At 49.0% G+C, this 56,429-nt stretch carries 61 protein-coding genes and 1 tRNA gene (1 of these 62 running past the window's edge); 23 read left to right on the top strand and 39 right to left on the bottom strand.

Annotation, left to right across the window (positions count from 1 at the left end; translation table 11 throughout):
* The 4 genes in view from VK694_00565 to ruvA are tightly spaced (at most 19 nt apart) and all read right to left on the bottom strand, a layout consistent with a single transcriptional unit that may run on beyond the window.
* Positions 1–569 carry the 5' portion of a PH domain-containing protein gene (locus tag VK694_00565; protein ID HTE57214.1) on the bottom strand. 13 nt of this gene lie to the left of the window's left edge, so 569 of the gene's 582 nt are visible here — the first part of the coding sequence; its start codon is at positions 567–569; its stop codon lies off the left edge, out of view.
* Positions 570–588: 19 nt separating this feature from the next.
* Complete coding sequence (gene ruvB, locus VK694_00560) at positions 589–1,623, bottom strand: Holliday junction branch migration DNA helicase RuvB (GenBank protein ID HTE57213.1); 1,035 nt, start codon at positions 1,621–1,623, stop codon at positions 589–591.
* Positions 1,623–2,219, bottom strand: coding sequence for a hypothetical protein (locus VK694_00555; protein ID HTE57212.1), 597 nt, complete (start codon positions 2,217–2,219; stop codon positions 1,623–1,625). The genes ruvB and VK694_00555 overlap by 1 nt, the downstream gene beginning before the upstream one ends.
* Positions 2,216–2,791: a Holliday junction branch migration protein RuvA gene (gene ruvA / locus VK694_00550; protein HTE57211.1), complete on the bottom strand. Its 576-nt coding sequence runs from the start codon at positions 2,789–2,791 to the stop codon at positions 2,216–2,218. Before ruvA ends, VK694_00555 begins: the two co-directional genes overlap by 4 nt.
* A 152-nt stretch (positions 2,792–2,943) precedes the next feature.
* Between ruvA and VK694_00545 the strand changes: the two genes are divergently transcribed.
* Positions 2,944–3,513 carry a DUF4234 domain-containing protein gene (locus VK694_00545; protein ID HTE57210.1) on the top strand — a complete coding sequence of 190 codons (570 nt, stop codon included), beginning with the start codon at positions 2,944–2,946 and terminating at the stop codon, positions 3,511–3,513.
* On the opposite strand, the gene ruvC is transcribed toward VK694_00545, so the two are convergent.
* The 7 genes from ruvC to VK694_00510 all read right to left on the bottom strand — a co-directional run bounded on the left by ruvC (position 3,510) and on the right by VK694_00510 (position 10,429).
* Positions 3,510–3,983, bottom strand: a complete 474-nt coding sequence (gene ruvC, locus VK694_00540) for a crossover junction endodeoxyribonuclease RuvC (GenBank protein HTE57209.1) — start codon at positions 3,981–3,983, stop codon at positions 3,510–3,512. The two genes, VK694_00545 and ruvC, sit on opposite strands and share 4 nt — an antisense overlap.
* Positions 3,984–4,004: 21 nt before the next feature.
* Positions 4,005–4,439, bottom strand: a complete 435-nt coding sequence (locus VK694_00535) for a hypothetical protein (GenBank protein ID HTE57208.1) — start codon at positions 4,437–4,439, stop codon at positions 4,005–4,007.
* A 52-nt stretch (positions 4,440–4,491) separates the two neighbouring features.
* A complete protein-coding gene (locus VK694_00530) occupies positions 4,492–5,952 on the bottom strand; it encodes a lamin tail domain-containing protein (protein ID HTE57207.1) in 1,461 nt (486 codons plus the stop codon).
* A 75-nt stretch (positions 5,953–6,027) separates the two neighbouring features.
* Positions 6,028–6,828, bottom strand: coding sequence for an inositol monophosphatase (locus tag VK694_00525; GenBank protein HTE57206.1), 801 nt, complete (start codon positions 6,826–6,828; stop codon positions 6,028–6,030).
* On the bottom strand, positions 6,825–7,556 hold the full coding sequence (locus VK694_00520) for a YebC/PmpR family DNA-binding transcriptional regulator (GenBank protein ID HTE57205.1): 732 nt from the start codon (positions 7,554–7,556) through the stop codon (positions 6,825–6,827). Before VK694_00520 ends, VK694_00525 begins: the two co-directional genes overlap by 4 nt.
* A 123-nt stretch (positions 7,557–7,679) precedes the next feature.
* A complete protein-coding gene (locus VK694_00515) occupies positions 7,680–9,137 on the bottom strand; it encodes a ComEC/Rec2 family competence protein (GenBank protein HTE57204.1) in 1,458 nt (485 codons plus the stop codon).
* Positions 9,138–9,238: 101 nt separating this feature from the next.
* On the bottom strand, positions 9,239–10,429 hold the full coding sequence (locus VK694_00510) for a ketoacyl-ACP synthase III (GenBank protein ID HTE57203.1): 1,191 nt from the start codon (positions 10,427–10,429) through the stop codon (positions 9,239–9,241).
* Positions 10,430–10,714: 285 nt separating this feature from the next.
* Here VK694_00510 and VK694_00505 point away from each other — a divergent pair, with 285 nt between their 5' ends.
* The 9 genes from VK694_00505 to VK694_00465 all read left to right on the top strand — a co-directional run bounded on the left by VK694_00505 (position 10,715) and on the right by VK694_00465 (position 15,974).
* Positions 10,715–10,990, top strand: a complete 276-nt coding sequence (locus VK694_00505) for a hypothetical protein (protein ID HTE57202.1) — start codon at positions 10,715–10,717, stop codon at positions 10,988–10,990.
* A complete protein-coding gene (locus VK694_00500) occupies positions 10,987–11,391 on the top strand; it encodes a hypothetical protein (GenBank protein ID HTE57201.1) in 405 nt (134 codons plus the stop codon). Before VK694_00505 ends, VK694_00500 begins: the two co-directional genes overlap by 4 nt.
* A 74-nt stretch (positions 11,392–11,465) precedes the next feature.
* Entirely contained in the window at positions 11,466–11,585 is a 120-nt protein-coding gene (locus VK694_00495; protein HTE57200.1) for a DUF6364 family protein, read from the top strand.
* A 170-nt stretch (positions 11,586–11,755) separates the two neighbouring features.
* Positions 11,756–12,034 carry a hypothetical protein gene (locus VK694_00490; protein HTE57199.1) on the top strand — a complete coding sequence of 93 codons (279 nt, stop codon included), beginning with the start codon at positions 11,756–11,758 and terminating at the stop codon, positions 12,032–12,034.
* Positions 12,035–12,052: 18 nt separating this feature from the next.
* Positions 12,053–13,642 (top strand): hypothetical protein, encoded by a 1,590-nt coding sequence (locus VK694_00485; protein HTE57198.1) that lies wholly within the window; start codon positions 12,053–12,055, stop codon positions 13,640–13,642.
* A 36-nt stretch (positions 13,643–13,678) separates the two neighbouring features.
* Positions 13,679–13,912, top strand: coding sequence for a DUF6364 family protein (locus tag VK694_00480; GenBank protein HTE57197.1), 234 nt, complete (start codon positions 13,679–13,681; stop codon positions 13,910–13,912).
* Complete coding sequence (locus VK694_00475) at positions 13,909–14,307, top strand: PIN domain-containing protein (protein HTE57196.1); 399 nt, start codon at positions 13,909–13,911, stop codon at positions 14,305–14,307. The genes VK694_00480 and VK694_00475 overlap by 4 nt, the downstream gene beginning before the upstream one ends.
* 256 nt (positions 14,308–14,563) lie before the next feature.
* Entirely contained in the window at positions 14,564–15,796 is a 1,233-nt protein-coding gene (locus VK694_00470) for a DUF4238 domain-containing protein (GenBank protein ID HTE57195.1), read from the top strand.
* A gap of 4 nt (positions 15,797–15,800) precedes the next feature.
* Positions 15,801–15,974 carry a hypothetical protein gene (locus VK694_00465; protein HTE57194.1) on the top strand — a complete coding sequence of 58 codons (174 nt, stop codon included), beginning with the start codon at positions 15,801–15,803 and terminating at the stop codon, positions 15,972–15,974.
* Between the two features lie 2 nt (positions 15,975–15,976).
* Here the strand turns inward: VK694_00465 and VK694_00460 are convergent, their stop codons facing one another.
* Positions 15,977–16,210 carry a hypothetical protein gene (locus VK694_00460; protein ID HTE57193.1) on the bottom strand — a complete coding sequence of 78 codons (234 nt, stop codon included), beginning with the start codon at positions 16,208–16,210 and terminating at the stop codon, positions 15,977–15,979.
* 121 nt (positions 16,211–16,331) lie between these two features.
* Here VK694_00460 and VK694_00455 point away from each other — a divergent pair, with 121 nt between their 5' ends.
* On the top strand, positions 16,332–17,360 hold the full coding sequence (locus VK694_00455) for a DNA cytosine methyltransferase (protein ID HTE57192.1): 1,029 nt from the start codon (positions 16,332–16,334) through the stop codon (positions 17,358–17,360).
* Here the strand turns inward: VK694_00455 and VK694_00450 are convergent.
* The 5 genes from VK694_00450 to VK694_00430 all read right to left on the bottom strand — a co-directional run bounded on the left by VK694_00450 (position 17,347) and on the right by VK694_00430 (position 27,636).
* Positions 17,347–19,170, bottom strand: a complete 1,824-nt coding sequence (locus VK694_00450; protein HTE57191.1) for a DUF1998 domain-containing protein — start codon at positions 19,168–19,170, stop codon at positions 17,347–17,349. The genes VK694_00455 and VK694_00450 overlap by 14 nt on opposite strands.
* A complete protein-coding gene (locus VK694_00445) occupies positions 19,163–22,528 on the bottom strand; it encodes a helicase-related protein (protein ID HTE57190.1) in 3,366 nt (1,121 codons plus the stop codon). Before VK694_00445 ends, VK694_00450 begins: the two co-directional genes overlap by 8 nt.
* A gap of 21 nt (positions 22,529–22,549) precedes the next feature.
* Positions 22,550–24,265: an NERD domain-containing protein/DEAD/DEAH box helicase gene (locus VK694_00440; GenBank protein HTE57189.1), complete on the bottom strand. Its 1,716-nt coding sequence runs from the start codon at positions 24,263–24,265 to the stop codon at positions 22,550–22,552.
* Positions 24,262–26,850 (bottom strand): DrmE family protein, encoded by a 2,589-nt coding sequence (locus tag VK694_00435; GenBank protein HTE57188.1) that lies wholly within the window; start codon positions 26,848–26,850, stop codon positions 24,262–24,264. The genes VK694_00440 and VK694_00435 overlap by 4 nt, the downstream gene beginning before the upstream one ends.
* 72 nt (positions 26,851–26,922) lie before the next feature.
* Positions 26,923–27,636, bottom strand: coding sequence for a hypothetical protein (locus VK694_00430; GenBank protein HTE57187.1), 714 nt, complete (start codon positions 27,634–27,636; stop codon positions 26,923–26,925).
* A 216-nt stretch (positions 27,637–27,852) separates the two neighbouring features.
* Here VK694_00430 and VK694_00425 point away from each other — a divergent pair, with 216 nt between their 5' ends.
* From VK694_00425 to VK694_00415, 3 genes are all read left to right on the top strand, one after another.
* Complete coding sequence (locus VK694_00425) at positions 27,853–28,095, top strand: DUF5659 domain-containing protein (GenBank protein HTE57186.1); 243 nt, start codon at positions 27,853–27,855, stop codon at positions 28,093–28,095.
* Positions 28,096–28,290: 195 nt separating this feature from the next.
* Positions 28,291–28,803 (top strand): hypothetical protein, encoded by a 513-nt coding sequence (locus VK694_00420; GenBank protein HTE57185.1) that lies wholly within the window; start codon positions 28,291–28,293, stop codon positions 28,801–28,803.
* 47 nt (positions 28,804–28,850) lie between these two features.
* The gene (locus tag VK694_00415; protein HTE57184.1) at positions 28,851–29,039 is read left to right on the top strand and encodes a hypothetical protein; all 189 of its coding nucleotides are present in this window, start codon (positions 28,851–28,853) and stop codon (positions 29,037–29,039) included.
* A gap of 1,760 nt (positions 29,040–30,799) precedes the next feature.
* On the opposite strand, the gene VK694_00410 is transcribed toward VK694_00415, so the two are convergent.
* A tRNA-Lys gene (locus VK694_00410) sits at positions 30,800–30,876 on the bottom strand.
* 511 nt (positions 30,877–31,387) lie between these two features.
* Between VK694_00410 and VK694_00405 the strand changes: the two genes are divergently transcribed.
* Both VK694_00405 and VK694_00400 read left to right on the top strand, forming a co-directional pair.
* A complete protein-coding gene (locus VK694_00405) occupies positions 31,388–32,593 on the top strand; it encodes a hypothetical protein (GenBank protein HTE57183.1) in 1,206 nt (401 codons plus the stop codon).
* 201 nt (positions 32,594–32,794) lie between these two features.
* The gene (locus VK694_00400; GenBank protein HTE57182.1) at positions 32,795–33,769 is read left to right on the top strand and encodes a M23 family metallopeptidase; all 975 of its coding nucleotides are present in this window, start codon (positions 32,795–32,797) and stop codon (positions 33,767–33,769) included.
* Between the two features lie 15 nt (positions 33,770–33,784).
* Here VK694_00400 and VK694_00395 read toward each other — a convergent pair whose 3' ends face one another.
* The 11 genes from VK694_00395 to dnaK all read right to left on the bottom strand — a co-directional run bounded on the left by VK694_00395 (position 33,785) and on the right by dnaK (position 41,219).
* On the bottom strand, positions 33,785–34,270 hold the full coding sequence (locus VK694_00395; protein ID HTE57181.1) for a hypothetical protein: 486 nt from the start codon (positions 34,268–34,270) through the stop codon (positions 33,785–33,787).
* 28 nt (positions 34,271–34,298) lie between these two features.
* Positions 34,299–34,781 (bottom strand): DUF192 domain-containing protein, encoded by a 483-nt coding sequence (locus tag VK694_00390; GenBank protein ID HTE57180.1) that lies wholly within the window; start codon positions 34,779–34,781, stop codon positions 34,299–34,301.
* Positions 34,741–35,646, bottom strand: a complete 906-nt coding sequence (locus VK694_00385; protein ID HTE57179.1) for a RimK family alpha-L-glutamate ligase — start codon at positions 35,644–35,646, stop codon at positions 34,741–34,743. Before VK694_00385 ends, VK694_00390 begins: the two co-directional genes overlap by 41 nt.
* 22 nt (positions 35,647–35,668) lie before the next feature.
* Entirely contained in the window at positions 35,669–36,106 is a 438-nt protein-coding gene (locus VK694_00380) for a RimK/LysX family protein (protein ID HTE57178.1), read from the bottom strand.
* 277 nt (positions 36,107–36,383) lie between these two features.
* Complete coding sequence (dnaJ, locus tag VK694_00375; GenBank protein ID HTE57177.1) at positions 36,384–37,475, bottom strand: molecular chaperone DnaJ; 1,092 nt, start codon at positions 37,473–37,475, stop codon at positions 36,384–36,386.
* Positions 37,468–38,079: an NYN domain-containing protein gene (locus VK694_00370; GenBank protein ID HTE57176.1), complete on the bottom strand. Its 612-nt coding sequence runs from the start codon at positions 38,077–38,079 to the stop codon at positions 37,468–37,470. Before VK694_00370 ends, dnaJ begins: the two co-directional genes overlap by 8 nt.
* A complete protein-coding gene (locus VK694_00365) occupies positions 38,076–38,258 on the bottom strand; it encodes a hypothetical protein (GenBank protein HTE57175.1) in 183 nt (60 codons plus the stop codon). Before VK694_00365 ends, VK694_00370 begins: the two co-directional genes overlap by 4 nt.
* Complete coding sequence (gene cutA / locus VK694_00360; GenBank protein HTE57174.1) at positions 38,251–38,574, bottom strand: divalent-cation tolerance protein CutA; 324 nt, start codon at positions 38,572–38,574, stop codon at positions 38,251–38,253. Before cutA ends, VK694_00365 begins: the two co-directional genes overlap by 8 nt.
* Positions 38,571–38,993: a J domain-containing protein gene (locus VK694_00355; GenBank protein HTE57173.1), complete on the bottom strand. Its 423-nt coding sequence runs from the start codon at positions 38,991–38,993 to the stop codon at positions 38,571–38,573. Before VK694_00355 ends, cutA begins: the two co-directional genes overlap by 4 nt.
* Positions 38,994–39,010: 17 nt before the next feature.
* On the bottom strand, positions 39,011–39,250 hold the full coding sequence (locus VK694_00350; GenBank protein ID HTE57172.1) for a hypothetical protein: 240 nt from the start codon (positions 39,248–39,250) through the stop codon (positions 39,011–39,013).
* 40 nt (positions 39,251–39,290) lie between these two features.
* The gene (dnaK, locus tag VK694_00345; GenBank protein HTE57171.1) at positions 39,291–41,219 is read right to left on the bottom strand and encodes a molecular chaperone DnaK; all 1,929 of its coding nucleotides are present in this window, start codon (positions 41,217–41,219) and stop codon (positions 39,291–39,293) included.
* A gap of 222 nt (positions 41,220–41,441) precedes the next feature.
* On the opposite strand from dnaK, the gene VK694_00340 reads away from it, so the two are divergent.
* Entirely contained in the window at positions 41,442–42,491 is a 1,050-nt protein-coding gene (locus VK694_00340) for a hypothetical protein (GenBank protein ID HTE57170.1), read from the top strand.
* Here the strand turns inward: VK694_00340 and VK694_00335 are convergent.
* From VK694_00335 to VK694_00320, 4 genes are all read right to left on the bottom strand, one after another.
* A complete protein-coding gene (locus VK694_00335) occupies positions 42,473–42,931 on the bottom strand; it encodes a hypothetical protein (protein ID HTE57169.1) in 459 nt (152 codons plus the stop codon). The genes VK694_00340 and VK694_00335 overlap by 19 nt on opposite strands.
* Before the next feature lie 140 nt (positions 42,932–43,071).
* On the bottom strand, positions 43,072–43,539 hold the full coding sequence (locus tag VK694_00330) for a nucleotide exchange factor GrpE (protein HTE57168.1): 468 nt from the start codon (positions 43,537–43,539) through the stop codon (positions 43,072–43,074).
* Positions 43,540–43,612: 73 nt separating this feature from the next.
* Positions 43,613–44,323 (bottom strand): transcriptional regulator, encoded by a 711-nt coding sequence (locus VK694_00325; protein ID HTE57167.1) that lies wholly within the window; start codon positions 44,321–44,323, stop codon positions 43,613–43,615.
* 70 nt (positions 44,324–44,393) lie between these two features.
* The gene (locus tag VK694_00320; GenBank protein ID HTE57166.1) at positions 44,394–45,134 is read right to left on the bottom strand and encodes a hypothetical protein; all 741 of its coding nucleotides are present in this window, start codon (positions 45,132–45,134) and stop codon (positions 44,394–44,396) included.
* A gap of 28 nt (positions 45,135–45,162) precedes the next feature.
* On the opposite strand from VK694_00320, the gene VK694_00315 reads away from it, so the two are divergent.
* Both VK694_00315 and VK694_00310 read left to right on the top strand, forming a co-directional pair.
* The gene (locus VK694_00315; GenBank protein ID HTE57165.1) at positions 45,163–45,621 is read left to right on the top strand and encodes an NUDIX domain-containing protein; all 459 of its coding nucleotides are present in this window, start codon (positions 45,163–45,165) and stop codon (positions 45,619–45,621) included.
* Positions 45,618–46,433 carry an alpha/beta hydrolase family protein gene (locus tag VK694_00310; protein HTE57164.1) on the top strand — a complete coding sequence of 272 codons (816 nt, stop codon included), beginning with the start codon at positions 45,618–45,620 and terminating at the stop codon, positions 46,431–46,433. Before VK694_00315 ends, VK694_00310 begins: the two co-directional genes overlap by 4 nt.
* On the opposite strand, the gene VK694_00305 is transcribed toward VK694_00310, so the two are convergent.
* The 4 genes from VK694_00305 to VK694_00290 form a co-directional block, all read right to left on the bottom strand.
* A complete protein-coding gene (locus VK694_00305) occupies positions 46,402–46,845 on the bottom strand; it encodes a hypothetical protein (GenBank protein HTE57163.1) in 444 nt (147 codons plus the stop codon). The two genes, VK694_00310 and VK694_00305, sit on opposite strands and share 32 nt — an antisense overlap.
* Before the next feature lie 4 nt (positions 46,846–46,849).
* Positions 46,850–48,631, bottom strand: a complete 1,782-nt coding sequence (gene lepA / locus VK694_00300) for a translation elongation factor 4 (protein ID HTE57162.1) — start codon at positions 48,629–48,631, stop codon at positions 46,850–46,852.
* 61 nt (positions 48,632–48,692) lie between these two features.
* Positions 48,693–50,285 carry a lipid II flippase MurJ gene (locus VK694_00295; protein ID HTE57161.1) on the bottom strand — a complete coding sequence of 531 codons (1,593 nt, stop codon included), beginning with the start codon at positions 50,283–50,285 and terminating at the stop codon, positions 48,693–48,695.
* 177 nt (positions 50,286–50,462) lie between these two features.
* Positions 50,463–50,969 (bottom strand): hypothetical protein, encoded by a 507-nt coding sequence (locus tag VK694_00290; protein ID HTE57160.1) that lies wholly within the window; start codon positions 50,967–50,969, stop codon positions 50,463–50,465.
* Positions 50,970–51,234: 265 nt separating this feature from the next.
* Here VK694_00290 and greA point away from each other — a divergent pair, with 265 nt between their 5' ends.
* Genes greA through VK694_00270 form a run of 4 tightly spaced genes read left to right on the top strand, consistent with a single transcriptional unit; the run spans position 51,235 to position 54,786 of the window.
* A complete protein-coding gene (greA, locus tag VK694_00285; protein ID HTE57159.1) occupies positions 51,235–51,699 on the top strand; it encodes a transcription elongation factor GreA in 465 nt (154 codons plus the stop codon).
* A gap of 59 nt (positions 51,700–51,758) precedes the next feature.
* Complete coding sequence (locus VK694_00280) at positions 51,759–52,436, top strand: response regulator transcription factor (protein ID HTE57158.1); 678 nt, start codon at positions 51,759–51,761, stop codon at positions 52,434–52,436.
* A gap of 45 nt (positions 52,437–52,481) precedes the next feature.
* On the top strand, positions 52,482–53,432 hold the full coding sequence (locus VK694_00275) for a PAS domain-containing protein (GenBank protein HTE57157.1): 951 nt from the start codon (positions 52,482–52,484) through the stop codon (positions 53,430–53,432).
* 1 nt (position 53,433) lies between these two features.
* On the top strand, positions 53,434–54,786 hold the full coding sequence (locus VK694_00270) for a HAMP domain-containing sensor histidine kinase (protein HTE57156.1): 1,353 nt from the start codon (positions 53,434–53,436) through the stop codon (positions 54,784–54,786).
* Positions 54,787–54,797: 11 nt separating this feature from the next.
* Here the strand turns inward: VK694_00270 and VK694_00265 are convergent, their stop codons facing one another.
* Both VK694_00265 and VK694_00260 read right to left on the bottom strand, forming a co-directional pair.
* Complete coding sequence (locus VK694_00265; GenBank protein ID HTE57155.1) at positions 54,798–55,415, bottom strand: HAD family phosphatase; 618 nt, start codon at positions 55,413–55,415, stop codon at positions 54,798–54,800.
* Positions 55,412–56,209, bottom strand: coding sequence for a glycerophosphodiester phosphodiesterase family protein (locus VK694_00260; GenBank protein HTE57154.1), 798 nt, complete (start codon positions 56,207–56,209; stop codon positions 55,412–55,414). Before VK694_00260 ends, VK694_00265 begins: the two co-directional genes overlap by 4 nt.
* Positions 56,210–56,429 lie beyond the last annotated feature (220 nt).

Genomic DNA, 56,429 nt, shown 5'->3' with positions numbered 1-56,429 from the left:
GCTTTTAGGTTGCGCTCGTGCGCTCCCACGATGTCTTTGGCGGCTTTGTATGGATCTGGCACAAAGGTAAAGCTGTAGTTTTGCTGTTCGCCAGCAGTTTCTATCACCAGCGTACCGTAGTTGAACATGTGCGGAATAATGCCCTGCTGCTGAATTGTGACATCCTGTACGTCGCCAATGCTCAGCTGGGACACTTTGCGGTTAAACAAGCTCTGGTGCAAAAGCTGCGATATTTTATCTGACGTAACCAGCACCACATTACTCCGGTACAGATAAGCCTCTATGGCTGTAACAATAAGGGACAGTACTGTCAGGATGAATCCCAGCACAACAATTATGGGTGCTATGCTGCTGAAGTCACCGCCAGTACCCGTCTCTGTGTTGCCCGTTAGGGCCGCACCAGCCACCGTCAAGATTAGCAAAATGCCGGTGATAACCGTGCCACCAATATAAATGAACAGCAGGCCGACGGGATGCTTGCGGATCTCGCTGATAAGTTGCTCGTCTTTATCAAATTCTATGAGTTTGAATGCCGTACGGGCGCTAGGGGAAAGTTTCTGGGGGTCCATATGCCAGTATTATATCACCCTATAGCATCGAGGGCTGGTCCGATGTTCCGCCGTGTGTGCGCCCCAAGTGGCTGTAGGCTTTGGGTGTTACTTTGCGGCCGCGTGGTGTGCGTTCTAGCAAGCCAATCTGCATCAGGTATGGTTCATAAAAGTCTTCTATGGTGCCGCGCTCTTCAGCCGTCAGAGCCGCCAGCGTTTCGACGCCCACTGGCCCCCCATTGTAGCTATTTATAATGGCCAGCAGTAGCATGCGGTCTGCCGGGTCCAGCCCTAGTTCGTCAACCTCCAGGAGTCCCAGGGCTTTTTCGCTTATGACCGTGTCTATAATGCCGTCGCCGTTGACGTCTGCATAGTCGCGTACACGTTTGAGCAGGCGGTTGGCAATGCGTGGAGTCAGTCGCGCACGGGTAGCCAAGTTTTGGGCAGCAGCAGCATGAATCTGCACGCCCAAAATCTGTGCCGCTCTTTCTATAATTTGCTGAATTTCTGTAGGAGTATAAAACTCGAGCCGGTGCATCATGCCAAAGCGATCACGCAGCGGTGCCGCCAACGCACCCGTGCGAGTAGTGGCGCCAATAATAGTGAACTTGGGCAAGTCCAGGCGCAGGCTGCGCGCGCTCGGGCCTTTGCCCAACATGATGTCTAGCTTGAAATCTTCCATGGCGCTATACAGCACTTCTTCTACCGTGCGGTGCAGTCGATGAATCTCGTCTATAAATAAGATATCGCCGTCTTGCAGGTTAGTCAGCAGACTCGCCAGATCACCCGCCCGCTCTACAGCCGGACCGGATGTGACGCGAATGGTCGCACCCATCTCGTTGGCAATAACCGTTGCCATGGTGGTCTTGCCTAGCCCCGGCGGACCATACAGCAGCACATGGTCCAAGGGTTCGCCACGCTTCTGGGCAGCGGCTATGGCCAGCTGCAGATTTTTCTTTAGCCGGTCTTGGCCAATATAGTTGGCAAAATCCCGTGGGCGCAGCGTTACCTCCAGCTCTACTTCTTGCTGGTCGTCATCGGGTACCCCGGTATTTATAATGCGTTCAATAGCCATCAGTCTTTTGCCTCAAATACTTCAACTTCGCCTTCCGGCAGGTGCCAGATTTTTTCGTTGGTACCGATAAAGTCCCGGAATAATGCTTCTTCATAATCCCAATCTCCAGCCGTGCGTGGCCTGCCCTCATGATCTGGTGAGCCGTAATGAACCATGACATTGACGTCTAGGATCGCTCTGCCCTTGCCGGGCTTTTGCTTGGAGCTGCCCCAATAGTTCTTAGCAATAAAATTGGCACCCGCCGAACTACCAACAACTATTTTCCCCGCGACCAGCGGGGCAAAGTCACCAAATGTATCGAGCGCATCAAACAACGGACGATTGGGTCCGCCGTGCAAATACAGTATGTCAAAATCTTTGATTTGCCGGAGAAAGCTATCCATCCGAGCATAGTCATACTTTTCGATAGAGCCCACACGCTTCTCAAACCACGGCTGCCATTTTTCTGCCAGCATAGACGCGTATTCTTCTGGCTCGGCAAAAAAGCAGCTCAGCACTCTAAATTTTTCATGATGTTTTTTCAGCTCCACAGTCAGCTTGGAGCCATAGTCAGGATGCGCCCGATCTCGTCCACCGGTCAAAATATACGTGGTCATATCGCCGCCTTGAGCGCTTGTTTGATACGTCCTTCGATACCCAGGCTAGCGTCTACTTTGGCTAGTGCGACCTGCGCGTCTTGGACGGTGTACCCCAGAGCCACCAACGCCTGAGTGGCTTCGTCTTGGATGGTGTTGCTGGCAAACAATGCGCTGGGGTCTGCGGTGCTGGTCAGTCCCACTTTGTCTTTGAGGTCTACCACCACCCGCTCGGCCACCCGCTTACCAACGCCGTTGGCGGCCTGGATAAACTTGGTGTCGCCAGCGGCAATGGCTTGGCGCACGTCCTCTGCCGAGCCAATACTTAGCACGTTGAGCGCCATTTTGGGACCCACGCCATTTACCTCTAGCAGCAATTCAAATAATCGCTTGGTGTCTAATTGGGTAAACCCAAATAAGTCATGGGAGTTCTCGCGGATGTGTTCGTGCACGTAGAACTTAGTCTTGTCGCCACTGGCCAGCTTGCCATAATCTTCGACAGGCACCAGCAGACCATAGCCAATGCCCTGCACATCTAGCACAACTAATTCGCCCAGTTTTTCGCTTACTATTCCAGTAAGTGTTGCAATCATAAGCCTTATTATCTCACAGACGAGTCTAAGCAGGAGTGCCTAAGGCGCATACTACAACAGCCTACGTGTGTTTCTTGTTCACGCCCGTCTCACTTATAGCACCACAACCTGCTATGATTATGCTATAAAGAAGAGCCTAAGCTAAGGGCACCATGAAACATAGAAGTCTCCTAAAAGTTGTTTTACTCAGCTATGTCACGCTGGGCGTTTACCAGCTGGTGTGGCTGTGGCAGGTCAGGAAGGGTCTGACAGAAAGACTCAACGACAAAAAAGCCATTCCGTCACTTGTTATTGCGCTTAGCATACTGGGAGTGCTCACCGTGATAACTTTGGTTATCTTCTTCTCGGCGCTGTCCAGCATGTCTACCTATTATGACTCTGGCCAATCTTCTGATGCCTCCCTGATCTGGCTCATACTGCTCATCTTCATTGTTGTACCAATAGGAGCCCTCTACTGGTCGTACCGTTTTGCCCGAGCGCTGCATATGGTTGTTGGTGGCATACCCCCCTTGCTCAACCTCATACTGCTTTCATTTCTGAGCGGCAACGGATTTGGGCCAATCTGGATGCTCATTGCCCAGAACGATATCAACAAGTTCTTAGACAAAGAAAATGCTGCCCCGACACCTACCACCGCTCCAACGTTCCTACCACCCCCGCCTCCACCGCCAATTCCACCCTACCAGCCTGGCCCAACCATTCCGCCAGCACCACCTGCCTAGCGTACTTGGTGCGAACAACACAACGCGGCAGCTATGGCGTCGGCGCAGTCATCTGGCTTGGGCACTTCTTGCAGCTTCAGGATCACACGGACCATTTCTTGCACTTGTTTTTTGTCAGCTTTGCCGTAGCCGGTGATAGCCTGTTTGATTTGCTGGGGAGTGTATTCGTGCAGTTCTAGGTCGTGTTGCTTGCCCAGTAGCAGCACAATTCCACGGGCTTGACTGACACTCATGGCCGTGGTGACATTCTGTGAAAAGAATAGTTTTTCTACCGACATTATTTGCGGCTTAGTCTCGGCAATAATTTGCTTGAGCTCGTCATAAATAGTAAACAGCCGGTCACTGTCGGCCTGCTTTACGGGTGTGCGAATAACGCCTGCGTCCACCAAGCTCGGCGTACCCTTGGCGTCCACGTCTATCACGCCAAAGCCGAGTATGCCGGTACCGGGGTCTATCCCAAGGATTCTCATATAGTTAAGCTTAACAGCTTGCTATTCTTCTGTGCTACCTTCGGACGCCAACAACTTTTCGTAGGACAGATCCCACAGGTCGGGCATGTCGCTGACATCTGCTTCTAGGTCTGCCATCGCCTCCAGTTCTTGCGTGACTTGTGTGGCTTCCGCAGTGAAAGTGTTAAAACGCTCGCGGGCCTGCTTGCCGTGGTAGAGAAACCGCCCTATCCTGTCGGCCACCACATCGCGCATATTAGACCGAAACACCGGGTCAGACTGATCGCCGTTCTCTCGCAGCTCAGTTATAGCAGCCTGCAGTTGCAGGTCGCTACGAACCTGTCTGCCTATTTCTACGTCTGCAAAATAGACAATAGCCCGTGCGGCATCGGCACGCACTTCTGCGTACACTATTTGCAGTATTGCTGGTGCACTCTCGGGGTAACTGCCTGCGTCTGGACCTTTGTAACCTGCCATATATATAAACAAATAATAAAATAACTGACCTGACTCGTCAATCTACTACTCCCTAATTTTTTGCGGGGCGTGCGTAAAACCTGGCCAAATAATTCTTTAGGTCTTGCCGATATTCATACAGACCATATCCCGCCACGCCAGCCACGACCAAGCCCAGGACCGCGTAGTGAACTTTGCCCGGCTGTTTACCTGCTGCCGCAGCCGCTTGGGTGGACGGCTTGGGCTCAGCCGCAACTTTGCGGCAGCGATTCGTCTCGGGATTTCTTTCTTCGCCCTCGCCACATGGTTGGGGTGCGGTGGTAGCAGCAGCTACCGCCCGGCAGCGGTTAGTAGCAGGGTTTCGCTCTTGGCCTTCTTTGCAGGTAGCAAGGGCGCTCGTTGCAGTCGCAACACTCCGGCAGCGATTGGTCTCTGGATTGCGCTCCTGCCCTGCGGCACAATCCGACGACTGGCTTGGAGCGTCTGCCGTTTTGCACCGATTGGTTTCAGGGTTGCGATATTTGCCCGTGGGGCATGCCTCCGTGGCAGGCGTTTCAGGATTCGTTTCAGGGTCTGTCGTCACTGCCAGTACATTGGCTGCTTCGGGCGTGGCAGTACCCATACCCCACATGCCATCTACAACTGACCACGTTTGGTTGTCTGCCAAAAGTGGTGGATACTGCACGGCGATTTCTTGGGTGCCAGACAGAACTACCTCGCCGCCTGCTGCGTTGGGCAGAGCCAAGCCAGTGGCCGCACTATAAAAAGCCTTGTACTCGCCCGGCAGCAGAACTTGGTCGGTAAAAGTAAATGACTTGCTACTGCCGGTTATGCTCAACGCGCAACCTTGCAGCCCAACTTTGTCAGCCGTGGGATTGTATAGCTCTATAAATTCCTGGCCAGTATCAATACCCGTCGGATTCGGTAAAATCTCTGACACGACAACAGATCCACAGTCAGGGTTTGCAGCTGGAGGGGGCGGGGCTTGACCACAAGACGGCGGCACTTCACCCGCCCTGCTGACGACCATACTGACCACACCCTCGCAGTTGGCTGTCCGCATCAGCTTGTCGTTGTTGACAGGAATAGCCAGGGGGCTTCCATTTGCACAGGGCGCCGCGGCACCCCATGCTACCAAATCGTGCACCATGCCAGCCTGCACCAGCCGCAAAGAACCGGCGGTACTGTCTGTTAGCTGCCGAACAATGGGCTGGCTGGAGCCGCCGGCGGGCAAACTACCAGTCAGTTTTGCGACACTAGCCGATGCCTGCACGGCGTGTGTCTTCCAGCTGAGATCGGTACAAAACTGTTTATCAAAAGTTGGCTTGGCATATTCTAGCAGCCAGCCATCCAGCACGACGTCACGGTCACTCATATTCTGTAACACCACGTACTCTTTGGGGTCGGCAGTGCCGCCCAACTGAATCTCGCCGATAACAACAGTCGGCGCTGCAGACTGTGCACCTGTACTGATAGGCAAGCCCAGAATGACAGCACACAAAGCAAAGACAAGTGTTCCCCAAAGCCGTCTCATAGTAAATGGACAGTACTATAGTCTATGAAGCATCGTCAAAGTGATTATGCTTATGAAATAATATTTAGTTAATGTTTATTTCTGTACTAAGTCGTAACTACTCAAAAGCTTAACAAGTTCAGCATGTATATGACCATTGCTGGCAATGAAGCCGCGAGTCGATTGGTCATAGCGCTGGTCATTGCCCTGGAGGTCGGTCACTTTGCCACCAGCTTCTTCTACAATCAGCTTCGGGGCAGCCGCATCGTGACAGTTGTCTACATTCAATAGAGCGGCAGCGTAGTGACCAGCAGCCACCAAGCCCGCCAGCAGAATAACCGACCACGTACTGGTCACGTAGGCACCTTTGCTGCGCAGAACGTTAAACAAATCTGCATCTGCATCTATAACCGGCCGAGTACTGGGAAAAGCATCTGCCTCTATGAGCGCATGTTCGAGTGTGGTCTGGTCGGAAACGTGAATAGGCCTGTCATTCAAAAAAGCTCCCTCGCCTTTGACTGCAGAAAACAGCCGGTCCATGTACGGATCGTAAATGACTGCCACAACCGGTTGACCAGCGTCGTCAGTCAGGGCCAGCGCAAAGGTAGATACCTGCACGCCGTGCGAAAACGACATAGTGCCGTCTATGGGGTCGCACACCCATTTCAGTTTTTTGTCTTCACGTATATTGCCTTCTTCGCCAATGACCCCATGGTCCGGAAATGCCTGGGTTACACGCTGGATTACCAGGGCATTTATGGCTTCATCTGTTTCGGTCAGTGGCGTACTGTCGGCCTTCCAGGTATGAGTGACACCAGCTACAAAAGCATCACGAATCATCTTACCGGCTTCGCGGGCCAGGTCTTTTGCAAAACCCAGCTCCTCTCCGTAATTCATGCTGCCAGCAGTTCTTCGGGAATATCGAAGTTTACAAAAGTGGCCGTTACATCGTCTTGGTCGTCTAGCGCGTCCATGAGCCGCATGATCTTTCCGGCAGTGGCTGCGTCTGATACCTGCACGGTATTGTTGGGCACATAACTCAGCTGTGCCTCGATAATATCAACACCGGCTTCCTTCAATGTGTCACGTACTTTTGCCAAGTCTTTGGACCCAGTATATATGACAGATTCTGGTCCTTCTTCTGCCATGTCTTCGGCACCAGCATCTAGCGCTTGCAGCAGCAAGTCGTCACCACTGCCGTTAATGCGGATCATTCCTTTGCGATCAAACTGAAAAGCCACCGCACCTTTTTCGGCAATGTTGCCGCCATGCTTAGAAAAAGCCAGCCGAACTTCTGGATAGGTACGGTTTAGGTTGTCACTGGCGCACTCTACCAAAATAGCCACGCCGCCGGGACCATAGCCTTCGTATAAAACTTCTTGGATCTGGACACCGTCTAATTTGCCAGAGCCACGGTCTATGGACCGCTGAATGTTGGCCGTAGGCATATTGGCCCCTTTGGCTCTGTCTATGGCCAGGCGCAGGCTAAAATTCATGTCCGGGTCAGCACCGCCTTTGGCGGCTACCGCAATGGCATTACCCAGCTTGGTAAAAAGTACGCCGCGCTTGGCGTCGTTGGCACCCTTTTGGCGTTTGATTGTTTCCCATTTACTATGACCAGACATTCTTATTCCCTTCTGCTGCCCGGGGCCCCCGACACAAACCAAGCAGTCGGCTTTGCCGAATCTGCTGTTTGTGGTGGGGTATTTTACTATGGCCAGACATTTTTACTCCTCTCTGCAGCAAACCTAAGATGGATCTTCGCTTTTAGGCAGTATACCACGCTTCACCCCTGTCGTCTTCCACAGAAGTAGACTCATAACAAGCAGGCAGCTGTAGATCAGGACAAGTCCAGCCACAGACAAGCTGCGTTGCACCACCGCGTGGGGTATTCGGGCAAATAGCCCCACCATGTCCAGCATATATGTTAGTAGTATGCGGGCGGGCACTGCCAGCCATGCCGCAAGCGTTGGCACAAACATTCCACCAAGTCCGGCAAGCAGCGAGCAGGCCATAGCCACTGGCACCAGCGGCACAACCAGCAGGTTGCTCACTACCGCAACCAACGACATTTCCTGAAAAATAAACAGAATGAGAGGCAGGGTCATAACTTGTGCTGCAATACATTCATACAGCAACAATACAAATGCATTGGGCTGCCTGACGCCGTGCAAACGCCGAACCGCTAATGGCGCCAGAATCATCACCCCGAAAAATGCCAGGAAAGATAAATACCAGCCTATGTCGCTCCATATATATAACGGGCTCCAGGCTGCTGTGAGGGCAGCCGCCAATGCTAGTAGCAATAGTGGACTAAATTCGCGTCCGTAGTACCACGCCCAGAGCGACAACACGCTCACCAATGCCGCCCGCACAATTGACGCACTCAGGCCCGTCACCAACAAAAACGCCACAATCAATACCAAAGAAAACACAGTCAATTGATACTTGGATCGCTTGCGCCCGGCCCGCCGTACAAACCGCACCAATATGGTCAGGTTGTAACCGGACACGGCAATGATATGCGTTAGCCCCACTGCCGACAATGCCATAGCCAGTGCCTCTGGCAAGGTACTGCGCTGTCCCACTAGCAACCCCAACCCAAACGATGCCTGCGGCTCTGGCAAGGCAGTTTGCATACCAGCCACAAACCTCAGCCGAGCCTTATCTATATAAGAAGCGTTACGCGAAATCACCCTTAAAGTGGCAAAGCTCACAAAGCCCTGCCAAGACCCGCGGCCCGGATACATTCTGCCGCTTATTCTGACAACATCGCCCCGATACACCGCGCGCTCACCAAAACCAGAAACTTTGAGCCGTCCTGGCACTGCCGTTGCATAAGGTTCTAGCAGCCTGACGCTACCTGCGTCAAACGCCAGTTGTTTTTTGTCATCGTACACTGCATCAGTTTCTGCCCGGACTTCTAGCGTCACGGTCTTGAATGCAACTGCTCGGTATGGCGACAGCTGGTGCGCAAAGGTTGTGCCACGCAAAAAACCAATGCTCATGCTGCTGGCCAAAATAATACTTAACACGGCAAGTCTCCTGAATTTCAGGCATAGCAGAAAACTTAGCACGCTAATAACTAACCAGACAAAACCACCTGGCAGGCGTGCCAGAGCCAGCCCAACCAAAAAGGCCACCAGCCCAGCCGTAACAACCGTTGTTCTGCGCAAACCGCCGTGCATAGTCCCCCAAAGTTTCACTTGTCAGTATACATTGCGTGTTCTAGCCGCTGGTGCCGTTGCACTTCTTACTTCAGGTGAGACTGCGCTGAAGCACAGTCTCACTCCTTAGAAACAACTACCTACTCTTGGGCGGCGTACGATACTTTCATCTTGTCCAGGTGGGCGGCGTATTCCTCGCGAACCCCACCAAGTGTATCTGGGTAGCCGTCCAGGCGGGCACGTCGACTCTGACGCGCCTCGGCAGCTTCAGCTTCAACCGCAGGATCGCCGGGGCCAACTTCGACAGTGTAAATGCCGGCGCCAGCCACCATGCCAGCTCCAATTGCAGGCGACAAAACAGTATATGACTCACCGTCTCTAATCATTCCCTTCTCTCGTGCCTGGTGAAGCGCCAGAGGTATAGAGGCGGAGGAAGTGTTGCCATGGTCGGCCACACTGGTTATGAGGTGGCCCTTTGGTACTTCTAGCACATTGGCAAGCATTTGGTTAAGAATGCCATTGCCTGGATGCGGTGCAAAGTAAAGCTCATCCCAGTCAATCTTCTGCGTCCTCGGGTTGTACCGGTCGGCCATGTCAGCTACCTGATACGTCAGCTTGCCCATTTTTTCCGCGGCATGCTGACCTACCCTAAGACCCTCCATGGTTATCGTTAAGTCATCAAGACTCTTAGGCGGAAAACGCAGGCCCGCTTTTACCTGGATGGCTTCGGGGTCTGGATCTGCCCAGAAGGCAAACTGCGGCTCAATGGCGTCAGGCCGGCGTTCTAGAATGACGGCACCAGACCCGGCACCAAACAGACCAGCAGTTTTATGGTCTTTAGGATTTATACCAGCTGATGGCATTTCGGCGCCCAGGACAAGTGCCCGATGATACACATCTGGCTCGCGCGATAGGGCATTGACGGCACCAAACATACCGTACACAAAACCCGCGCAGGCGGCATTGTGGTCGACTGTCGGACCCGCCCTGTCAACTCCCAGACCTTGGTTAACAAATACGGCCGTGGAGGGGCTAAACTGATCGGGCGTACTAGTGGAAAGAAAAATGGCATCGATTGGCAACCCGTGTTCTGTCGGCTTTACACCTGCCATGTCTAACGCCATGCGAGCAGCAGCAATACCCATGTCCGAGGCAAACTGCCCTTCGCTGGTAAAGTGTCTTGCGTGAATGCCAGCACGGTCTTCTATCCTCCAGTTTTCCGGAAGTTCCACGCCATATTCTGCCACAAACTCATCATTGGTAAGTCTTCGGTCCCCTAAAGCGCCGCCGATTCCCACGACAGCAGGGTGCCCTTCTGCTACTTCAGCCATATATCTCCTTATTTTTAAATAATTAAATGGCCACATAAATGACCATTCAAATTGAGCAGTATATAGAGATCTTTAGTGTCAGGGAGAGAGATTTTTCGTAGCATTCTGGAGGTCGCGTGAACACCCTGATTGATTGTATTTTAACAGGGGCGGTACTCATAACAAAGGACACCAATCGGGTCTGGCTCGGAGGATTTTGATAGCAGGAAAGCGACCGTATTTTATCCCGAGACGGCGATCATAAATCTACATGGCTTAAGGGTAGAATAGGATAAAGTATTGTACATGAATGAATACTTTGCGATTAGAGAATATCGAGCTAAAAATGCAAAGAAAGTATTGTTCTTCTTTCCGGCTGGCTTTACAAAAATGTGGCACTATCGGTGGACGGTTTTTGTTTTAAATCGCATGGGAATAACCGTAGTGGGGTTCAACTTTGCCTGGAAGAAGGCAATTCGTAAATGCAACTTTGACAATATGGTGGACCTGATAAAGCAGGTAGACCAAGCGGTGAGCGATACCATGTCCCAGTATCCACAAGGTACTCAGTACTCGGATTGAGTTATGGGTCAGTTCTGTCGCTGTACACCGCCAAGCGACACAAGAACATTGCATCCATCATTTTGTTTGTTCCGTATGGCACACTGTCTCACCTGCTCTGGACACACAAACCGTCCAGGCCGTTTACTCAGACGCTCGTGAGCAATGGCCTGAAGTCCGAGCGTAACCTAGAGAAACTAACCAAACCAATCGAGACCCAGTATCAATTAGAAAAACTAAAAGACCGGAAAGTTGTGAGCTTTCTTGGCAGGAATGACAAGATTGTCTTTGATGGCCAAAAGCTAGTAACCGCGATTAAAAAACAGGGTATAGACGCAACCTTTTATGAGTCGCGTTTTGGGCATTTTGGGACGGCGGCTGTGAATTTGGTGTGGAAACAGAGGTGGGATAGGGTGCTCTAGGCAGGTCAGAGAGGTGTTTTTTTAAGTTTTGTTCTGCTTGCGTGTGCCACGTAGTCCTTACTACCGTACTACTTATGAAACGAAATCTAACCGTCCAGTTAGATGAAACGACTATACGAGACGCAAAAATTGTCGCTGCCAAGCGATCTATGTCGCTAAGCCGCTTAGTCAGTGAAGAGATCAGAAAAGCCTAAAATATCCGCCTTATCCAGGCTAAAGCGTGGCTATAACTTAGGTGGTGGCAGATGCCCAGCCGCGACGAGCTTCATGAACGGTAGTAAGTAGAGTGGGTCTCATGGCTCAACGGAGGAGTGCGGGTCGCTAATAACTGGTATACTTTCGCTATAACCTTGAGAGGAATCTAATGACCGAGCAAACAGGAGAACTTCAGCAGCAGCCTGACGGAGAACGTTGGCTGGAGCTTATCGGTTATGGACACCTGAAAGGCCAGCCGACCGGGTTTGAGCTGGATGGTCAGCCCATATTGGCCGAGGAGTTCGACAAACTCTGTGGCGATCATGCCCGCCCGATATTTGCCGGACTTGAGACGTTAGACCGAGAAGACCCACGATACGAAAGATTTAGAGGTGTTGCACGAAAAGCATTTCAATCATACTTTGGCCCAGTAGAGGCCGAGGAATAAGCAGGAGATACTGAATCAATGGGTGAAGAGGTTGCCGAGGCTGAGCCAGTATTTACTCACCAGCATGGCAATGGTGAAATATATCGAGCCGAGAGCGTCGAAGCCGCAAGAGAGCTCTGCCGTGCATTAGCCGACATGACACTCGAGGAAGCCGGCATACTGTTAGAGCTCCAGGCGATTGGCAATGAAAAGTTAGCCGAGGACGCAAAGGATCCAGTAGCTGAGAAGCCTGTGAAAATCGAGAAAGCGGAAAAGGAAACGCTGAAAGCGGAACCCACAAAAGAAACCCACCAGAAGCAAGAAAAGGAAATCGCAAAACCAGACAAAAACGTCGAACACCCGCACATCACACAACTCCCCCAAACCGAAACACCAGAGCCAAAAGAGCCTGCCAAAAAAGAAACCGCTCCAACTCTGCCAATTATCCAAGTCGAGAAACCCGAGGCAAGGCTGCCCGACGAGACAGTCCACCAAGCCAAAGAAACTAGCGACGCCCGGCACCTCCAATACCAAGAAGCAACTCCGACCCAGCCCGAACCCAGCACCCAGCAAGCACCCGTGGAGCTTAGCGAGCACCCTCGCCCCACACAAGCCATCGCCCCAGAAGCAGTCCATATAGAATCCGTTCTGTCTGATCCGGTCGAGCAAACACCTGTTACCCTACCAGAACCAGAAGTAAGTTTGTATCAAGACAAAGCAGGCGTTGAACCAGAGCAGCCCGTGCCAGTTGAAGTCGCGGAACCAGAATTGGAAGTGGCTGACAGTATTTTAGATTTTGATACGCCTGATGACCTGCCGGTACTTCAAGAATCGGACGAGGCCCTAGTGTCTGAATTCACAGAAGCCACGGCTGCTGAGATCCCCGTGCCCAGCCCAACAGCCGTGGAGGACCAGGAGGCACTAGTTGAATCCGTGACACTAGAAACCGAGGCAGATGTACCTATTGCCGACGAACTCCTTATCGACAATGAGCAGCAACATCCGGCACTCGACATGGCAGCGGTTGGATTAGAAGCGATTGAACCCGCCCCATTCGTAGCACCAGAAGTCGCCGAACAACAAGAGACAACAACTGTCTTGCCGGTTCATGAGACCGAGCCACAGCCAACCGCAGTCGAAACAGCTCAGCAAGAGATACTAGAAAACCTAGCCCAAGCCCTCACCGCGCTCGAGCCAGAAGCCGCTATTGTCACACACGATTTACTAGACAACGCCGTAGAACATATACAGCGAATCAAGCAGCCTGGCGAGAGCCCTGAAAGTATCCATGCCAGTGAAAGCAAAGCCGTAGAGCTACTTGCCGAGATTTTTGAGCGCGTCGGACTAACATATAGCCATGAAGTGATAGAGCAGTTCGTCCACCGCGCAACAGTGGCCAAAACAAGCGAATTGAATACTGCTGCGTGGGATGAGAAGTTACCAAACTACGCCCTCAGTAGTTACGGCACCCACGAGGGACTTATGTATCTCTTGCGAACCAGCAAGCCACTGGCAAAGATCAAAGACACGGTGCATACCGCTCTGGGGAGGCTGGTTTTGATTAGTCCTTCTTTACGTAAAGCTGGCAAAGGTGGGGCCGCCCTTGAATTGACACTGGCCCCTAGCTAGTTGCGTGTAGCACGTAACTTTGCTATCATGAAGCTTATGAAAAGAAATCTCACCATTCAACTGGATGAAAGTACCGTAAGGGACGCAAAAATTATCGCAGCTAAGCAGTCTATGTCGCTGAGTCGTTTAGTCAGCGAAGAGATTAAAAAGGCAGCCGCTAAAGAGTCAGGCTATGAAAAGGCTCAAAGATCCGCCCTATCCAGACTAAAGCATGGCTATGACTTGGGCGGCGGTAAAATGCCCGACCGCGAAGAGCTTCACCAACGATGACATTTCTGGATACTAACGTACTCGTTTACGCTTTCGATAAAGAAGAAAGCGACAAGCACAAAAAAGCCCAGGATATCTTGACAGAATGTTGGAATAATCGTTCGGGCACGCAGGTGCTGCAGGAATTCTATGTGACAGTCACCCGGAAACTAGCCAAAACGCTTCCCAGACAGGAAGCCAGAGAAATTATAAAAGAGTTATCAGCTTGGCAAATTTATCAGCCAACCCCTGCTGACATAATCGCCGCGTCAGAGCTGGAGGAGAAGCACAGTTTGTCCTTTTGGGATGCCCTGATTGTCGTAGCAGCGCAAAACTCTGGTGTCACGACATTGATCAGTGAGGACATGCAAGACGGCCGCCAGATAGGTGCGCTGAAAATTACAAACCCTTTTTGATGAGTTCTTTCAATTTGGCGACAGGGCCGCTACTGGGAATGTTGCATAGCAACCATAGGGCTGTTTTTACCCTCGGGCACCCTTTTGGCGTGTCGTGGATTCGAGTCCCTCGCTGAATTTTCCTAAGCAAAAAGACCTGCCTTTTTGGACAGGTCTTTTTGCTTGGAGGGCCGTATGTATCGCTGTTGCAACCAAAATATCTAGCAATAAGGGTTCTTCTTTAACACATTCTGTTGCTAACGTATAGAATTATGATATGCCTGGCTTTAAATACAACCATTACGTACCCGAGTGGTATCAAAAAAACTTTATTTCACCCGACTCTACTGACGGCAGTTATTTTTACCTACGGTTAAGACCAGAGGGATTTCGTGATTCAAAAGGGAGGCTGCATTATGCAAAGCCGTTGAAGAAGTGGCATCCTAGCAGGTGTTTCGCGGAAGACGACCTCTATACTACTAGATTTAGCGGATTAGAGTCGCGTGATATTGAAAGACTATTCTTTGGAGCAATAGATACCAAAGGTAAAGATGCAGTGGACCACTTCATAAACTATCAATACCCCGACTGGCGCGGCGAGCCCATTGGGGACCTATTGCAATACATGACGACACAGAGGATGCGAACAAAAAAAGGTTTGGTTTGGTTATCTGAGCAAATTAACTCAAATGATACCAACGAAATTCTTAGGAGAATGGTTGAACTTAAAAATGTATTCGATGCCATTTGGACTGAGTGTGTTTGGCAATTAGTAGATGCTGCTGACTCTGATACAAAGTTTATTGTCTCTGACCACCCAATTACGATTTACAACCGTCAGTTGGGTCCAAGACAGCCAACGTGGTGCAAGGGTTTTCGCGACCCTGATATTCGTATGGTAGGCTCTCACACCGTATTCCCGCTTAATCTGAACAAAGCACTCATTCTTACAAATCTATCCTGGGTAAGGAACCCTTATCAGTCTTCCAAAAACCTTAGACCAAATCCCGGTTTCTATAGAAATACCGTTTTTGATTTTCATCGACTCCACCTCAACAGAAAACTATCTGAACTTGAAGTAAAACAGCTTAACTTTATTATCAAGAGTCGTGCGTATATGTTCATTGCATCTGGCAAAGAAGAGTGGCTTTATCCTGAGAGAGATATCTCAAAGTCAGATTGGAATATCTTTGGTAATGGAATTCTGTGTATGCCCGACCCCAGGTCGATGAATTATGGTGGCGAGATATTTGGTAGTTCTGGTGCTGGTACAAAGTGGGCAGTCGATTCCTATGGTAGAAGGCCTAACGACCCCTTATTCAGTAAGGACGATTTACCAACTGACTTGAGCAAGAGCCCTCTTTACCGTTTTAAGGGCGAATTTGCTAGAAGGTTTGGCCCAACGAGGCGAGGAGTAACTTTAGAGATTGGCGAACTTGGTAGCGAACAGGACACCGATACAATGCACGAGTATCATCTTTCGCTCCAAGGAAAGAAACAATATCATTAATTAAATGACTGAATTAACAGACGAACAACTACAACGATGGAAGGAAGTCTTTGCCAAAGACGGCATTGTCTACGATACAGATGATGATTACAGGGAAGCTGTCAGTAACCTTGTGGGATACTTTGAAATCCTTATAGAAATGGACAGGTCTCAAAGGCAGAAAGGCGAAAAAAAATGATGTTAGTCTTTTCCGGCTTTCTTCTTATCCTGGTAAATGTCGTAGATAAGATTGGCCAGGTCCTTGGCATCTTTCTTTCTCCGCAGTTGCAGTTTAGCCAACTCCAGCGCATCCTTAGCCAATATATCAAGAGTACTTATAACCTGAGTAATTTCTTCATCACTCATGCCTTGCGCATCAGAACCAAGTATTTCCCTTGCTTCTTCAATGCTGATTATCAAGTTATTATCACTCATATCTTTCCTTCCGTATCTATTAATTACGCATATTGCCCTTACGGTCATATAATACGTACAGAGGCTTTAGTAAACCAACCTGGCTTCGGGGGTGTGCATGGTAAAATATATTAGTATTCCAATGTCAAAACACAAAAAAAGTATTAAATTTATAGATTTATTTGCGGGTATAGGCGGTATTCGGCTTGGTTTTGAACGAGCTGGTTTTGAGTGCGTATACACAAACGAGTATGACAAGAGCGCAGCAGCTACCTATGCAGCAAATTTTGAAGGCAAAATAGACACACGTGATATTCGCGATGTGAATGAGCAAGAAATACCCAAATTTGATGTTCTTTGCGCTGGCTTCCCCTGCCAGCCCTTTTCTTTAGCTGGAATATCGGCTCGATATGGCCTAAAGCGTGCTCATGGCTTTAAGGATGAAAAGCAGGGCAACTTATTCTTTGAAATTATAAGAATTGTTGAATACCATAAGCCATCAGTGGTGTTCTTGGAGAATGTTGCTAATTTGGAAAAGCACGAAAAGGGTCAGACGCTCGCAACGATTAAAAAATCTCTTGAAGATATGGGTTATCTTTTCGAATACAAAGTAATCGATGCTTCTACTCTGCTACCACAGAGAAGAAAAAGAATTTATATGGTAGCTAATCTTGAAAATAAATTCCAGTTTAAGGATATTGAGCCTAAGGTAAGTTCAGTAAAAGAAATATTTGAAAAAAACCCTGACTCACGATTCACGATTTCAGACAGGCTTTGGGAGTCCCATAAAGCCCGAACTATACGAAATCAGGAAAAGGGACATGGCTTTAGACACTACATGGTTGACCCAAACGGTATCGCTAACACGCTTACGTCCAGGTACGGTAAGGATGGCCGCGAGAATCTGGTTGTGCAAAAAGGCAAAAACCCAAGAATGCTAACTCCGCGCGAGTGTGCAAGACTAATGGGGTTCCCAGACTCATTTGAACTTCCCTTAGCAAAAACACCTGCTTACAGACAGTTTGGCAACTCTGTGTGTGTGCCAGTCATTGAATCTCTAGCGAATCAGGTTTACGAACAGCTTTCTCAAGAAGAAATTGCTAAAGCTCCTGCTAAAGAAGAGTCAGGTCTAACAAGCCTTGTTACCCAAGCCGTGCCTATAGCTGGTTAAGCTCCTCAGAGAATATACCTATCTCTGGGTCGCTTAGTGTACCTACAATTGCTGCTCTATCAAGGTATCTATTCATCAACTCACATGAGGTTTCAGGTAACATGCAGCAGGAATGGCATGCTGCTAAATTCAAAGCTTGGTAACCCTGTCCATCAGACTCAATGCATAACGGGTCGCTAGAGCACCATTGTGCCTCTGTAACTGCTTTCATGACAGTATCTGGGAATAAGTCTGCCTCTCCCTGCCTTACTAACCCACCGAGAGTTCCGTCCGAATCGCCTTCGGCGGTGTATATGAGAATCCCGTACATAGGTTTACCCTTTGAACTTGAAGTACAGTATAGCCGTTCTCTTAACGCAGAACTCGAATACCCACATTCGAAACTGAGTTGTCTAACAAGTAGATGTGCTAGTGTGTGCAAAAATATAAACTCTGGCGTTAATTCATCTACAACACCAAATGAATCGGGGTTTTTCTGGTTCCTTACAAGTAAGTTCTTGTAATGAGCAGCTGTTCTGGGATTTTTTGCCCATTGCCTAAGTTGACTTGGCTTAAATTCTATAAATATTCCTTCGCCTCTTACTTCATAGCCTGGCTTCCATCGAAAACGTTTATTTTGCGTGACCGACATAGTTTCTATCTTTTCATCATCCTTTACCGATGCATCATCAGAAGCTTGGGGAGGTCTTATGCGAGAAAATCCTGTTTGTACTCGGATTTCGCGAAGTTTTTTTACTAGTACGACTGAGTCAACGAAGGAAAGTTTATACTTTGCGGCATCTTGCTTCTCAATAAGGAAATCTTTCTTATTGTTAAGGCTATCGTCATACTCGCCCATGAAAGCCAGGTACTCCTCATACCTGTACTCTTCCTCATTTTTACCATCTCCCTTGTCTTCGTCATCTCCCATCATTTCGTTCACAATAGCTCGAACCTTTTCAATAGGCTCAGTAAGTTGAGCTGATATTCTTTCAAGATAAAATTCTAAGTCCTCTGCGTTCTGCTGGGATTCAAATGCCGCCCAAAGAGGGGTATCTATGATTCTTGACTTCAGCCCCTCTGTTGAATGAGGCGGTATCAGTATTGAACTCTTAATTACTGGGAAGTGTACATTCGTACCACCACGTTGCAGAGTGGTTAGATTTTCTCCACATTGGCTACTCCATATCATCTCCCAGGGCATAGAGCCTTTGCAGTGAGCTATTTTCTCTATATTGTCTCTACCAAACGAACCACCCATACTTCTACTCGAGCCACACGTTCCACAATGAATAATAATCCCTGAAAGGCTGGATGAGTTTCCCAGTTCTCTGTATTCAAGTTTTGGCTTACTACAAATATCTCTGCCTGTATGTGCCCATTCAATGAATGGGAAGTCATCAATATGTCCCTTCCGGCAAGCAACGACAAACCTGGAAGGTATCAAGTCAAGCGAACAAACGTGGCAATAAGGTCTTTCATCGAAAGAACTAAAGCGTGATGTTGCTACTGCTGATTCTCGCCAATCCTCTAACGGCATCAAGGCATTATGTAACTTATTTCGACATCGCATCCATCTAGGAAAACGGACCGCGACAATCCCATCAATTGGTGCTTCCGGGGCCATTAAGAAGTAGTTAGCCCCTAATTTTTTTTCTAGGCGTGGGTCATATAATTTAATACCTCGCTGTGGGTCCCACTTATCAATTCCGCACACCATTAATGATGCGTTTGGCAAGTCAGCTATGGCACCAATACCGAAAGTTGTTACTGTTTGACTGCGTCTCAGCGTAGGCTGACTTGAATTTTTATCATTGCTAAATCTACTCATGTCCGTGGTCCAATCTAATTGAAGCCTCAACGTCTGTGCTCCTCATTGATTGTAACGTTGAGTACCTTCCCACACCTTTTTTATCAGCTGGGGTACGCATTAACGCAGCTTTGCCATGATTACCCAAGGGGTTTGAAGAACCGAACACCGCCCCATCTCCTAGCAGTCCTAATTCTGATATTGTTTCGGCTATTTTATCAATTTCTTCCTTAGTTTTGTCGACTTCTGTATCATCAACCTGCTTAACTCGACTTAGTATTGAGGCGACTATTTCTTGGAATTTTTTATCACTCGGCTTGAAACTACTAAGCTCTTTTCCTGACTGTATGCCCATGTAATGACGCACAAGAGTGATAATAACAGCGTGAAGTGCTTTCTCTCTCACTGGGGCGGAGAACGGTGTAACGCTAGTTGGCTCTACGTACCTATAAAGGGACTGGTGGTACTTTGCAAATTGTTCATAGTGCGACCGGTCACGGCTCTTCGTTGGTCCATATAAGGTTATAACCAAGCCTGGATACGCGCGACCAACACGACTAGTTGCCTGGATATATTCTGAGGTTGTTTTTGGTTGTCCAAGTACTAACATTAATCCTAGACGGTCAATATCAACGCCAACAGAAATCATGTTTGTCGCTAAAAGGGTGTCAATAACTTCTTGGCTTGGGTACTCAACACTAAGTCGTTGCAATATTTTTGGGATTGATTCTGGGGATATTCGACTCGTAAGCTCTTGAACATCCTTATCTGAATATACGCGTGCTTTTTTACCAAGTCTTTTGGCCACTGAATCGGAGTAAGCTTTTACGTCATCATAAGCTAAGCTCATAGACGTACCTAATTCGCGGATACTATTACAATAGACAACTTGTGTCCAAAACTTATCTTTAACTTCGTCATCAGCCACTATAAACTCAGCACCTTGTGACATTCCTGCCATTAATTTGATTTGCATCCAGGTAGATGTAGTTCCTGACGGCATAACTCCTATGTATAGTCTCCCTGGGCTATCGCTAGTAACATCTGCCTCGCGTGCAAAAAATGAATCACTAGCATCGAGACCGGGCGAAGGAAATTGTCTGAAGTCTCGAGCATAAAGTGCGTTACATTGTTGTTTCGCACGGCGAATAGTGGCCGTTGATGCAATTATTTTTGGCTTACTACCTTTGGCAGAGCACATTAGGTCAATCGCTGATTCGTATAAGCCAACTACCGTACCCAGTGAGCCCGAGATTAAATGCAGCTCATCTTGAATTATTAATTCGGGCGAAAGGTTCTTATTGCCTTCGTCGAGTGCAAAGATTTTTGATGCTTCGGGTTTCCATGGCAACATAGCAAACTTATCTACTGTTCCAAACAAGAGAGTCGGTGCTTGGTGGTATACGTCTTCATCAACGATACTAATCGGGAGTTCGTCAAAAAAATCACATCCACGGTTAGGGCAATACATTACAAAACGATGACGTGGACGTGTTATAGCCCTGTAAGCATTTACGCCTTTTGATTGTTTTTTAACCATGTGAGTCCCGCACCAAGGACAGCTTAGAACTTGGAATGGATTATTGTAGCTGCCATCAACCTGCCTCATCAGGTCAGCTAATCGAAATTCAGCATCTTTGATTGAATATGGCGTAGATTGTCCCAGCCATAGACCAATTGTTATCGCCGTATCTCCTAAGTCTGAGCTGTTAGAGCGAAGTTTTTCGCAGGCACAAATAAGTGTGCAGGCTCTCTGAAACTGTTGCGAGGTCAAAAGTCTCAGAGTATATCTCATTATTACTGTCGTACCCCCCGATTCATCATCCGAGTGTGTAAGTCTTCTATAGAAAATAGTAAACGCAGTTAAGCCAAGATACGCTTCAGTTTTACCACCACCAGTAGGAAACCAAATTAAGTCCACTATATCTTTGAAATTGCTTTCGTTATTTACGAGAGACTCAACCTCCATTAATAAGAAGGCTATCTGAAAAGGCCGCCACGTTGCTGGCTTCTTAGCATCAGAATCATCATACGAATCAGGCATTGCGTGCCCTTCATCAGGAAACTTCTTTTTTGATTGGAGATTTGTGTGCACTCTTTGCATTAACATCGCCTCGTTGGCAAGATTAAATGCACGCATAGCTTTTGGATTTTTTCCTAGAAAATTAATTCCAGAGTTCATCCTGCTCGCTGATTCTCGACATGACTCTATGTGCTCAAGTGACACGCTATTAAGGCTTTTATCTAAAGTTTTAGATTGTGCAGACAGGTCATCTATCCAATTTTCATAAGTAGCTACAAGTAATTTTAATTCTTTTATAATCTCATCCTGTTTTGAATAGGCTAGTGTAGCCATTTTTAAATTTGGGACGTTGGACCCGTCTCGCGATTTAATGTCAAAACTCATTTGAGGGATGATATGTCGAGGAATTGTCACTGAATATACCGCACTCGCAAGCTTACCACCGCTCTCCCAATCCGCAGAGCAGCCATGGCCAGTAGCAAAGTATCTCTTATTCCTAAAAAGCAACTTCAAGGATGCCTCTTCTGGGTCACTGCTTATATATTCAGTCGTACTAAGGTCCTCGAAAACTTCAACGCCAGACTTGCTAGTGAGCTTAATTGAAGTCTGAAAGTAAGCTAATTTATGGTCGTTCTGTGACTGAGACGTTTTGGATGTATTAATAAGACTAACGGTGCACAGTTTCTTGCCGTTACGTGAAGGCTTCGATATGACTACAATCTGTAGCTGCTCCCCTTCGATTTTGTATTCTGTTCTTGAACCCGTTAAGTTTAGCTCAACTTTTTCGCTGATAGGGATTCGTTTCCAGCCGTTCTGTAGCCGAAACATTTTATAAAGAATTTTTGCAAACTGTTTGTTGTCAGGATGAACTGATATAAAGTAATCTCTCTCAGTTTTTGAGAAACTGGACTTCAAAGATAGTTGCCCATCTTTATAATCAAATTTTTCAGTAAACGCAGCATTCTGCATATAAGCATCACTAATACTTGTCGCTCGACAAGAAACCAGTCCAAGGTCTGAACTTTCTAGAGAATCATACCTGGCTGTATCAACCTGAATAATTAACTGCCTGACTGTATCGTCGATTGAAAAACTAATTCCCATCGCGGATGGGAAAAATGAAGTGGCATATTCAATAGTGCCTTCTTCTTCGTCCCTAGAACGCATATCAAGTTTTTCTTTTCTCTCGTTAACTTCTTCATCGTTATCGACAAGTTGAGGGAAAAGTATCCCAGCGGAATATCGTGAAGTTGGTGCTTCCTCGATTACTTCGATACCAGATTTGGGTCCAATAATATCTAATTCGAGGAAATCTATCATTTCCTGTCTAAAGTCTTGGTAGGGATTATTCTTCATGTTCATCATTATCTTATACGGTTACTCGTAAAGTTCTTTTAACTTATTCCTGTACTCTGGCTTCAAGGTACTCTTTACTGCCACCACAAGTGCCGTCCTGGCACGAGTAAAGCCAACATAATTGACTACTTTATCCCAGTCGCGGTTTAGCTCACTGATGTCAGTCAATATGACTACAGAACTCTCTAGACCCTTATAGCTCTGTATAGAAGTATAAGCTATCTTTTCTCCACGTTCGCTCCTTATATTGTCTGTATCTAGAAGCAACAAAGGCTGTTTTGTCCTTAGACGACCACTGCCCGCCAAGGACGAACTATATCTTTTTGGCGACAGGATGGTAATATCGTTTGCCGAGACTCGGCCATCAAGCAGTTTGTTTATTTCGTAACTAACTTTATTAGCCTGGTCTGCATCATCTTGAAACCACACATAGCGAACAGGTATACCTTCTAGCTTATTTACTGTAGGTGCTTTTATGCCCGAGATAATTTCTGTTTGAATCGCAATTGGTTTAGTGTTTCTGCAGTTTATACTCAACTTATAGGTAACAGATAGCGCTTTTAATTTACTAAAGGTTTTTTCATCTAGATTCAAAAACATGTTTTTCTGATTCTCTGGGTCAAGAAAAACGGTCCATCTACCATCTTCAATGCCGCCTCGGACAGCCCTACTTAGGCAATTGATGTATGTATCTGAAAGGACGTCCTGTGCTTCATCGATAATTATTGCGTCGTAAGAGTATTCATCACTCCAGGCCTTATTAAACAACTCCGGATACACTTGCTGGTAAAGCTCATTATTATCGTTTGATTGAGCAGTTTTGAGGCCCTGCTCAAGTCCAGCCTGAGTAATTGTGTCGTGGAAAAAGCTATGAATTGTTTTTACGTCAACATGTTGCATTTTCTCGGTTTTGTTTAGCGACTCGTCCAGACATGCAGCTAGGAACTTGTTATAGCAGAGAAGAAGAGTTCTAATGCCTTGTGCTTCGTTCCGTTTGGCTTGTTCTGCCGCCAACAACGTCTTCCCCGTTCCGGCCGCTCCTTGGAAAAGAACACGTTTATTTTCTGCCATTGCATCAAGACACATGAATTGTTCGTCAGTTAATTTGATAATCTCTGCTTCCGAGTCAGATATTGCAACACTAATTGGGAATATGGTTTCGAAATCGCCTCTCACATATTTAACAATCTCACTGATTTCTTTCTTTGTAAGCTGCTTCGCGGAACGTTGTCTAGACTTCCAGTTTCCAATGAGCCTATTTAAGTAATCCTCAAAAGGCATATTGGTGTCGCGTACATCAAACACAGTTTGCAGGTCCCACTCGGGCGACTCGGTGGTAAATTGTATATCTGGTAATGCTACACCATAACCGAATAAGTATTGGTTGATATTGGTGTCAAACTGTTGAGCTAAGTCTGCTCTTAGTGAATACATTGCAGACCGTGCTTGTGTGAATGGCGATTCACGCTTTTCGGACACGCGTCCATAGCGGTCAGTGAATTTCCACACCCCATTTTCACGACGCACGCGGCCACCTTTTATTTCAATAACAAATACGCCAGCTGGGCCTACAAGCAAAATATCTATCTCGCCTTCGCGTTTTGATAAATGTTTGCTGAGCCCAAGAGAATGAAGGCAATACCAGTTATCAAGATTTTCCGATTCTTTGATGATTTTAAATAACTTACGCTCAGCATTACTTGTAGTCTTATGGATGAATGGTGGGAGTGTTCTCATGAGAAACCCTCATTTAATCTGCCGATTTCTGAGACAGGCACACTGAAAGTTTGTTCTGATATTGATTTCACGATTGCGATGCGAGAACTTCCCGAATAGGCTTGTAGCCTTTCACGTGTTTCCTCATTTACATCGCTGTCGTCTGGTTCAATCGCTGAATTAATAATATTCCTTACTAGGAGCCAGCCAGTTTTAACGTGAAGAGCATGGAGAGTCTTACACGCTCGTATTACCTCATCACGATTTGCTATCAATGCCTGGTCCTTGGTAATTCTAGCAATGGCCTCAATCGCAGCATAGTTATCATTGGACGGACCAATTACATTACCGCTTAGCCATGAGCGAATAGTGTGTATTGTTCGAGGACAGCCGACTAACCTAAACATGCCAGCCAGTTCCTGGTCAGATGAATTACTGCTTTCTACGTATTTTTGTAACGCGTCTCTCCAGATATTCGCAGTAGCTGCTACGCTCCTGTACTCTTCTGATTCTTTCAAGATGCTGAGTAACTCTTCAAACATACTGCGTTCGGAATCAGCAAATACAAGTTCATCGCCTTCACTAATCTCGATTGTTTTGCTTCTAAGTATCTTGTGCTTCGAACGCTCTAGCTTATCAAACTTGTGTTGGGCATCAGCATAAACCATTGTTCCATCATCAAACTGTATCTGGCGAGCTTCTACACCCTCTTGTTCGGTACCGTTGTATGAGGAATCGTAATTGGGATAGAGCGGTGTGTTAAATTTCTGTGTAATGTACTCCAGAATCGACTCTATGGACTGGCCTTCTTCTGAGTCCGAGAGAGTAACGCTTGAGGTAGTATCAACACCACCGAGGGATTGTCTGGCTACTTTGTCATACGATGACTCAGGAGAGCTAGGATGAGTCTTATAAACACGCTGCAGACTTTCCAGTTCCTTGCGGTACAGAATGAATACGGGGTTCTTTACTGGTGCAAGAAAGCCTTGAGCAGCGTTTCTTCTATTACTCCAACCTGTAATAATTCCACGTTTTACTGGCATCGAACTTAGCTGTTCAATATTTTTGGCTTGAATTCGCTTGTTACCCCTCAGCTTATTGAAAGCAGCCGTATATTGAGGGCTGCAGCAATAAACATAAGTAGCATCGTTGGTATTTGTTTCTAGTAAAGCCAGAATTGCTTCGCTTTTTGGACTATGCTTTGAGAAGTATTCGTATAATGTATCCATCTTAGAAATAAGTTCTTCGCACATACTTGAATGCATTGCAGGAATAAGGAGACCGTAGGATTCCCTAATTCGATTTTTGAAATCCGAATATTTTTCATCCATTCTCTTAGTCGGAATGTTGTATTTGGCAATATATTCATGGAAGTCATAGATAGTAAAAGGCAGTTGCAGCCAGCCATTTATTAGTGAGATTCCCCAGCGAATTAAAATGCCTGATTCCGGAAGAGGGGATACCTGTTTGCTCAGCGAGTAGAGGATTCTGTAAGATTCTTCGACTTGCTTTTCTATGTCGGTTGGAAGACTTATTTCACGAAACTCAGGCTCTTCCCCGGCCAAATAGCTGACTATCTGGCTATGTTTATCAAAGGGCTCGTTTGGGTTTTCTTGTAGATAGGAAGCAGTATCAATACCCTTAAAATCTCCCCTTTTCCATACATAACTTTCGATTCCCATAGAATGCAACGTCTTTAATTCGTCTTCATCTGCAGAACGGAGCAAGCAAAGAACTTTCCTAGGATTTGTATCCGAATTTAATCTTTCAATACTTCCATAATGTGCTCGAAGCTTGGAGGCACTGTCAACCACCAGTAGTTTGTATGACGGGTCCTTCATTGCTATATCAACAGCCATGTCGCAATTTGCTACTAATCCAATTATTGGCTCCTGCTTTAGGTTATTAAGACCAAACGAGCCGACGTAATGCCAGTCTTCCGTTGAAGTGTAATCTGCTATTGGGAAAATAGCCTCTAGCGGGTCGTCCCCAATCTTTACTCCACGGATTGCATCTATTAAGCCACTTTTATCAGGTGCTACAACAAGCATTTTTGATTTTTGAAAAGTTTTTAATCCTCCGCTGGGTAGTTCCAACATATGCTCGATTTTCTTACCATATACTTTCGTTCTTCGCGTACGACTCGCATTGTCTGTCGATGTGTACGGCTGTATTCTCCACTCCCTACCCGTACCTTCAGGGATACTTTCCACCATTCCATTGTCGAGCCTTTTAACTGAAAAGTAATTCTTTCCATGGATTACAGTCTTACCCAGGAACTGCCCGGGATACATTACTCGATTCTCAATTAGCCCAACACTATCGCCAGGTTTAATATCTTTTAGAGTTGTTTTGCTGCCGCTAGAAACGTCATACTTTAACAGGGCAAGGAGACTCTCGACAACCACCATAAGGAGAACGGTAGGGTCCTCTGGCGTAACTAGAGCTAAGTCGTCTTTAAGGTCGTCCGGCTCCTTTAACTGCTCAAATATTAGCCTGGAATTTATCTCGTCGAAAAAGCTTTTGTTGTAGGTATTATCACGCTGTTCAATTTGCAAGCGAAAGAAGTCCTTGGTAAGTTTCTGGTCGTCAATCGTGTCTTGCATAAGTCTACATCGTCATATTCATCTGTTATTTGTATCTTATTGTACTCTGTAACGGGGTAAAACTAAATGGAATTATTGTGTAGTATAGTTTTTACTGTCTGGGGCTGGCTCACTTGTTATCATTGAATCGTATTTTTCTGCTGTTTCTTCGGCCAACGGAATTAGGTCTTCGTAGTTTTCGCCACCGAACCTTATTATCAACTGTCTCCTGACCCCTGCGTAATCAGAGCCAGTTGCCCATACTTCAACGCCAGCATAATCAGCAAGTTCCTTGTCAGACAGCTGCATCAGCCTGTCAATTCTGGAAATCATATATTCATCTTTCTTGCTGTACGCAGCCAGATGTTCCTCTCGCTTACGGAAGAGGTAGACTCTGTATTTGTCCGCAATGCCCTTGTTAATGTTTTGCTGCAGCTGCGCCTCTAGTATTTCTGTTTCAGTCGGCATTTCAGGGTCATCAACTGCGTTTGGCCCAAATTCCTTTTTATTCCTACGCTCTAACCACCATTTTGCTGCACTAATATCGCCGTTATCTATGGCATCGACAATTACCGCCTTTGCGTTCTCGCTGACTTTTGTTCTGGCAGCAGCAATAGTGTCAGAAAACTCTGGTATTTCACGACACCAGTGATAGTACGTTTCACGAGATATACCAGCGTAAATGCAGGCCTCGGTTACGTTTGCACCACGCCAAAAAGCAGCCAGTAATTTTTTGACAGCATCAAAGCTCTCGTCGTCCTTTTTGGACGGCCTTCCAACCTTTTTACTTGTAGTCTCTGTTGCCACGAGTATGCTCCAATTCTTATTATTTGGATTTTCATACTCATCTTTTGATTTAATTGTAACAAAATGCTTTAAGTGCCGTTAACAAATGGTATAATAGGGGTAGTACATTAGAAATTTAATCGAATAAATGTCGTTAAGACAGTTTCGTTCCCGAAATAGGGAATAATTCTGTCTTAGCGACTTTTTTATTTCCTGTCTCGGTCAAGGGACTAGGAAATGAATACGGCAGAAAATTACTATGAGACATCAGACTTAGGCTTAGCAGCTGCACTGCTTGCCTGTAACGTGCTGCTCGTCAGGGTTAACAAGGAAAACCCCAGACGAGCTGTTTTTGTATTTGTTGAATCGACAGAGGTCAACAGCCTAGTTCAGGAGTACTGGAATGGTTCCTTGGCCGTTGGTGCACTTGGATATTTCGAGAATACAAAGCGACTTAAAAGCAGGATTTACGGAGAGTAGTAATGGACCTGACTACCTCTGATATACGGCAGTTCCAACAACTTTATAAGACAAAGTTCGGGATTGAGCTGGACGAAAAAACTGCACGACACCAGCTTTTGTGCTTGGTGCGTCAGATGTATGAGGTCTACAAGCCAATCACACAAGAGCAGTCAGCAGCGTATACCGCAAAAAATGAATATGAGGATACTAGTAATGAGCAAGCCCGAGCAGCAAGCGATAGCTAAATATTTTTCAAAGAAGCCACTGCTTTACATAGGTGGTCTTGGCCAAGTGTTCGGTGTAAACGCAGGGCTGTTACTTTCACAGTTGCTTTATTGGCACGGTAAGGGCAAGGATAAATCTGGCTGGATATACAAGACTGCTGCGGACATCGAAGCGGAGACGGGCTTAACACGTAGTAATCAAGAAACAGCCATTAAGAAGCTCGTCAAGCTCGATGTTATTGATTACAAGCTGGCTCAAGTACCTGCAAAACGACACTTCAGAGTAAAACTGGAAGAACTACATAATATTCTTCCCAGTTTGAAGGAATCCCGCAAACTGGATTACCCAAATCCACCGAACTACTATGTCCCAAATGGCGAAACTATTACAAAGATTACCAGAGAGACTACTACAAAAAATACCGTAGCAGCGGTTAATAAAAATAACTTCCAGCAACACCGGCAAAGACTGATAGCTAGCAAATCGGTCCGTGGACCCTAGGCCTTTTTAACCGCAGCAGCCATTCAACTATTAATAAAGGAGATGAAATGATTAAGGTAAGTTTTAGTAGAGATGAGTTGAGAGAGATAGGCTTTGCAGTCCTATTAGACCGTGAGACTGTAATCGACCATCTGGAAAAGGAGCCTGATAATACGCAGCTGCAGCAGTCGCTTCAAATGATTAATGGAATCGTATTAAAAGTGAACGCAGCAATAAATAAGCCAAAGGAGGTATAATATTAAGCGTTGACCCAGTTCGTGCCAAGAAGTTTTTTTATGCACTTCTGCCTGTTAAGGGGCGGTTCTGCCAGAAGCCTTCTTGGTAACTGGGTCAACAGGAACCGTCCCTTTTTGGACTCAAGGAGAGTGTTATGAAAACCCAGAAACTGCGATATATCGCCTACGTACGCAAATCATCCGAAAGCAAAGAAAAGCAGGAACTGTCGCATCTTAGCCAGATTGAAAATATAAAAAGCCAGTTCGGTAACCTGAATATTGTCAGGTGGATGGACCCTGAAAGTAAAAGTGCTTTTACACCTGGACGACCAGTATTCAGAGAGTTAATGGACGCAATAAAAAACGGCGAAGCAGATGCAATCGTTGCTTGGCACCCTAACCGGTTATCAAGAAATGAAATCGATAGTGCCGAAATTACTTATATGTTGCGAGGAGCCTTAAAAGACCTAAAGTTCTGCTCTTACAATTTTGACAGTTCGCCCGAAGGCATAATGATGCTGCAGATGACAATGAACCAGTCTCAGTACGAAAGCACCAAACAAGGTAAGGACGTTAAGCGCGGGCTGGCAACCAAGGCTGGTACTGGCGAAAAGCCAGGACGTGTGCCTCCTGGATATATGAAAGTACCCCAATTAGACAGCAACGGTCAGGTCATTATTCGCCCGAAAGACAATAAGATAGTTACGGAAACCGGTAAGGACCCCGAGCGGTATGAAGATGTTAGGCGTATGTTTGCCTTCCTATTAGGTGGTGGATACACGCCAAGCCAAATATGGAAGATTGCCTTCGAAGAAATGAACTTCGTTATGCCGAAAACACCGAAGACAGGTGGCAAGCTCATAGGTAAGAGCGAACTGTATCGTATTTTCAGGAACCCTTTCTACGCTGGATATTTTGAGCATAACGGAATCCTGCATAAGGGTAACTACGAGCCGATGATTACCTGGGAAGAGTACAAAACAGTTCAGCAGATACTTGGCGACCGTGGCAACCACCGTGTCGGTAACTTTGACTACGCATTCAGCAGTATGATTCGCTGTGGCATTTGTAATTGTTTGGTCCAGGCACGTCATCGCACCAAGTACGTAAAAAGCGAGGGACAGTACAAAACATATGTTTACTATTACTGCTCACGAAAAAGTATGGACCGTCCTTGCAACCAGACCGTGTATACCCCACTGGAGGTCATTGAAAGCAATATAGACGAGGAGCTGGGCAAGTATACGATAATCCCTGAGTTCAAAGACTTGGCACTCAAGATACTACGCCGCAACAATAAGCTTGAAGTTAGCGAACGTGAGCGGATGTACGGCAAGAACGTCAAGAAACGAGCGCAGCTGCAGTCGCAGCGGGACAGCCTCATTGACTATCTACACCGTGAGTTGATAGATGAGGAGGAGTACAAGCATCAGAAAAGCCGTCTGCAAGTTGATATTGATAGCCTGGACCAGCAGCTACGGAATACGGAGAAGCGAGCCGAGAATTGGATGGAGCTAAACGAGAAAGCATTTAACTTTGCTGCCTACGCTCGTATCCATTTCCAAAGCGGCGACATACGAACCAAACGTGAGATACTCAAGACCTTAGGCAAAAACCTTGTGCTACAAGATAACAGACTCTTTATAGAGCCGAATGAATGGCTCGTCCCAATAGGCGAAAAATACCCAGAAATTGAGAGAAGTTTCTTGAAGGTACGAACCGAAAACAAAAACGCCGCCACCAGAGATATGGAAGCGGCTCTTGAGCCAGTTATAAGTTCTTGGAGGGCCCAGTGGGACTCGAACCCACGACACCCTGCTTAAAAGGCAGGTGCTCTAACCGGCTGAGCTATGGGCCCACAAAAATGATTGTAATGTACGGCAGCTGTCAGGGGAACCCACGACTCACCTCTCACCCTTCTTAAAAGGCAGGGTCACTTTCAGCGACCCCGGAACTTCGCGACTGAAAACAAGTTTTCATCGGAAGGTTCCCTTGCGAAATGCCACAGGCATTTCTCACTCTAACCGGCTGAGCTATGGGCCCGCGTTAGCGTGTAATGCTGGGCTGCCGCAAGCTGGCGACAAAACAAGTTTGCTCGCCAACTGTGGGCAGCCCAACAAGCCGCTTCCTCTTCCGTTGCCCAAACAGCCGGACACAGTTTGCTTGGTTTGGACAACGGGCAGGGCTGTAGAAAGACAGTGCTGCGAGAAATTAACTTCTTACATTATGTTTATTTTGGGCAAAATGTCAATGATTTACAGATGGGAGCCGATTGACCTAGTTACGAAAAGTTTATATAGTTTATCTACTTTCACGAACATTCGTGAGAAAGTTCTTACACATCCGTCCTATCTGAAAGGTGGCACTACATGCCGCTTGCAGAGCCTTTGTTTCTGTATCCCAATTCGCGCCGGTTCCTTTTTGACAAAGTCTGTGACGAAATAGTCCGGGCATTAGAAGCGCGCAACTGGGACGTACCGGGCATTCTGGTAAATTTTCGTACTTTTGGGACTGGAGCCGCCAAGTATCGGATGGTCTCAGAGATCCAGGGCGCTGACTTCAAGGTGACCCTTGGATGTCATACATTCCACGGAAGCCAGAGTGTCATAGGCGCAACAGAAGTGATCATCCCGCGCCAGCACATTATGGTTTACCACAACTGGTTGAGTCCCGTCTACTACGTCTACGCCGGCACCGACTGGCTGGCAGACAAAGAGCGGTGGGTATCCGTTCAGCCGAAATCTAGCAGCAAGGCTGATCGAGTGCCCCGCTGGTACCTGCGCTACACCGGAGACTGCTTCTGCAACGCCAGCGACCGGCGTCACACGCATGCCGGCAGCGGTCCATCGCTGTTGGTGCATACCAGCGACAACTTCGAATACGACCCCGTGGGCGACGAGCCGACTATGTACGACACCGATGAAGTGTTCGAAGACTTCGCCCAGTGGCTCCGGAGCAACCTGCTGGACTGGATCCTCCGGACTCCTGAAGCCACCGAGAAGGTCAACGCCTTCCCGCAGATCAACACACCACTGCCAGATGGGATACCGCCAATCTTCTGCTTCGGCGACAAAGAGGACTATCTTCGTGTCTTGTTCGGACAAAACGTCAGTGTCGAGCCAGATCTGCGCTACGGCATGGCAGTCGGTAACTACAGCTTGCTGTGTTATCCCGTTCTTAGTAACGCTCCCAGGGAGGCATATTCCAGCTTTCTGTGGTGCGGCTTTGGCGAAGTGCAGACCTCCACACACCTTGATGAGTTGGTCATACCCGGACTCCCGTGGCAATCACCCCTAAACTCCTATGTATTCCGGGTAGTGCCCAAACGTGCAGAAGGTATCTATGTTGCAGATAACTCGCCGTACGTGTCCTGGTATCACCGACTATCGAGACGTGACCTACTTTCTAGTAACCTGGGCTCTGCGGAGCGAGAGATTGCAGGACGGACTCGAGCTGCTTCACTGATGCAAATTGCGACCTATCCAGGCCTCCGCTACCAGCAGCCAATCGTGCTCATCAACCGCGAGCTAGAGCTTGACGAGGTCGAGATAGTTAGTGGCCCGTGGTCCACCTAGTTCAGGCGAGGACGGAGTAAGTCGTGCGGTGAGTGTGGGCAATGCCGCAGAGGTTTGGTAGTCCTCGGACACCACTTCTGTATCACCACCCCTCCACCGCACGCAATAACACATATGCTTATTTTTATTAATTATACGGGTAATATATGCAAATTTAGTGTATAATCTGTACTTTCAGGACTATACGTCGATAGAGTGGATATGAATCACTCAGATACACTTTTATACAAGCTACGGTTTCTTTTTGTCGGTGCGCTTATTATTGTCGTTCTTTTTCTGGCAGCTATCCTCTTTACGACCCTAGAGACCGGAAGTGCCGAGGCCCAGGCCAGTAGCACAGCCGATGTCCAGATTGTAGACGCACCATCCGACGACCCAAACGTAGTCACCACCGGCATGACCTTGGCCGTGGACCGGTTTGGCAAAAACATGACCGCGGCCGCACATACGATTCACGAGGACACCCAATCAGCCTCGGCAGCCACAGCGCGAACCAGCAAACTGATAGCCCGGCGCGCAGGCAGCGGCGTAGTTGCAGTAGCTCGTGGCGTGGCCAAGGGCCTGGGATTTGTTGGCAATGCGGCCTTCAGAAGCGCTGCCCTTGTGTTTGGCGCACCTGGAAAGCTTCTGAAGTTTGTCTCTAACACCTCTGTCGTCAGTGCAGTCATAAGACCCTCCGACCACGTAGAGGTACCAATAATCGATCCAAATTCGCCCGAGCTGCAAGCGGCCATTGCCGCCCTGCCTCCGGCACCAGCCGTACTTCCTGCTGCGCCCACTGCCGGTCCACAGTGGCCAATCCAGGGCGCTGTCACCACCGCGTTCGGTGTGGCTCACTGGCCGTACCAGCGAACGCACACCGGCCTAGACATCAGCGACGGACAGCGCTCGGGCGTCACACCCATCAAGCCTTTTAGGCCAGGACGAGTCATAGACACCATTCGCTCCTATCAGGGGCTCGGCAACCACGTGGTTGTCGATCATGGAAACGGCGTGACATCGGTATACGCCCACCTGGCCTCGATTGCCGTACAGATAGGTCAAGAGGTGAACCTAGACACCACGCTCGGTTTCGAAGGATCAACCGGCGCCTCTACGGGCACCCACCTGCACTTTGAAATCAGAGTGAACGGACAGGCAGCAGATCCTCGGCAGTTCGTGAGTGGCCAGCCCTAAAGACGACAACCTTACCTAGTGTTTGCCGCGCTTTTTGTCCTCTTTATTGCGGCCAGTTGCCCACATAAGTACCAGCGTTAACACAGCAGCCAGCGCAACGGCGACGTCTTGGGCGTCCCGCAGTACGTCACCATGCGGTGCATCAAACACTTGTTTTTGGATATGGCTCGGCACCAGCGGCAGCGTCAGAACTGCCAGTGAAGCGCCAATAGCTATCAGGGGCAAAATGTGCAGTGGCAGCTTAGAGCTGGGCAAGGACTTGCGCATAAGCAGCAGGGTAAACAACGTGGGCGCTAGTAGCAAAGCAATCTGTGTGGCCATGGGCGTGTTGGCTCCGCGTATAAACGCCCCAGCTGCCAAACCGGCATCGTCACCAACAAACTGCACCAACAAATAACCGGCGGACATGGACACAAACAGCTTCACGGCGCTCACACGAAACACAAGTGCCAGCACCACAGGCACGCATGCTGCAGCAGCCAATACTATAAGAGGTGTCATATGGGTATGATACCAGAAAACGGTTATGTTAAAGGTTAACTTCTATGTCGTCACCATCTTTTAGGCCAAGCCGGTCAGCCGTTCCAGCCGGAACCTCCAGCACATATTTGGCTGCCCTGGGCGGACAATACTTGGCTGGGTAGGTGTCTGGTGACAAGTTTTTTGCCTGGTGGATCAAGTGCCGGCCCTCGTCAAACCATAAGATGTCTATATCAAACTCCATGTCCTTCATCCAAAAGCACGATGTATCCGGATCCTGAAAGACAAAGAGCATACCTTGGCGGTCAGCCAGCCCAGTCCGGCCCGACAAGCCCTGTTCTTGTTGGGCGGCCGTGGCAGCTACATCTACTCGAAAGTTCTGATGGCCCAGCACCACATTAGACCCAAGACGGTCTGGCAATACTGCTATGGCCAGGAAGAACAGCAAGGCTAGCAGACCCCCGCCCAGCAGTTTGTATGGTCGGCCTTTTTTAGGCGCCGACTCGATCGCGTCTTCTTTTGCCTCTGGCATTTTGTTCTATGTAATCAATAATTTTACCTGCTACGTTGCGATCGGTCACTTGCTCGGGCGTCTTGATACTGGCCGAGGAATTTACCTCCAGCACTAGTGGGCCACGGTCGCTACGCATCATGTCCACACCGCAAATGGGCAGCCCCATAGCCTTGGCGGCTTTTTGGGCAGTTTTGCGCTCTTCTTCGGTGAGTTTTATCGGGCTGCCAACACCACCTTGGTGAGTATTGGAACGAAAATCATCGTCAAGACTCTGGCGTTTAATACTAGCAACTACCTTGCCACCAACCACCAGAGCTCGTATGTCTTCACCGGCAGATTCTTTGACAAATTCCTGCACCAAAAAGTTCACGCCCTCTACGTAAAAGGCTTGCATTACCGCTTGAGCAGCCTTCCTGGTCTCGGCTAACACCACACCATTGCCATGAGTACCACGAGCCACCTTGATAATCACAGGCGCACCACCAGTTTGTTCGATAAGGTCGTCTGTCTCGGCTGTCTCGCGCGAGAATACGGTCTTTGGTATACCCACACCAGCACGAGCCATGATTTGCATAGCGCGTAGTTTGTCGCGCGAGCGGCTTATGGCAATAGAACTGGCCGTAGTAAATACACCCTGCATTTCAAACTGGCGTACCACCGCTGTGCCGTACTTGGTTACCGACTGGGCAATACGGGGAATAATCACATCGATGTCAGACAAATCTTCACCCTCGTAGCGCACAACTGGGTTGCTGCGCTCGATGGTCATATAACATTTGTTATAGTTAACCACCCGCACGTCGTGACCGCGGGCTTTGGCTTCTTCTATAAGACGCATGGTCGTGTAGTTGCCCGGTCCGGCGGACAATACAGCTATCTTCATTGGTGGAGCTTGATCCATTTCATTATTCCTCTACCGGTTCACCATACGTGGCACGTTTGCCAACGTCAACCAAAAAATGGTGGTGGCGTAAGAATCGCCGGCCAATGAGTACTGGCCACCGCATCTCGCTGCGATCTGCCAGGCTAATAGCGATGGGGTAGGTTTGGCCCCGGACGATTACGCGCGTTTTTATGAAATATCGTTTCTGATTATCACCATTGCTGCTGCGCACATACCGCACCGCAAATTCGGTGACGGTTGCATCAACGGCCGGATCGCCAAGCGGCGAAAAGTGCAGAACTTTGCCTGCTTCGGACTTTTCTACGCGGATATTGGTGCAGTGTAGGGCGCCGGTATAGGCCCCCGTGTCTATCTTTGCTTTTACTTCGTCCACGCCAAAATCCGGAAACCCAACTGGCTCAAAAGTACTGATAATTTTTGGTGGGACTTGTTGCTTCATACTGTCAAAGATTATGAAGTATCAGTATACCATTTCTAAGACAGTATGACCAGAAATTACCCCTGTTATATAGAACTATTTAGCATTCTGTACGCGCAGATAAGCGAACAGCACCAGACTAACAACAATAAAGAGTATTACAAGAAGGAGAGGAATCAGGCCGCTTTGATCAAGTTTTTTCAGTGCGCCCTTACCCCGTTTGAACTTTACGAGACGCATATGCTTATTTGTACACGCATTGTAAAAATTTGTACAGAATATATGCAGTTTTTTGCTACTAGAACAAGCCTCGTTTTTTATGAGACTTAAATTCTTCCAGCAGTTCCTGTTGCTTTTTGGATAGCTTGGTAGGTGTTTCGACGTGGATAGTCACAATATGTGCGCCACGTGTTTCACGCTTGAGATGTGGTACTCCATGACCCGACAGTTTAAAGTCAGTGCCGGGCTGAGTGCCAGCTGGCACCTTCATGTTGACCGGTCCGTCAACCGTGTCCACCTCTATTTCAGTGCCCAGGGCCGCGTCTACCATGCCTACTGTTTCTTCGCTCAGAATAAGGTCGCCCTCGCGGGTGAATTTCTTGTGGGACTTGACCCGTACGTGCACGTATAAGTCACCCTTTGGTCCATTGGCAACTGCCTCGCCATGTTCGCGCAATCGAATGGTCGAACCGTCGTCTATGCCGGCCGGGATTTTCAGGCCAATTTCTTGTTTCTTTCGCCGAGTACCCTTGCCATGACACACTGTGCAGACTTTTTCGGGCACCTTGCCAACACCTTTGCACTTGGGACAGACCGTGGCTTGTTGAATATTGCCAAAAACAGTACGCATAACGCGGGTTACTTGACCATGGCCATCACACTCGTCGCACTTTTTCATCTCGTGGCCCGGCTCTACGGTACTGCCTTTGCAGTGTTCGCACTCGTCCTCTAACTCGATATTCAGATCTACCTCTGTGCCAAAGACAGCCTGCTCAAAGCTAACTTCTACGGCTACCTCTACATCGCGGCCTCGTGCCTGACGCTGACGACCGCCGCCTCCCGTACCACCGCTAAAGAAACTATTGAAGATGTCACCCAAGCCCATGTCGCCAAAGTCAAAGTTGACGTTCTGGCCCTGTCCACCAAAGCCACCAAATGGGTCACCGCCACCATTGCCACCCACGCCGGCGTGGCCAAACTGGTCGTAGCGTTGGCGTTTGGACGAATCTTTGAGCACTTCGTAAGCTTCGTTGATTTCTTTGAACTTAGCCTCGTCACCACCTTTGTCGGGGTGGTGCTCTACGGCTGCTCGCCGGAAAGCTTTCTTGATCTCGTCTGGGCTGGCAGTTTTGCCAACACCAAGTACTTCGTAATAATCTTTTTTAGCCATTGTTGTTTCCTTTGAAGTATTTGAGAACCATAGCATCGTCAAACGTAATTGTCTTTTGGGCCTGCGAAGAAACCGAACGATTCAACCACCCTGCATAGCAAAAATAGATAACGGGCAGGCCATCCCGGTGAGCAGCCTGCATTGCAGGCACCAAGTCACTATCCGAAGAAGCCAGTGCAACGGTCTTCTGCGGCTTATCGTGAGAAGCAATCACCAAATCTGTGGCCACGCGAACGTCGACCCCCTTCTCTTGTAGTACAAGCGTTTTCTTGCTGCAGTGAACACAGGCACCTGATTCTCGAACACGCAGATACCCCGCTTTTACAACTGTTATTTTTTGGTTTGTCAGGTCTGCTACCCAGCGTCGATTCGCTTCAGAAATTGAAGTGATTCGTTTCTGGAGTTTTATGGGTACTTTTTGAGTGGGCTGTTTTATGCGAGTAGTGTAATAGGTAACATCAACCAACGCAACATGCAACGACTCCCGTAAGAATCCGACCAGATCAAAGCGAAAATAAGCGTGTTTGTCGTTGATTTTCTGGTGTTGCTTCAGAATGTGCGCAAGCTGATGTCGCAAATTTTCACCATCTACTAAAACTCTCATACGTATCCTCCACAAAAAAGCCCCGCTGAGGCCGAAGCCAACACGGGGTGCTGTAAGCCTATAGTAACAAAAAGTCCCGCATTAGTCAACGTCAGCGCTTGGTCAGAAGCCTTCACGAACTCATCTGCGTTGGCAGTTTTGCCAACGCCAAGTACTTCGTAATAATCTTTTTTAGCCATCTAAATTCTCTTCCATCCATGCCTTAGCTTTTGTCGATACTGCTGCAATGGGTACCGCCTCTAAAACAAATGTGTCATAGCTGTGCAGCTTGGCAACTGCTGCTTCTACCCGATCAAATAAATCTAACGCACTTTCCATGACCAGTAAAACTTCGTTAGCGTGAGTGATCTTGGACTCCCACCAATAAGCTGCCTGCACGGGGACTTGCTTGGCGCACACTACCAGCCGCCGGCCTAGCAAGGACTTGGCAATGCGCGAGGCCTGGGCAGCGTCTTCGCAGGTCAGGTACAGGTAGCAGTAATCTCTTTTTGTCATGCTGGTGCCCATTGTACTATCTGGCACCGACAAAAGCGCTCTTGGCGGCCCATAAACCCTTGGCTGGGGTCTACTAGTTTACTAATAGTGCCTATGCCGTGGCAATATGGGCAGCCCTGGGCACGCACCGTCCGCTCGAACTCGGCAATGTGGTCGTGCTCGGGCGCAAAAAAGGTGTGCTTGTCGTAGTTGGCATCTGTAAATGGATCATAGCCCCCAGGGTTGTAGCCAATCTCTGCGTCCTCTACCAGTGGGTGGGTAATCAGGTATTCAAACGCCGCCTTGAGCTCACGAAAAGCCTGTTCGTCACCCCCTTGGTCTGGGTGCAGCTGCAGGGCTTTTTTGCGAAAAGCTTTCTTGATTTCGGTGACGGTGGCATTTCTGTCTACGCCTAAAATCGTATAATGATCGTTATTCATGGCCTAACACGCCTCTGTTAATTTTCGCCATGGTTGCTTCCCTTTTCTACACCTAAACTAGTCAGGGCGTTCACAAAAGCTTCCCGCACTCCCTCGAAGTCGAGGTCGTAGTAGCGAGCTACCTCTTCCAGCAGCGCCTCTCTGTCGTCCAGATAGGCGTCTAGGGTGTCATCGTTAACCAAGTCTTGGTGCTCGGTGAGTAGAAACTGACCCACTGCTTGCACTCGAGTGTCTTGGGAGGCGAAAGAAATCATCACCTCCCTAACTAAAAGCCAGCTCGTCAGCGGACTGGTCCATCTAGTCTTTCTTTTCCTCGTCGTCTACTACTTCGCCCTCTACGGCGTCGTCTTCTTTGTCAGCCTTTTTATCGGCATCTTTCGGCTTCTCGTCTGATGATTCGGCATCAGCACCTTTGTCTTTTTGTTCGTACATCTTGGCACCGATTGGCATCATCTTGTCAGTCAGTTCTTTGGCGGCTGCCTCTAGGGCATCTTTGTCAGCCTTTTCGTCTGTGACTACCTTCTTGGCGGCCTCGATAGCTTCGTCCAGGGTTTTTACATCTTCTTCGGCAATCTTGTCTTTATTATCAGACTTCATCTTTTCTGCCTGGTAGACGGCGCTATCCAGCTGGTTGCGAGCGTCTATAGCTTCGCGCTTTTTCTTGTCTTCTTCGGCGTTGGCCTCGGCCTCTTTGGCCATCTTCTCTACCTCGGTCTTGTCCAAGTTACCGCTGTTCTGGATGGTAATAGACTGCTCTTTGCCAGAACCTTTATCCTTGGCTGTGACGTTCAGAATACCGTTGGCGTCGATGTTAAAGGTCACCTCAATTTGTGGCACACCGCGGGGGGCAGATGGAATACCGTCTAGTACAAAACGGCCAAGCGACTTGTTGTCACTCACCATTTCGCGCTCGCCCTGAACCACGTGGATCTCTACCTGCGGCTGGTTGTCGGCAGCAGTACTGAATGTTTCGCTCTTGCTGGTTGGAATAGTCGTGTTGCGTTCGATCAGCTTGGTCGCCACGCCACCCAGAGTCTCGATGCCCAGTGACAGTGGAGTTACGTCCAGCAACAACACGTCTTTGACATCACCCTGCAGCACTCCGCCCTGGATTGCGGCGCCAATAGCCACTACTTCGTCAGGGTTCACACCTTTCATAGGTTCTTTGCCGAAGATTTTCTGTACCTTCTCCTGTACGGCTGGCATGCGGGTCATACCACCAACCAAAACGACAGCGTCGATATCGCTAGCCTTCAGACCAGCATCTTTCAGGGCTTTTTCGCAGGGAGCAGCAGTATTGTCTACTAGGTCACCCACCAGGCTTTCTAGCTTGGCACGGGTTAGCTTGTGCTCGAAGTGCTTGGGGCCGTCGGCGTCAGCGGTCAGGAAGGGTAGATTGACGTTTACTTCGTTGGTAGAGGATAGCTCGATCTTGGCCTTCTCTGCTTCGTCGCGCAAACGCTGCATGGCAGCCTTGTCGTCGCTGATGCTCAGGCCGTGTTCTTTCTTGAACTCGTCGGCAAAGTAGTTGACCAACACGCGGTCAAAGTCAGCACCACCCAGGTGGGTATCACCGTTGGTAGCCTTTACTTCAAACACACCGTCGCCAAGTTCTAGGATAGACACGTCAAAGGTACCGCCACCAAGGTCATAGACGGCAATCTTTTCGTCGGCCTTTTTCTTGTCCAAGCCATATGCCAGGGCTGCGGCGGTCGGTTCGTTAATAATGCGCTTGACCTCTAGTCCGGCAATCTTACCGGCGTCTTTAGTAGCTTGACGCTGAGAGTCATCAAAGTACGCAGGTACCGTAATGACAGCCTCTGTTACGGGACTGCCCAGGAAGCTTTCGGCATCGGCCTTCAGCTTGCCCAAGATCATAGCGCTAACCTCTTCGGGGCTGTATTCTTTGTCGCCCATCTTTACTTTGACGCCGTTGCCAGCCTTGACCATTTCGTAGCCCATCAGCTTGATATCACGCTGGACTTCTTTGTCTGACCAATTGCGGCCAATCAGGCGTTTGACTTCATAAATCGTGTTAGCAGAGTTAGTCACCTGCTGCCGGCGAGCCACCTGACCCACTAGACGTTCGCCATTCTTATTTACCGCCACAACAGATGGTGTGGTGCGGTTGCCTTCGCTGTTGGCAATGATCTCTGCCTTGCCAGCCTGCATAACGGCCATGGCGCTGTTGGTAGTACCAAGGTCAATTCCGATAATTTTTCCCATGTATTGTTCTCCTTCTAATACATCTTGTATTTCTGCATCAAGCTCTTGGCCAAATGTCTGCCGTTCTTTAAATACCTGGCACACACTTACCAAGAGTGCTAGAACTATTTTACCATACATTTCTGGCACTCAAAGACCTAGAGTGCCAGTCTTGTTTGCGTCCTTTACTTTCTGTTTGAAGAGGAATAAGCTGTTAAGCAATATCTTTTAACTCTTCTTTTTATGGCAATGACATCTCTAGAAACCAGCACTGGTTCCCTGCCAGCTTTTACCGAAGCACAGTTAGAGCTGGCCGACATGACCTTTAACCCGATGAATCGGCGAGAAGCTACCCCAGAGGTGATGGGCACCTATTTGACAGATATCTACGGTCGCGAGTTGTGCCAGGACCGGCTTATGCTCACGGGCGCCCTAGCCGTTGACGCTTTTATATCTGTACCAATCAGTGAGGAGCAGCTGACTGATATGTTCAGCGGTATCGAGGCAGACATTGTAGCCGATGGGCTAGAGGGAGCAAATAGCCGCACCAAGACACAGATACAAGAGGCTCTGGCCCAGAGCGAAGGCGTACCTGATGAAAAAAAATTGATGGCGGTCAGCGATGCGCTAGCCCAAAAGGCATATGAAGGCGTCTTTCGTAAGACGGGCAGCACCCACCACAGCCATGCCTTTGCCGCGGCGGCCATGGCCCATCATGTGTTTGGCAAACTCCGTACCGAAGGGCACGAGATCGACCCCGTTTTTGAAGAGACCGTCGTCAGCCTCCTATTACTGCACGACGCCGGGGAAGAAACCATGCGCGCCAGCAAACACTTCGACCCCAACCGCACCGATAGCTATCATTCACTGTTGGTCAAACGCATCTTCGAGCGCATGGGCAATGACTACGCTTCTGACGCAGCCGATGCCATGCGCTATATGACCCACCTGAAAGAGCGCCCCTGGATGCCCAGCTATATGGATTACATCCTCATTGGTACGCAAAGTCTGCTGTTTTGCCAGGTAAAGCCCTATGACATTCAGCATAATCATGAGGTAGAGCCCAAGCCGGTCACTACCGACGAAGAAAAAGCCAAGCGCGCTCATAAATGGGAAGACTACGATGCCGCCAAATCGTTCCTAGAACTCAACGCCATGTTGCACGCCAAAAACCGGGAAGACCGCGATGCTATCAAACGATCTTATGAACATATAGCGCGCATAAGAAATGCCCCCCAAGTAGCCAAAATGGTTACGCGCCTCCAGGCAACAATTTATACCGAGAACTCGTGAGGCTCAGCAGTACGGATATCTTCGCTCGATGAAATACCGGGTTGTGGCCACCCGTAGGTCTCTGCCAGATCTATGAACGTCGCCTGTACAGGCAGGGCAACACCTGCCAAAACCCGAGTAAACTCTGCCGTGTTGGCCTCATCCTGAAGCTGCTGAGTAGTGGCAAATCCCAGGGAAAGTTCATCAATCGTAGCAAGCGTTAATGGCAAAGATTTTATATCTTGCGTGGCTAACCGCCCCCGCCATTCGTCAACGGTGTCGAACATGCTTCCCATGAAAGACGGCGCCTGGCCAAAGGCCACTCGCGCAGTTGCCGCACAGGCAAGATGATTGTGAGCAGACTTGCCAACCTCTTGCACTGCCCTCAGCGCAACCGCCTGCCCCACAGACAAAATGCCCGCCTTGAGTACAGCCCGCTTAAAATATCCAAGCGCACTCATCTCAAAAGAAAAATCACCACGCGCCACTCCAATATCGAAATAGCGTAATTGCTCAGAAGTAGGAAACTTACCTACCGAGTAGCTCGTTTCAGTTTCTAGCCAGTTTGCCCACTTATCAAGTTGCGCCTCAGAGAAGCCCACTAACCGGCCTGCATTTTTACACGGACCATAGCGTGCCTGATGACTTCTTCGCCCAGTATATAGCCAGCCTGCAGCTCTTCGCTGACTACTTCTACTGCACCATCGCCCTCTTCCATGCTGACGGCCTCGTGAAAGCGGGGGTCAAAGACCTCACCCACTGTCTTGATACGCTGCACACCGATATCTGCGAGCGTTTTTTCAAATTGGCTGACAACTGCCTGGACACCCTTGATGTAGTCGTTGGCCTCTAAGTCTTTGGGCACATGCTTGAGGGCACGTTCGAAATTATCAACAACAGGCAAGAGGTCACGGACCACGTTGGCCTTGACCATGTCTTTGAGCGCACCAATTTGCTCGTCATGCCGGCGGCGGACGTTTATGACGTCAGCACGTTCACGCTGCAAAGCGCCGGTGAGTTCGATAATTTGTTGCTCTAATTCTTTGTTGGTAGGTTTTTTTGTAGACATAACTTTCCCTTTTTATGCATCTAAAAATTCAACTATAAACATCAGTCCGACGTCCAGCATCCCGGTGATGGTATTACTCATGCAGCGCCTTCTCTAATGCCTGGCCAGCATGACTCACCAAACTCATCACGTCTCTGTAACCCTGTCGAGTGGGGCCCAGGATACCAATGTAACTGCGGTCACTGTACGAACTCCGAAACCGGCTAATGATGAGGGTGCAGCCGGCATTGCGGCCAATAGGGTTCTCGCGGCCAATGTAGACGTTGAGCGGTTCGTTGGGCGCGGCTTCGCGCAGCCATGGCTCCAGATTGTCTAACAGGCTGGCCACCTGTTGTACCTGGGCTCCTTGCATAAACTCGGGCTGACCAAACAAGTTAGACAATCCACTCATATACAGCTGATTGCCAATAGTTGCCATGCCGAGGTTGCCGGTTAGCTCCACCAAGGTGTCTACAGCATTACGGATAGTCCGCTCGGGCACGCCGCCGCCATGCACCCGGGCGGTCAACGCCCGTTCGCCCCGGCGCTCTTCGCTGGTGGACCTGGAAGGTGCTTCGCTCAGGTGGTTCACATAGAACCGATAGCCCTTGTCGGTAGGAATGCGGCCAGCACTGGTGTGCGGCTGCGCGATAAGACCCAAACGTTCTAGCTCAGCCATTTCAGTACGAATAGTTGCAGAGGACACACTAAATACTTTGGCAAGCAAGCTCGAACCAACAGGACTGGCTACCTCTGCGTATTGCTCGACAATTGCGCACAGAATCTGTCGCTGACGATCTGTCATAACTGAGCTTAGTGTATCGCTGCTGGCAGTCGCAAGTCAAGAGTGCCAAATTCCCCGCCAAAACCGCAAGTTAGTTTTGGGCCAGAAACTTTTTGGTGCCTAGTAGTAACTGTTCGGTAATTCGGCGGCCACGCTTTTGATGCTCACGATCATGCCTGCCCCCTATAACCCACTCGTGGATCTGTTCCACGGCATGGTCAAAAGTATCGTTAATCAAAAAGATATAGTATTTGTGAGTCAGGGCAACCTCAAACTCTTTTTCGGCGCTCTCTAGCCGGCGACGTTTTTCCTCTGACGGCATGGTACCGCGGCTGTCAAAACGCCTCATCCACTCCTCGAAGCTGGGTGGAATGACAAAGAATATTTTGGTGTCTGGCTTCAGTGCATAAATAGTGTCAACACCATCAGGCGTAATGTCGGTGATACCTATTTGGTTCGATTGGTGCGCCTTGTCTACTTCGCGGATACTAATGCCCGACACTTGCTGATTGTGAATAAGCGCCGCCTCTAGAAACTTACCACCCTCTAGATCTTTCAGTACATCTGCCTCAGAACGGAACCAATATTCCCGGCCATTGTATTCGATAGGTTCGCCATTTTTATGTCGGATTTTGCGTGTCGTATCAGAAACCAGGTAGTGGTAGTGGCCGGTCTTCTTCAGATCGGTCACAATGGTATTTCGGCCCGAAGAACTGGGCCCGACCAACAGCACCAAGTCTGTAGCATTCAAAATTTCTTTGCTGCGCTCGGAAGGCTGATAATCTTTGAGCACTCGCTGAAACTCAGCCAAGTGCTCCAGTTTATTGATCATGATATAGTTATACCAGATAGGGGGTGTTATGCCACATGTTAATGAACTGTATGATTTTATCGTAACGGCTTTTGTTGTATATGAAGACACTGTCATGCTTGTCAATCACCCGCGATACGGCAGGTGGGTCCCCATGGGCGGTCACGTAGAGCTAGATGAAGACCCAGACCAAGCCCTGCAGCGTGAAATAGCCGAGGAGACGGGCCTAGAGGTAGAAATACTAAGCGAACGAGCACCTATAAAAACCGCCGATGGTCATATGCTCTATACTCCCAATTGCGTGGATGTACACGAGGCAAACGCTCCTCATAAACACATTAGCCTCAACTACTATGTTCGCGCCACACACAATAGTCACGTTAAGTCAGACGAGCACACTGACATACGATGGTTTACCGAGGAAGAGTTAGAAGATCCCGCCTACGACCTGTTGCCCAGAATAAAATTTTGCTGTCGTGAGGCCCTCAAAAAAGCAAAGCAGTCATGAAGTCGTTGCTGTTCACGGCCCGGCCAGAAACGGCCGTAAAAATTCCGATTCCAGGTACAAGCCTGCACATCAATGCCATCTTGCGCGATAACTGGTCACAACCTGTGGCGATCTTGCTGCATGGCCTACCAGCTAGCTCCAACAGCCATTTGCCGTTCTTTACTGCCAAGCTGCTGCCAGAACACGGCTTTGCCACCCTGCGAGTAAACCTGTACAACGAAGAGCCCGACACGCGTGACATGATAGATTGTCTACTACAAACTCACGCTGACGACCTTGATACGATTGTGCGTTTTGTCCGGGCACAAGGTGCCCCGCAAGTCATGGCAGCAGGCCACAGTTACGGCGGCCTGACCATTCTCAGGAGCACCGAAAAACTTGATGGCGCCGTGCTATGGGACCCCAGCCATTTTGAGTGCTCCAAAGAGTTTGACGAAAAAAGACAGCAGACCAGACATGCCATCTTACAAAAAGAAGGCGCCACCGTGTACCTGGCCGGCATGGGTCGAGTCGAGCCCTTGGCCATGGTAAACGAAAGGCTCAAGTATGAAGACCTGCCAGAAGAAGAATTAGCCAGAAAGGATTACCGACTGCTGTTTATTGCAGCCGGCAAAGGCGACCTGAAACCCTACGTGCAAAAATATTATGAAGCTGCCAACCAGCCCAAGCAGCACGTCGTTATACAAAACGCCACGCACGCACTCAATGACTCTGACGAGATTCTGTTCGAACTACTGGAAGAAACAGCCACGTGGCTACAGGCGTGCCGCGCGGAGAAGCCTAAAAGTCAAAGTCCTCTGACAGATCAATAAGTTCCTGAAGTGCTGTTACTTCCTCGCTTGTCACCGGGGGAGCAGCAATTCGCCGCACCGCCAGCCGGCCAAGATCTTCCAGTAGCTCATAACTCACCTGAGGAATCTCTGGGCGTTCACTGCGATTAATCGGGGGATCAACAAGTAAGATGCTCTGCTTGAGCATTCTGTTTGTGTCAGGATCGCGAAACACAGACAGCCACACGGCTCGCTTGTCTGGGCCCCTCAAGACGGCAGATGGAGCTAACTTTTCATCAAACAGAGGCGGTGCAGCCAGGTCAATAAATCTTGTCAGGCTTACGTCCGCTGGGATGCCATCGAAGGGTGGAGCGGTAGGTTCATGACCCAGGACGGTGTCACGCAGCTGACGCAATTGATCTTGGGTAGGCCGTATTTCCAGAGAATCAGCCACAATGTTAGTCCCTCTTGAGCATGATAGTAAAGGCTTCGGCTGGGATGTCTACTTTGCCAAAACGCTTCAGGCGAGCCTTGCCCTTCTTTTGCTTGGCCAGCACTTTCTTTTTGCGCGATACGTCACCACCATACAAGCCACTCGTGACGTCTTTGCGGTACGCACTGATGTCTTCCCGTGCAATGAATTTGCCGCCAATGGCCGCCTGCAAAGCCACCTGGAAATTCTGGCGTGGAATCACTTCTTTGAGCTTTTCCACGGTGATACGTCCCAACCCCTGCGCTTCACTGCGATGGACCATAATACTCAAAGCATCTACTCGGTCGCCCGCAATATAAAAGTCTAGCTTTACCAAATCTTCTGGCCGGTAGTCTGCCAGCTCGTAGTTAAAAGAGCCGTACCCGGACGTCACGCTTTTGAGCTGGTCGTAAAAATCAGTCAGCAAGTTTGCCAGTGGCGCCTCGAAAGTTACCACCGCCAACTGGGCGTCGACATAACTGAGGTTTTTTTGCAGCCCACGCTTAGAAGAAATAAGCTGGATGACCGCGCCCACGTAATCTTTTGGCACCACCACTTCGCCTTTGATCCACGGCTCGCGAATCTCGCGAATACTAGCTGGGTCTGGCAGATCAACCGCCGACTTGATGTCTGCCTCTTCGCCGTTGAGCATAGACAGTTCATAGTCCGTAGAAGGATTGGTGACCACCAGCTCTAGGTCGTATTCACGCTCCAGCCGTTCACGAATAATATCCATGTGCAGCAAACCCAAGAAGCCAATACGCACACCAAAGCCCAACACCGGCGAGTTTTCTGGCGTAAACTGCAGAGCCGAGTCGCTGAGTGATAGCTTTTCAATAGCTTCTTTTAGCAGCTGATAATTCTCATTGCTGTCAGGAAAAAATCCAGCGTACACAAATGGCTTGACGTCTTTATAGCCAGGTAGTCCAGAAGTTGCCGGGGATTTTGCCAGTGTTACGGTATCGCCCACTTTGGCCTCGCGGGTACTACGCAGGTTGGTGACAATATAGCCAATCTCGCCAGCTTGCAAATCTTTGGACGACGTCATGCCAGGCTTGAGAGCACCGACCTCCAGGGCTAGGCCTTCGGCACTGGTCGCTAACATTTTGAGCGTGTCGCTCTTGTTAATGGCGCCGTCTACCACCCGGACATACAGAATAACTCCACGATAATCGTCGTAATAACTGTCAAAAATCAGTGCCCGTGTTGCTTCGGTGGCCGAGCCTTTTGGCGCGGGAACATCTGCGACCACACGCTCTAGTACCGCGTCTACACCCTGCCCCGTCTTTGCAGAAATATGCAGGATATCTTCTGGCTTGCAGCCCAGCAGATTAACCACTTCGCCGCTAACTCTCTCTACATCGGCGGCCGGCAGATCGATCTTGTTCAGTACCGGAATAATAGCCAGGTCGGCATCCATAGCCAGATACACATTGGCAAGTGTCTGTGCTTGAATGCCTTGCGTGGCATCCACCACCAGGATAGCTCCCTCGCACGCCTCGAGACTGCGGGACACTTCGTAGCTAAAATCCACGTGTCCGGGTGTATCAATCAGATTGAGTTCGTAATCTTTGTACTGCATGCGTACGGGCGCCAGTTTGATAGTGATGCCCTTTTCGCGCTCTAGGTCCATCCTGTCCAGGTGCTGGGCCTTCATATCACGCAGCTGCACGGTGCCGGTCATCTCTAGCAAGCGGTCGGCCAATGTCGACTTGCCATGATCAATATGAGCTATTATGCAGAAGTTTCGTATGCGGGACTGGTCCATATCCTACCGAGTATAACAGATAGGGGCCAGGGGAGGGCAGCGCGATGAGAGTAAAGTAAAGCTAGTAGTCGATCTTTATTGGCCGCAACATAAAACGCTTGGCGCGTTCAACAACCGGTTTGGCTTCTTCCAGCCCGAACAGCAAGGAAATGCCTAGGTGCACCAGGAAGGTTGCGCCCGTGATAATACTCAGCTTGACACCCAGCGTGACAAATCCCCTGTCGCTCAAGCTCAGCGGGAAGAGCGAAATCATAATGAAAGCCGTCAGCACGCTAAAGCCAGTCACCGACAGGATCTTGACTATGCCATTCATAAACTTTTGGTCAAACAACTTACGGTCACGCACCAGCATGACCGTACCCAGCAGCAGAACCTCGGCAGCAGCCACGATAGACTGGGCCATGGCTAGACCAGAAATGCCGTAGGCGTCTGGCTTGGACAAGGTGTAGGCCAAGAAAATGTTCAGGGCAATGGCAAACAAAGACACGTACAGCGGGGACTTGGTATCTTTCTGTGCGTAAAACCAGCGCGAGACAATGGCATAGATAGTACGGAACAAAATGGCCACGGCAAAGAACCCAAACACCACTGCAATTTCTGGCGCACTGTTGGTAAAAATCAGACGGGCAAAATACCCACGGGCAAAGTAACAGACCACAATAGTGGGCATGGTAATCCAAATCATGGCCCGCAAGATCTGCAGGAACTCTTTGCGGAATAGGTCAGTGCGGCCCTGTGCCAGGCGCTCGGTCAGGCGCGGAAAGGCTGCCGTGGAGATGGTGGTGCCAATCAGCAAAATAGGCGTGGTGTGCATGATATAGGCATTTTCGTAGTAGCTGATGTTGCCCACACCCAGACGAGTAGCCAGGTTGGTTTCGACAATAGAGTTGAGCGAATCCACACCCTGGTCAATCGAGCGCGGCGGCAACTGGTGCAAAATCTGCTTGAAGTCTTTACTTCGCCAGGCAATCCTGGGCCGCCAGCTATAGCCCGCACCTGCCAGACCAAATACCACCACTATCAGTTGCAAAATAGCACCAATCAATGCACCCAGACCCAAACCAACCAAACCCATGTTGTCGCGGAAAAGAATAATACTGCCAATAATGGCCACGTTATAAAACAGTGGCGCTATGGCATAGAAAAAGAACCGGCCAAAAGTTTGCTGGGTGCTGGTCAGTACGCCAGAGATGGCAAACAGCATGGGATTAAATGAAATAAACCGCATGATAATAACCGCCTTATGCAACTGTTCGGCTGGCAGGCCAGGCGCAACAATGTACTTCAGTAGCGGCTCGGCAAACACAAACATAACCACGCCAACCACCGCCATAAGGATAGTTAACAGGTTCATCAAGCTATTACTGAGTTCCCACACACCCTTGCGATCACCACGCTCTAGGTGCTCGGCCAAAAACGGCATAAAGGCCACGCCCAACGCTCCGGCTGCAATGGTAAAGAAAAAGAAATCTGGAATTTTAACGGCCGCAAAGTAAGCATCGGTACTGTCGGGGCCTACCAGCGGAAAGTTGGCGTTGACCATCTTATAGCGCAGAAAGCCCAGTATCTGACCGATGAGTGACACAACTATTAATAAGGCCGCCGCACCACTGACGCCGACCTTTTTATTGGCACGTCGGATCCATTTGTTCATCAGTCCCTCATTATAGAAGTAAAACTCCCCGAAAAACACCCTTTGGCGTAGAGATTTTTCGCTTTCGTCCTTTTGGACTCATCAGTATGAGCACTCACTCACAGAGCGGTAGATAGACATACGGGTAGGAGGCGTGGGAGCCAGCCACACGAGTCCATCTACCGCGAGGGGCGCGGTTCAGTCCGTGCTGGGCTGGGCGTAGGCGGTCAGACGCTCGATAATGCCCACTGCCACATCGTCAGGATCGAAGAAGTCGTTGGCCACGTAGACGCAGACCTCACTTCCGAGGTGGTTGTTGGCAATGTCGATCGCAGACACGCCCGGCACTTCCATGAAGGTTGCTACCAGCGCTCCCCGTTCACTAAAGGGAAGAGGGCGGTTTGCTCGGACCACAACTGCGCAATCACGCACGAGGCCAAGCACGCGCTTGGCGCAGAACTGCTGTCGATCTTCATAGAAGTCGTTGATCAGTTCCTCCGCGACATGGTGCACGATGTCTTCGGTCATGTTGGGCGCCTGCAGCATGATGTTGTATCCGGCGTCCCCGAACTGCGCATCGGCAAATTCGTTGCGCAGCGCCTGCAGCAGCAGACGGTCCTGGTGACGACGATTGGTCTGGACTAGCCACTGGTCGTTGTCGAGATGCTTGAGCTTGACACACAGCTCATCCGGAGCTGAGTCCATGAACATTCTCCTTGGTCGTATGTCCATCAAGGTACCTTGAGAGAATTATCTTTTCACCTCACAAAGTGAATAAACTTTACCACAGAGCGTTGAAACAATCAGCCTCCTGTCATTATTCTGCTAGAGCTAACCTTGAGGTAGGGGGCGTCAAAATATAATTATTTCTTAAATTTTACTAAAATTAGAGATGTCAGTTGAATAATTTCTGCTACACTTGATCAATGTGCGACCTTAAATTTACCTTAAATAAATGGGGACATAGGCATTGCTAAGGAAATCGTTCTATCTGACTAAATCAGGCATAGAGACACTCAAGATTGAGCTTGAGGGCCTGAAGAAGCAGCGCGCTCCGATTGCCGAACGAATCAAAGCGGCTCGTGAGTTCGGCGACCTGAGTGAAAATGCAGAATACAGTTCTGCATGCCAAGAGCAAGAGCGGGTCGAGAGTCGCATAACCGAAATCGAGTACATCCTCCGAAACGCGCAGGTTATACAGCAGCCAAAGAATGGCAATAAAGTACAGCTCGGTTCGCGCGTCATCGTGCGAAACCAAGAAGTGAGTGAACAAAAATTCAAAATCGTTGGCACGGTCGAGGCCGATCCGCTAAATGGTCTGATTTCTGACGAATCACCACTGGGGCAGGCACTGCTTGGCAAAGCGATTGGCGAAAAGATCGAGGTAGCGTCTAGGGCTGGTATAACCATTTTTGTCATACTAGAGATTGGCTAATAACGCCGTTTATTTTCGCACTTTTGACTTGGGCCGTGCGTGCTACAATGTGCCCAAACATGACCACAAAAATTCTTTTTATAGAGGACGATGCCGATTTAGCACACGGCATTAGTGTTTTTTTGGACGCTGACTTTGATCTGAGTATTACCTCAAATGGGACCAAAGGTCTGAAACAATTTAAGCGTCAAGCATATGATCTTGTCATGCTAGACCTCAGTTTGCCTGACATGCCAGGACTCAAGGTTTGCCAGAAGATTCGCCAGCTAGATAAAGAAGTGCCCATCTTTGTTTTAACCGGCACTACAGATACCGAGGTTCAGATCGAACTACTGAATGCCGGCGCAGATGACTACCTGGTAAAACCCTTTGATGGACGGCAGTTAAAGGCACGCATCAGCGCCCTGCTCCGCCGCAGCGGATTAGCAAGCCCGGCAGTCCTCAGAACACACGATCTGATTATGGACACCCAAAAGCGGAAGGTCAGACGAGGCACAGAAACCTTATCATTACGACGAAAAGAGTACGACATACTGGAATACCTTATGCGCAATAAGGGTCAGATTGTCACTAAGGCTACTCTGTTTGACCATGTATGGGGCAAAGGCGTCCGCCCCAGCAGCATAGACGTCCACATAAAACACTTGCGAGACAAAGTGGACCGCCCTTTTGAGGTGCCTTTAATTGAAACCGCACATGGTGTTGGCTATTCTGTCAAAGATATTCCCCCACAGTAAGAATTTCGAAGCCCCAGGGGCGATATCCTGTACAATTGAAGATATATGAGTACTGGAACAAGGCGGGATAGTACGGAATTAGACTATTTCGAGGCGCAAAGTGAAGAGTTTCAACGATATTTATTCGATGCTTTTACGCTGATCGCCCTAGCATTCCTGCTGGTCTATGCAATTCTACAAGCCAAACATAGAATATTTGGCTTGGCCGGAGTATATGGACTTGCTGCTGGGGTCATCCTGGTAAATTGGTGGATGATCAACTACCACAACCGCCTGACAATTGCCGCCAATGTGTTTGCGGCGCTGGGTCCCATTGTGCTGCTCCCGTGGCAGATAACAGGGGGGTTGGCACACACCGGACTTTTGTGGTTTCCGGCGTATGTGGTGTTTGCTATGTTGTTTCTGCCTGGCAGATGGGGGAGTTTTTGGGTGGCGTGTACCTACGCGGCCTCATTCTTTTTACTGATCTTGCAGGTACAAGGGACGCTGGCACTGCCGTTCGATACCGATATGATGTTTCACTTTTACTTTGTTGGTGGCATCACGTACGCCATGACTTTTTTATTCGTGAAGGCGCAAAGAATTATCGTCGAGGTTTTGCAAATGCGAGTTGCTTCTTTACGAACGGTCGGAGAGACCTCACTGACAGGCAGCTGGACGTGGGACATAGCCCGCGACAAAGCGCATTGGTCTGATGAGTTATATGGCATTTATGGCGTAAAGCCTGGTCGCAATATCACCTATAAAACCTACCTGAAGTGGGTGCATTCAGAAGACCGTCCGCTTGTGGAGCAGACGGTTGACGAAGCCCTGTGCGACCATCACCCCTTTTCTGTAATTCATCGTATCAAACGACCCGACGACTCCATGATCTGGGTACACACACTCGGCGAAGTTATGGTGGGCGCTGGGGGTGATCCAGTGAAGATAGTCGGATCTTCCCAGGACATTACCAGTCGGCTTGCCAACAAAACTTCCTCGGTCTACAGGAGTTAATATGCTAAAAAAGTACGCCCACAGCTTCATCTATTTTGCAAAAAACCACAATCCACATATATGGCAGTGGCAGATAGCCGCCACCTACGCGTTGTGCACTGCCATCATTTTGCCACTTGCTACCCTGGCACTTATTTTTGCACTGACGGTCTACGACAGTGCCTATGCCGCACGGACCCTGCCCTTTTATGCGGTCATTGCGCTGCTCAGTGTAGTTTTGTACATCAGCAATAGATGGGGTGCCATAAAGTTCGTTGGCCACCATCTGATACTTCTTTATACCTGCCTGGCAGTCGGTATTGCCTGGAGTGTGGGAATTGGGGCCGGTTCTATGGTCTTGGCCTCGGCAGCTATTATCTTGTCGGGCACTATGTGTGGTTATAAGTGCGCACTACTGATAGCCAGCTTCAATTCTATTTTGTTTTTGGGTATCCGGGCCGCTGAGTTGTATAACGGTATTCACCCTGCTTATGTCATGTCCGCAAAGCCCACCAATTTTCAGGGTGCGATACTGGTGGTGCTGTTGTTTCACCTGCTGGCAGCAATTAGTGGTGCACTGTATCGGCTCGAAGAAACCCGTCGCCGGCTCAGTGCCACCGAGTTAGAGTTTGCCCGCCGACGCACCCTACTGACAACAACCATTAAACAGCAGAACCAAAAATTGCGCTCTACGGAAGCCGAGAGGCTACAACAGTTATATCGCTTTGCGGAAGTGGGTGAACTCAGCACGGCACTATTGCATGATCTGGCCAACAGCCTGACAACCCTGACCTTCCAGATCGATAACCTGAACACCGAAAACAGCCCCGCCATCCGTCAGGCCAGAAACCAGCTGAAGAGCATAAACGAAATCCTGAAGGTCACCCGCCAGCAACTGAAAGGCCAGCTCGAACCAGAAGTATTTGATGTCGCACGAGAGACAGAACGTACTATCAAGCTACTTGGGCCCTCGGCCAAGCGGGCTGGGGTCACGCTGGAATGGGCACGACCCAGCGGAGGTTTTGATTGTTTTGGTGAAAAAGTCGTCTTCCAGCAGCAACTGACCAACCTCGTCACTAATGCCATCGACAGCTATAGCTCTGTCCAGTCAGGAACCACTCACAAGGTCCTGATCACCCTCAAACCAAAGGGCCAGGACGCCATGCTGCTCAGTACTGTCGACCACGGCAGAGGTATCCCCCCAGAGGAACTGGCCAGTGTGTTCAAGCCTTTTTACACCACCAAGCCAGGCGGTATGGGCGTCGGACTCTATTTAGCTAAACGGTTTATAGAGAGTAATCTAGGTGGCCAGCTCACCGCCAAAAGTTCGCACCGTCGCACTGTCTTTACCATGACGCTTCCTAGACACTCGTAACTATCTGATTATCATTTTTCGGAACTTAATATACCAGCCGCAGCTAGGTCTTTTTCGAGTTGCGGAGTGCCCGTAAACACAACGGCTCGCATGCCTTGGTTTTTGGCGGCTTCTACGTTCTTGGCAATATCGTCGATAAAGAAAATTTCGCTTGCCGGTACGCCGTAATGGTCGATGACCGCCTGATACGCTTGCGGGTCTGGTTTGCGAAAACCAATGTCGTAGGAAAAGAACAGCTTTTCGAATGGTTCGTAGTACCCCAGCTCGTGGCGGATATCGGCATACATCTCGGTGGTGTCGGACAGCAATGCCAGCTTGACCCCTGTCTTTTTGAGGCGTTCTATAAGGTCACGAATCCCTGGCATGGGGCTGAGAGATTTGGTAAAGGCGCCCACAAACAGTTCTTTGGTTACTTTTTCTTGGGGCAGGTTATAGGTCTTGGCGAAAGCTTTCAGCAGATCTTCGGTGGTGATGCGACCAACTGTTAGCTCGTGGTACAGGCCATTGTGCCAGAATTCACTGAGCTCTTCTTCTGACAAGCCAAATTCTTTCTGCACGGTCTCGCCTACCACCTTGTTGGCCGGGAACAAGACGCCCGCGGCGTCGAATAGTACTAATGATGTTTTCATGCGGCTTCTGCCCATTCCTCTCTGTCGATAAGCACTTGTTTGAGTGCAACTATATTATCAGTCATGACGCCGTCAACCTCCTTTTCCAACGCCTCTCTCATATGAGAAGCATCGTTTGGTGTCCACACATGTGTGTCCAGGCCATAATGACGAGCATACTCCACCATTCTTTTACTGACATGCTGGTAGGGCAACTGCAAGCATGCAGCTTTTGTCCGCGCCAAATACCCTGGCACCAATAAGCCTTGTGACTTGAGGGCGATGGCTCCCAGAGGGCCCAGCCCGGTACACACCTTTTCTCGGCCGCCCAGCTCCTCGGCCACGCCCTTGATACGGTCGTTGCTAAAGGATGTAACGCATACTCTGTTTACGACCCCCAGTTTACGAATAAGCCGCGCCAGGGGCAGGACGGCTTCTTTTGTCTTGGGGTCTATGTTGACTCGAACATCCGGCCAAGTGGTCAGCACATCGGCCATCAGCGGCATTTCCTCGCCGCCAATCTCGTATTTGTCGCGTATTTCGTCGTACGGCAGAGTCTGCAGCAAGCTCCTTAGGGGCAAACCCGAGCGCTCTTCTTCCCGCCGACTGCCCGACCCGTGAAAAGCAATCACCTGATCATCGGCAGAACAGATAGCATCTGTCTCGAAATACCGATATCCCAGCACATAAGCAGCCTCAAAGGCAGGCATGGTATTCCGCCGCTCCCAGCCGGCCTGATCCCCTCCCTGGTGGGCAAAGGCAATGGGGTCTTCGTGGTCTAAGTATTCAAACTGTGGTCGTGCATAGGCATTCATAATTTTTCTACTATACACCACCGCCCCAGCGGAGTGACGCAAGAAAACTCATGGACAGAGGTGGCATTGCATAAAAATACTGAACCACCCTCACTTCCCCCTCATCCGTCATCACCCCAAAGCAGCAGGCCGTAGGCCTGCTGCAGTTGTTCATAAGCCTGGCGGAGCCAGGAGGTTTGTTTCTTGGAATGGGTAGCTGTGGTCTGTTGTTTTGTTGGCT

Source organism: Verrucomicrobiia bacterium (genome assembly GCA_035489575.1).
Lineage (GTDB): Bacteria > Patescibacteriota > Saccharimonadia > Saccharimonadales > JAGQNK01 > DATHJY01.
Note: the sequence above shows the minus strand (reverse complement) of the source record. Positions and strands in the feature narration are given on the sequence as shown.

What these genes read in the sequence shown, in the direction of transcription:
- ruvB (HTE57213.1), bottom strand. Translation starts at nt 1,623, where the DNA reads ATGGCTATTGAACGCATTATAAATACCGGGGTACCCGATGACGACCAG.
- VK694_00555 (HTE57212.1), bottom strand. Translation starts at nt 2,219, where the DNA reads ATGACCACGTATATTTTGACCGGTGGACGAGATCGGGCGCATCCTGAC.
- ruvA (HTE57211.1), bottom strand. Translation starts at nt 2,791, where the DNA reads ATGATTGCAACACTTACTGGAATAGTAAGCGAAAAACTGGGCGAATTA.
- VK694_00545 (HTE57210.1), top strand. Translation starts at nt 2,944, where the DNA reads ATGAAACATAGAAGTCTCCTAAAAGTTGTTTTACTCAGCTATGTCACG.
- ruvC (HTE57209.1), bottom strand. Translation starts at nt 3,983, where the DNA reads ATGAGAATCCTTGGGATAGACCCCGGTACCGGCATACTCGGCTTTGGC.
- VK694_00535 (HTE57208.1), bottom strand. Translation starts at nt 4,439, where the DNA reads ATGGCAGGTTACAAAGGTCCAGACGCAGGCAGTTACCCCGAGAGTGCA.
- VK694_00530 (HTE57207.1), bottom strand. Translation starts at nt 5,952, where the DNA reads ATGAGACGGCTTTGGGGAACACTTGTCTTTGCTTTGTGTGCTGTCATT.
- VK694_00525 (HTE57206.1), bottom strand. Translation starts at nt 6,828, where the DNA reads ATGAATTACGGAGAGGAGCTGGGTTTTGCAAAAGACCTGGCCCGCGAA.
- VK694_00520 (HTE57205.1), bottom strand. Translation starts at nt 7,556, where the DNA reads ATGTCTGGTCATAGTAAATGGGAAACAATCAAACGCCAAAAGGGTGCC.
- VK694_00510 (HTE57203.1), bottom strand. Translation starts at nt 10,429, where the DNA reads ATGGCTGAAGTAGCAGAAGGGCACCCTGCTGTCGTGGGAATCGGCGGC.
- VK694_00505 (HTE57202.1), top strand. Translation starts at nt 10,715, where the DNA reads ATGAATGAATACTTTGCGATTAGAGAATATCGAGCTAAAAATGCAAAG.
- VK694_00495 (HTE57200.1), top strand. Translation starts at nt 11,466, where the DNA reads ATGAAACGAAATCTAACCGTCCAGTTAGATGAAACGACTATACGAGAC.
- VK694_00490 (HTE57199.1), top strand. Translation starts at nt 11,756, where the DNA reads ATGACCGAGCAAACAGGAGAACTTCAGCAGCAGCCTGACGGAGAACGT.
- VK694_00485 (HTE57198.1), top strand. Translation starts at nt 12,053, where the DNA reads ATGGGTGAAGAGGTTGCCGAGGCTGAGCCAGTATTTACTCACCAGCAT.
- VK694_00480 (HTE57197.1), top strand. Translation starts at nt 13,679, where the DNA reads ATGAAAAGAAATCTCACCATTCAACTGGATGAAAGTACCGTAAGGGAC.
- VK694_00475 (HTE57196.1), top strand. Translation starts at nt 13,909, where the DNA reads ATGACATTTCTGGATACTAACGTACTCGTTTACGCTTTCGATAAAGAA.
- VK694_00470 (HTE57195.1), top strand. Translation starts at nt 14,564, where the DNA reads ATGCCTGGCTTTAAATACAACCATTACGTACCCGAGTGGTATCAAAAA.
- VK694_00465 (HTE57194.1), top strand. Translation starts at nt 15,801, where the DNA reads ATGACTGAATTAACAGACGAACAACTACAACGATGGAAGGAAGTCTTT.
- VK694_00460 (HTE57193.1), bottom strand. Translation starts at nt 16,210, where the DNA reads ATGAGTGATAATAACTTGATAATCAGCATTGAAGAAGCAAGGGAAATA.
- VK694_00455 (HTE57192.1), top strand. Translation starts at nt 16,332, where the DNA reads ATGTCAAAACACAAAAAAAGTATTAAATTTATAGATTTATTTGCGGGT.
- VK694_00450 (HTE57191.1), bottom strand. Translation starts at nt 19,170, where the DNA reads ATGAGTAGATTTAGCAATGATAAAAATTCAAGTCAGCCTACGCTGAGA.
- VK694_00445 (HTE57190.1), bottom strand. Translation starts at nt 22,528, where the DNA reads ATGAAGAATAATCCCTACCAAGACTTTAGACAGGAAATGATAGATTTC.
- VK694_00440 (HTE57189.1), bottom strand. Translation starts at nt 24,265, where the DNA reads ATGAGAACACTCCCACCATTCATCCATAAGACTACAAGTAATGCTGAG.
- VK694_00435 (HTE57188.1), bottom strand. Translation starts at nt 26,850, where the DNA reads ATGCAAGACACGATTGACGACCAGAAACTTACCAAGGACTTCTTTCGC.
- VK694_00425 (HTE57186.1), top strand. Translation starts at nt 27,853, where the DNA reads ATGAATACGGCAGAAAATTACTATGAGACATCAGACTTAGGCTTAGCA.
- VK694_00420 (HTE57185.1), top strand. Translation starts at nt 28,291, where the DNA reads ATGAGCAAGCCCGAGCAGCAAGCGATAGCTAAATATTTTTCAAAGAAG.
- VK694_00415 (HTE57184.1), top strand. Translation starts at nt 28,851, where the DNA reads ATGATTAAGGTAAGTTTTAGTAGAGATGAGTTGAGAGAGATAGGCTTT.
- VK694_00405 (HTE57183.1), top strand. Translation starts at nt 31,388, where the DNA reads ATGCCGCTTGCAGAGCCTTTGTTTCTGTATCCCAATTCGCGCCGGTTC.
- VK694_00400 (HTE57182.1), top strand. Translation starts at nt 32,795, where the DNA reads ATGAATCACTCAGATACACTTTTATACAAGCTACGGTTTCTTTTTGTC.
- VK694_00395 (HTE57181.1), bottom strand. Translation starts at nt 34,270, where the DNA reads ATGACACCTCTTATAGTATTGGCTGCTGCAGCATGCGTGCCTGTGGTG.
- VK694_00390 (HTE57180.1), bottom strand. Translation starts at nt 34,781, where the DNA reads ATGCCAGAGGCAAAAGAAGACGCGATCGAGTCGGCGCCTAAAAAAGGC.
- VK694_00385 (HTE57179.1), bottom strand. Translation starts at nt 35,646, where the DNA reads ATGAAGATAGCTGTATTGTCCGCCGGACCGGGCAACTACACGACCATG.
- VK694_00380 (HTE57178.1), bottom strand. Translation starts at nt 36,106, where the DNA reads ATGAAGCAACAAGTCCCACCAAAAATTATCAGTACTTTTGAGCCAGTT.
- dnaJ (HTE57177.1), bottom strand. Translation starts at nt 37,475, where the DNA reads ATGGCTAAAAAAGATTATTACGAAGTACTTGGTGTTGGCAAAACTGCC.
- VK694_00370 (HTE57176.1), bottom strand. Translation starts at nt 38,079, where the DNA reads ATGAGAGTTTTAGTAGATGGTGAAAATTTGCGACATCAGCTTGCGCAC.
- VK694_00365 (HTE57175.1), bottom strand. Translation starts at nt 38,258, where the DNA reads ATGGCTAAAAAAGATTATTACGAAGTACTTGGCGTTGGCAAAACTGCC.
- cutA (HTE57174.1), bottom strand. Translation starts at nt 38,574, where the DNA reads ATGACAAAAAGAGATTACTGCTACCTGTACCTGACCTGCGAAGACGCT.
- VK694_00355 (HTE57173.1), bottom strand. Translation starts at nt 38,993, where the DNA reads ATGAATAACGATCATTATACGATTTTAGGCGTAGACAGAAATGCCACC.
- dnaK (HTE57171.1), bottom strand. Translation starts at nt 41,219, where the DNA reads ATGGGAAAAATTATCGGAATTGACCTTGGTACTACCAACAGCGCCATG.
- VK694_00340 (HTE57170.1), top strand. Translation starts at nt 41,442, where the DNA reads ATGGCAATGACATCTCTAGAAACCAGCACTGGTTCCCTGCCAGCTTTT.
- VK694_00335 (HTE57169.1), bottom strand. Translation starts at nt 42,931, where the DNA reads ATGAGTGCGCTTGGATATTTTAAGCGGGCTGTACTCAAGGCGGGCATT.
- VK694_00330 (HTE57168.1), bottom strand. Translation starts at nt 43,539, where the DNA reads ATGTCTACAAAAAAACCTACCAACAAAGAATTAGAGCAACAAATTATC.
- VK694_00325 (HTE57167.1), bottom strand. Translation starts at nt 44,323, where the DNA reads ATGACAGATCGTCAGCGACAGATTCTGTGCGCAATTGTCGAGCAATAC.
- VK694_00320 (HTE57166.1), bottom strand. Translation starts at nt 45,134, where the DNA reads ATGATCAATAAACTGGAGCACTTGGCTGAGTTTCAGCGAGTGCTCAAA.
- VK694_00315 (HTE57165.1), top strand. Translation starts at nt 45,163, where the DNA reads ATGCCACATGTTAATGAACTGTATGATTTTATCGTAACGGCTTTTGTT.
- VK694_00310 (HTE57164.1), top strand. Translation starts at nt 45,618, where the DNA reads ATGAAGTCGTTGCTGTTCACGGCCCGGCCAGAAACGGCCGTAAAAATT.
- lepA (HTE57162.1), bottom strand. Translation starts at nt 48,631, where the DNA reads ATGGACCAGTCCCGCATACGAAACTTCTGCATAATAGCTCATATTGAT.
- VK694_00295 (HTE57161.1), bottom strand. Translation starts at nt 50,285, where the DNA reads ATGAACAAATGGATCCGACGTGCCAATAAAAAGGTCGGCGTCAGTGGT.
- VK694_00290 (HTE57160.1), bottom strand. Translation starts at nt 50,969, where the DNA reads ATGGACTCAGCTCCGGATGAGCTGTGTGTCAAGCTCAAGCATCTCGAC.
- VK694_00280 (HTE57158.1), top strand. Translation starts at nt 51,759, where the DNA reads ATGACCACAAAAATTCTTTTTATAGAGGACGATGCCGATTTAGCACAC.
- VK694_00275 (HTE57157.1), top strand. Translation starts at nt 52,482, where the DNA reads ATGAGTACTGGAACAAGGCGGGATAGTACGGAATTAGACTATTTCGAG.
- VK694_00270 (HTE57156.1), top strand. Translation starts at nt 53,434, where the DNA reads ATGCTAAAAAAGTACGCCCACAGCTTCATCTATTTTGCAAAAAACCAC.
- VK694_00265 (HTE57155.1), bottom strand. Translation starts at nt 55,415, where the DNA reads ATGAAAACATCATTAGTACTATTCGACGCCGCGGGCGTCTTGTTCCCG.
- VK694_00260 (HTE57154.1), bottom strand. Translation starts at nt 56,209, where the DNA reads ATGAATGCCTATGCACGACCACAGTTTGAATACTTAGACCACGAAGAC.